The following is a 55922-nucleotide window of genomic DNA, read 5'->3' on the forward strand; positions in this document are numbered from 1 at the left end:
GCCCCTGGTCGATCAGCGCTCCACGATCGCCGTCACCCCCTGCCCTCCCGCCGCACAGATCGAAATCAACCCCCGCCCCTTGCCCCGCCTGGCCAGCAGCTTGGCCATATTGGCCAGAATCCGCCCACCAGTCGCGGCGAACGGATGCCCCGCCGCCAGTGAGCTGCCATGAACATTGAGCTTGCTGCGGTCGATGGCCCCCAACGGCGCCTCAAGCCCCAGGCGGGTGCGGCAGTAGTCGGCATCCTCCCAGGCCTTGAGCGTGCACAGCACCTGGGCGGCGAAGGCTTCATGGATTTCGTAGTAGTCGAAGTCCTGCAGGGTCAGGCCATTGCGTGCCAGCAGGCGTGGCACCGCATACACCGGCGCCATCAGCAGCCCCTCCTGACCATGGACGAAGTCCACCGCGGCGCTCTCGCCATCGACCAGGTAGGCCAGGACCTCCAGATCGTGCTCCTCGGCCCATTGCTCGCTACCCAGCAGCACCAGCGAGGCGCCATCGGTGAGCGGCGTGGAGTTGCCTGGGGTCAGGGTGCCCAGGCCGCTGCGGTCGAACACCGGCTTGAGCCCCGCCAACTGCTCGAGCGTGAGGTCCGGGCGCAAGTTGTTGTCGCGGGTAAGGCCGAGATACGGCGTAAGCAGGTCGTCGTGCCAGCCATCGGTGTAGGACGCCGCCAGCCGCTGATGGCTGCGCAGGGTCAGCTCATCCTGCTCGACACGGTCGATCTGCCAGGTTTGCGCCATCTGCTCGCAGTGCTCGCCCATGGACAACCCGGTGCGCGGCTCGCCGTTGCGCGGCAGCGTAGGGATCAGGTGCCTTGGGCGCAGTTTGAGGAACGGCTTGAGCCGCTCGCCCAGGTTCCGCCCGCGATGGGCCTGCAGCAGGATCTGGCGCAGGCCCTCGTTGACCGCGATCGGCGCGTCGGAGGTGGTGTCGACACCGCCGGCGATACCGCTGTCGATCTGCCCAAGGGCGATCTTGTTGGCCACCAGCAGCGCCGCCTCAAGCCCCGTGCCACAAGCCTGCTGGATGTCATAGGCCGGGGTCTGCGGCGCCAGCCGCGAGCCGAGCACGCATTCGCGGGTCAGGCTCATGTCATGGGAATGCTTGAGCACCGCGCCCGCGGCCACTTCGCCCAGGCACAGGCCATGCAGGCGGTAACGTTCGATCAGCCCTTCCAGGGTGGCGGTGAGCATCGCCTGGTTGCTGGCCTTGGCGTAGGCGCCATTGGAGCGGGCGAAAGGGATCCGGTTTCCACCCAGGATCGCGACCCGGCGAGTTGAACGCATGCCTGTTCCTCCTGAAACAAATTGATCCGTAAGACTAGGTTCTTTTACAGCATTCGAACGCCCCTGCGACAAACTTGGTCCACACTGCATGCTTGCCTTTCAGGGAGAACCCCCATGAGCGATCGCTACATCGGCTTTGCCAACTCCGCCCTCGGCCGCCGCCTGGTCGATGCCCTCGGCCTGCCGCGCCCGGCGCCGCTGGAGCGCTGGCAAGCCGGCCGCCTGCGCCCGGTGGAGGGTGCGCTGGTGCTCGGTGGCGGGCCGCTGGCCAGGCATGTCGAGACGATTGCCCCGCGCCTGACCGCCGATTGCTACAGCTTCAATGACGACAGCCTGGTCTGCGCACCCTGGGTCGCCGGCCTCGGGCCGAAGCTCAAGGCCGTGGTGTTCGATGCCAGTCACCTGTCCGACAGCGACCTGCTCAAGCAATTGCGCGAATTCTTCCAGCCTTTGCTGCGTAGCCTGGCGCCCTGCGCCCACGTGGTGATCCTCGGCCGCCCGCCAGAGGGCCTCGACGATCCACAGGCCAGCGTCACCCAGCGCGCACTCGAAGGTTTCAGCCGCTCGCTGGCCAAGGAGCTGCGCAACGGCGCAACGGCCAACCTGCTGTATGTCGGTGCAGGTGCCGAAGACCAGCTGGACGGCGCCCTGCGCTTCTTCCTGTCGCCCAAGAGCGCGTTCGTTTCCGGCCAGGTGTTGCGCCTGAGCGCCTGCGCCGCCCAGGTCGAGGACTGGACGCGTCCGCTGGCCGGGCGCCGGGCGCTGGTGACCGGTGCCGCCCGCGGCATCGGCGCGGCCATCGCCGAGACCCTGGCCCGTGATGGCGCCGAGGTCACCCTGCTGGACGTACCCCAGGCGCAAAAGGACCTCGACGCCCTGGCCGCACGCCTCGGTGGCCGCGCCCTGGCCCTGGACATCTGCGCCGCCGACGCTGCCGCGCAACTGGTCGAGGCGCTGCCCGACGGTCTGGACATCCTGGTGCACAACGCTGGCATCACCCGCGACAAGACCCTGGCCAACATGACCCCTGAGTACTGGGACGCGGTGCTGGCGGTCAACCTCAAGGCACCCCAGGTGCTGACCCAGGCACTGCTGGAGGCCGGTACGCTGCGCGACGACGCGCGCATCACCCTGCTCGCTTCGGTCAGCGGCATCGCCGGCAACCGTGGCCAATCGAACTACGCCGCCAGCAAGTCCGGGCTGATCGGCTTCGCCCAGGCCTGGGCGCGGCCACTGGCCGAACGCGGCGCCAGCATCAATGCCGTGGCACCGGGCTTCATCGAGACCCACATGACCGCCGCCATGCCCATGGGCCTGCGCGAGGCCGGGCGGCGCCTGAGCTCGCTGGGCCAGGGCGGCTTGCCGCAGGATGTCGCCGAAGCCATCGCCTGGCTCAGCCAACCGGGCTCGGGGGCGGTCAATGGCCAGGCGCTGCGGGTCTGTGGCCAGGCATTGATGGGGGCCTGAACATGAACCGACCCTGGCATGAACTGCACAGTCCCGATTCGAGTGCCAGCCTGTACCTGCGGGCCTTGGCCAAACGCAAGATCCATGGCAGCACATTGCCCGAGCAGGGCCTGCGCTGCTTCCTGCGGGTCGACCCGCAACAGCTGGCGGCGTACCGTCGGCTTTGCCACTTCGTCGACGACGGCCGCTTGCCAGGCACCTACCCCCATGTCCTGGCGTTCGCCCTGCAGATGCAGCTACTGACCGCCCATGAATTCCCCTTCCCGTTGCTGGGCCTGGTGCACCTGCACAACGCCATCCAGGTGCTGCGCCCGCTCGGTGGCATCGACGGCCTGCGTTTTGCGGTGTACGCCGACAACCTGCAACCCCATGAGAAAGGCGGCACCTTCGACCTGGTCACCGAGGCCGAAGACGGCCTGGGCCTGCTCTGGCGCGAAACCAGCCGCATGCTGGTGCGTGGCCTCAAGCTCGATTATCAGGGCGTTGAAACGCCCGAAACCGAGCCCGCCATCCTGCCCGAAGCCACCCGCTGGTATGCCGACAGCGACATCGGCAGGCGCTATGCCCGGGTCTGCGGCGACTACAACCCCATCCACCTGAGCAGCGTCACGGCCCGGCTGTTCGGTTTTCCCAAGGCCATCGCCCATGGGATGTGGAGCAAGGCCATGGCGCTGGCGGCGTTGCATGGGCACTTACCTGCGGCGGGTTATGAGTTCGCGGTGGATTTCCGCAAACCGGTGCGCCTGCCTTCCGAGGTGGTGCTCAGTGCCAGCGAAGCCGGTGAGGCAGGCGAATTGCGGCTGGATGGGCACGGGGGGTTGCTGCACATGGTTGGAGGGTGGAAGCCGCTTTGAATGCTGCCTCGGCCTTCGCTGGCAAAGCCGGTTGCCACTGGCGCTTGCTTTGCGGTGTCCCTCGCCGGAAGCTATGCGCCACGAGGAGACCCCGATGAACCTGCAAGAACTGACCGAGCGCCTGCACCGTATCCGTGACAACAACGACTGGCGCGGCTTCCACAGCCCGAAGAACCTGGCCATGGCCGCCAGCGTCGAGATGGCCGAGCTGGTGGAAATCTTCCAGTGGCTGAGCGAGGACCAATCGCGCCAGCTCCCCGCCGACCAGCTCGCCCACGCAGGCCAGGAGGTCGGCGACATCGTCCTGTACCTGTTGCTGCTGTGCAGCGAACTGGGCCTGGACATGAACGAGGTGGTGCGGGCCAAGCTGGCCGACAGCGAGAGGCGCTTCGCCAAATGAACGACCGTCACTTCGATGAACTGGCCACCCGTTTCGCCGAGAAGATCTACGGCGGCGCCAAGGGCGCCATCCGCCTGGCGGTGCTCCAGGCCGACCTGGCCGAGACGCTGCCTGACCGCCCGCTGCGCATTCTCGACATCGGCGCGGGCCTGGGCCACATGGCCCTGTGGCTGGCCCAGCGCGGCCATCACCTGACCCTCGCCGAACCCGCCGCGCCCATGCTCGAGGGGGCCCGCGAGCGCTTCAAGGAAGCCGGCCAGGCTGCCGAATTCATCCAGGCGCCCTGGCAGGACCTGCTGGGCCAGCTCACCGAACCCTATGACGTGGTGCTGTGCCACGCCGTGCTGGAATGGCTGGCGGAACCTGAGAGCATCCTGCCGGTACTGCACCAACTGACAACGCCGGGGGGCTGGCTGTCGCTGGCCTTCTACAACCGCGATGCGCTGGTCTACCGCAACCTGCTCAAGGGGCATTTCCGCAAGCTGCGCAGCAACCGCATGGCCGGCGAGAAACAGAGCCTGACCCCACAGAAACCACTTGATCCACGGGACCTCAAGGCGCAACTTGAACCTCTGTGGCAGGTCGAAAGCGAGAGTGGCGTGCGCGTGTTCCACGACTATATGCCCAAGGAGTTCCAGGAAAAGGCCGAGCTGCTCGACCTGCTGGAAATGGAACTGGCCCACCGTCGCCACCCAGGCTTTGCCGGGCTGGGCCGTTACCTGCACTGGATCTGCCGCCCCCACTGACACCACGGCCAGGAGATTCCATGCTGTATCGCTCGCTCTGCCTGGCCCTGCTGCCCTTCGCCCTGGCCGCCTGCCAGGGCAGCAACCCTTACGTGGCCAGCAGCAAGCCCCTGCCACCGACACCGCCCCAGGCGGCCAGCACCTTCGACGCCAGCGCCTACCCGGCGCCGCCACGCGACTACGGCCGCTACCGCAGCTGGAGCTGGCGCAACAACCAGTTGCCCAGCGGCATGGCCAGCGCCGACCCCGCGCAGCTCGCCGACGCGGTGAGCAGCGCCCTCGACCAGCATGGCTTGCGGCCGGCCCGCAACGGCCCGGCCGACCTGCTGGTCAGCGCCGACCTGCGCCTGGAGCGGCGCCTGCGCCAGGTGCGCGACTACGACTATTACGATCCCTACTACGGCCCGTACCCCTACGGCAGCATCGGCTACGGTGGCTACCGCAACGGCTATGGCGCCTATGGCAGCGTGCCGATCGTGCGCACCTACGAAGTCGAAGTGCTGGTGGTGCGCATCGACCTGTTCGATGCCCGCAATGGCCAGCCGGTATGGAGCGCCAGCGCCGAGAGTGGCAGTGGCAGTGGCAAGGACTCGCCGCGTGATCGCGAAAGCGCCCTGCGCGAATCGGTGGGCAAGGCGCTGAGCGGCTATCCTCCCAGTTAACTTCGCCCTGGAGAACCATCATGTTGCGCCGCCACCTTCTACTCGCCTTCGCGTTGTTGCTCGCGGCCTGCTCGAGCAACAACGTCCAGCAGGATTTCGACGCCAGTCGCGATTTCGCCGCCTACCGCAGCTGGGCCTGGCAGGAACCCGGTTTGCAGTATCGCCCGGACGATCCGCGCATCAAGAGCGACCTGACCGAGCAACGCATCCGCCAGGCGGTGGCCGAGCAGCTCGACCAGCGTGGCCTGCGCCCCGCCCAGGCCAACGCCAAGCCTGATGTGAGGGTGCGCGTCTACCTGATCGTGGAAGACCGCCAGCAACAGATCACCACCAACTACGGTGGTGCCTGGGGCGGTTACTGGGGAGGCTACTGGGGCGGCCCGATGTACAACGAGACCCGTAGCGTCGACTACAAGGTGGCGACCATCCAGGTCGACCTGTTCGACGGCCGCGACGGCAAGCTGGTGTGGCGCGGCAGTGCCGAGCAGATCATGAACAACTACCCACCCAGCCCCCAGGAGCGCAACGTGGCGATCCAGAAGACCGTGGCGCAGGTGTTGAGCCAGTATCCGCCGCATTGAGGGCATCTGGTCTTGCACGCCCCCTGTAGGAGCGGCTTCAGCCGCGATCACCCGCTGAGCGGGTGCCAGACACCGCGGTGCCCGGATCGCGGCTAAAGCCGCTCCTACAGAGGCAAGACAGTCGTTCCGCGAGCGCCCAGGCCAAGGCAACTTGCCATCACCTTGGCTACACTCCTCTGACCGCCGCCGCGCTGCCGGGCCGAAGGCCGGCAAAGGAGTGCCCGTGGTTCCTCGTTCCGCTGCCCGCCAACAGGGCGCGATTGGCCTGATGGCCGCGCTGACCATGGGCCTGGCCCTGCTGTTCATGCTGCTGTCGGTCGACAGCGGCCGCCTCTACCTCGAACAACGCAAGCTCCAGCGCATCGCCGACATGGCCGCGCTGGAGGCCGCCGAGCACTCGGCCAGTTGCAACGGCAGCGGCCCGCAGGCCTTCGCCCTGGCCCGCAACGCCGCTACCCGCAACGGCCTGGCCGTCACCGACCCGCTGATCGCCAGCTGCGGCTACCTGCGCACCGGCAATGACAACCTGCGCCGCTTCGTCGCCGACAACACCCGCAACGAAGCGATCAAGGTCGAGGTCAGCAATGTGGTGGTCACCAGCGTCGCCGCCGGGGTGTTCGCCATGGTCCAGGGCAACACCGTGCCGCGCACCACCACCCTGCATGCCAGCGCGGTGGCCGCAAGCCCCATGCCACCCCTGGCGATGCTGAGCATTCGCAGCAGCCTGGCCACCGTCAACGCCAACCAAGGCTCGCTGCTCAACGCGCTGACCAAGGCCCTTGGCGGTACGTTGCAGCTCGACCTGCTGGGCTGGCAGGGCATCGCCAACACCCAGCTCAACCTGCTGCATTACCTCGACCAGTTGGCCATCGACCTGAATGTCGAAGTGGGCGACTACCAGAAGCTGCTCAGCCTCGACACCAGCGCCACGACCTTGCTGCAAGCGGCGGTCAAGGTGCTGCAACAGGGCGGTGCCGCCGCCGACGTGGTCACCAACCTGGGCAAGCTTGCCCTCGACCTGCCGATCACCGGACTGCAACTGGGCGACTTGCTGGACCTGCAGAACGGCACGGCCCAGGCCGGCCTGGATGCGAGCATCCAGCTGTTGCAACTGGTGCAGGGGGTGATCCAGCTGTCGGCCAAGGAACGCGCGGTCAACGCCGACCTGCCGATCAACCTGCTGGGCGTGGCCAGTGGCCGGGTGCAGGTGCGGGTGATCGAACCGCAGCAGCTTTCCGCCATCGGCGACCCACGCACCGACGAGCTGCGGGTACACACCGCCCAGGTGCGGGCACTGGTGTCTCTCGACCTGCCCCTGCTCAATGGCATCGCCGGCCTGGCCAACGCCGTGCTGGACCTGGCCGCGCCGCTGACCAACGTGCTCAACAACCTGCTCAGCCTGAACCTGCTGGGCACCGTGCAATCGCTGACCTGCGCCTTGGGTGTGCCATGCAAGGTCAGCGACATCAAACTGCTGGAAGAAAAAGTCCATATCGATATCGGCGTGGAGGTGTCCGAGGCCACCAGCCGCCTGCGCCCGGCGCCGCCGGACAACTACACCTGCTCGCCCAAGAGCCTGACCACCCTCACCCAGCGCTCGGCGGCGAGGATCGCGGTGGGCAAGTTCGACACCCCGGCCGACTTCCTCAACCAGGGCACCACTGTGGTCAAGGCACTGCCGCTGATCGACATCGGCACCAATGTCTGCAGCCGCCTGCTGATCCTGCCACCCTCGTGCGGCACCCGGGTGCCCTTCGCCGGGGGCGGCATCGGCCTGCGGGTGGACAGCAAGCTGCTGGGCAACAACCCCACGGAGAAACCCTTGGTGTTCGCCGGCGCCTTCGCCCCCACCGACATCGGCCAACCGCCCACCTACCAGCCGATGGACAGCGACCAGGCCCAGGTCGTCGCCAGCCTGTCCGACACCCTCGCCGGCATCCGCCTGGAGGCCTATCGGCCGACCGCCAACAGCGGGCTGGGCCAGGTGCTGGTGCTGACCGCCGGGCTGCTGGACGGCGTGAAGAACATCCTCGAACCGCTGATCCGCAACCTGCTCAGCCCGGTGCTCGATCCACTGGTCAATGGCCTGCTCAAGACCCTGGGGGTCGACCTGGCCAATGCCCAGGTCGGCGCCAATCTGAGCTGCTCCAGCGGCCACGCTCAGTTGGTGTTGTAGAGCGGCAGCTCGATACGAAAGCACGCGCCTTCGGCACTGTTGGCCACGGTCAGGCGACCGCCCATCTGGCTGACGATGCCATGGCTGACCGACAATCCCAGGCCGGTGCCGACACCTGCAGGCTTGGTGGTGAAGAACGGTTCGAAGATGCGCTCGTGCAACTGCGGGTCAATGCCGCCGCCGTTGTCTTCGACCAGCAGGCACAGGTGCTCGCCCGCCTGCTGCTGGCGCACCCGGATCCATGCGCCCGCGCGCCCCTGTTCGAGCAAGGCGTCGCGGGCATTGACCAGCAGGTTGATCAGTACCTGCTCAAGCTGGTCCTGCTGGCCGAGCACCTGCGGCTGTTGTGCCGGCGGCTCGAGGCTCAAGTCCACGCCCTTGCCACGCAGGCCCTCGTCCAGCAGCGCACGGGCCCCCTCCACCGCGCTCCAGGCGGTGAATGGCACAGGTTCAAGCGCCGAGCGCCGGCCATACACCCGCATATGCTCGACCAGGCGCGAGGCGCGCTCGACCTGGGCCTCGATGCGGCGCAACTTGTCTTCCAGGTAGGCCGGCTCCGCCGTGCCCATCTGCAGGCGCTTGAGGGCGTTCACCACGGCCATGCGCATCACATTGAGCGGCTGGTTGATCTCGTGCACCAGGCCGGTGGCCAGCTCGCCGAGGGTGGCCATCTTGGCGCCCTGCAACAGCTGTTGCTGGCTACGCCGCAGTTCGGTGTTGTCGCGGCCCACGGCCTGGATCTCCAGCAACTGGCCTTGGGCGTCGAACAGGCCACGGTCGGCCCACACCCACCAGGCATGTTCGCGGCCCGGCAGTTGCAGGCAGATTTCCGCGCTGCTCAGGGGCTGCTCCGGGGTCAATGCCCGCAGGCGCTCGTGGAAGGCTTCACGCTGGGCATCGGACAACCACTGGCCCAGGTTGGCGCCCAACAGCTGTTCCGGCGCGCATTGCAGGTAGTCGGCCAGCGGCCGGTTGCCGAACACCAGGGTCAGGTCCGGGCGATAGCGGCAGATCATCGCCGGCGAGTCCTCCACCAGCACGCGGTAGCGTTCCTCGCTCTGGCGCATGCGCTCGGCGGCCTCGGTCGCCTCGCTGACATCCAGCCACAACCCCACCACTTCCACCGGCTGGCCAAGCTCGTCGCGCAGCAGCCGGGCCTCGTCGAGCATCCAGTGATAGCCACCGAGCTGATCGCGCAGCCGGTAGCGGCAGCGCACCTGGCCGTCGCGCAACAGGCTGCGGGTGCGGGCCAACCACAACGGGCGGTCATCCGGGTGCACGGCCAGGCCCGGTTGGCGCGCCAGCTCGCCGTCTACGTCCCAGCCCAGCAGCGGCGCCAGGCTGGCACTGAAGAAATCGCTGTGCAGCGCGCCTTCGGCGTAGCGCTGCACATAGATCACCGCGGGGGAACTGGCGATCAGGTTTTCCAGGCGTGCGCGGGCCATCCCGGCCTGCTGCTCCTGGGTCTTGAGCGCGCTGATGTCGAGCAGGAAGCCATGCAGCCGCTGCCCCTGCGGCTGGCCCACCCACTGCCACCAGCGCGGGGTTTCCAGGGTTCCGTCGTCCAGCAAGCGCAGGCTCAGGTTCAGCGCGTGCCCTTCGCGGGCCTGCGCCAGCGCAAGCTGCGCGGGTTCGCGGTCGGCCGGGTGCAGGCGGGCCAGCCATTGCCCAAGGCTGGCCTGGTGCGGCAGGGCGAGCGCCTGGGCCAATGCCGGATCCAGTTGCAGGTCCCCCTGCGCCGGCCATTCCCACCACCCCGCCCCCAATTGCCGCTGCAGTTCGTCGAGGTGCGTGGACTGCTGCTGCCACTGCTGGCGCCACAGACGGGCCAGCAGTGGCTCGACCAGGGTCCGGACCAACGCCAGTGCCATGTCGGCCTCCGGCACCTGCGTGGCACCGGCGCACAGCAACCAGGCTTCGGCATCCTGCCCCTGGCGGTAGGGCAGCAGCAGCAATGAAGCGCCGCCACACAACGCCTGGAATTGCGCATCGTCCCTCAGATCCAGCAGAGAGGCCGCTGGCAAGCGGTCCAATCGGGCCTGCAGGCGGCTGTCCTGCGGCCAAGGCCATGTGTTGTCACTGCTGGCGTAATGGCGCCAGCCAGCCGGTTCGCGCAACATCAGGCGCAGCGACGCTGCCTGCCAGTGCTCGGCCAGTACCTGCAATTGCGCGCTGGCGGTCTGCGCCAGGCGCTGTGAGCCGCATTCGCGCAGTGCGTGGCCGATCTCGCCCAGTAGTGGCCGCTGGCGATCCCAGCGCTGTTCACGCAACAAATCGCCGATATCGAACAGTTGCAGCAACCAGGCCTGCCCGTGACGCTGCAGCCAACCGCGGGTGTGCAATGCATGGCCCACCACGGTGTTGAAATCAAGGTCCAGGGGCTGCCCTTGCCAGTCGCCGGGCTCGCCCTCGATCACCAGCCAGCTGTGCCGTTGCAGGTAGTCATGCAGGCGCGCACCCGGCCGCCCCGGCAAGGCCAGCAAGGTGCGCAACGGCCCGGACAGGCGCAGGACCTGCGCCTGATCGTCAAGCAGCAGTTGCAGGCCCACTGCGGGCAAGGATTGTGGTTCAACGGCAGGTGGAGGCGCTGCGCGCCAGCGGTCGAACAGCCCACCACTCATAGCTGGAGGCTCGCCTGGGCCTGCAACCGGTCGGGCAGCTTGGGCACCTCGCCGACCACCGGCAGTACCAGGGTGGGCAGCACACGCGTCAGGCGCGTGCGCGGATAATCGATGACCACGGTCAGCACCTTGTCGGTGCCCACGCTGATTCGTGTGTCGGTGAGCAGGTTGAAGCCCAGGGCACTGGGCATCCACGACAACTGCTGGCCGATCACCTGGCGGGCCAGGCCCTGCACGTCCAGCTCGTAGGTCTGGCTGGTGGGATCCACCGCCACGCAGCGCCGCACTGCCTCGCTGCTGGCCTGGTTGAACGACTGCAGCATCAGCATTGGCAGGGTGTAGCTCACCAAACCGTAGAACACCGCGAAAAACACCATGAATACCGCGACAAACTCGATGGCTGCCGCGCCTTTTTGCCGTCCCGCCGGGCTTGCTTTCATGATCGCGTCTACCCTGACTGTGAGACCTGTCTGACAGCATAGAACCGTTCAACGAATAGGGATGGCATTCTGCCAATGCAAAGCATTGTTCTCCTGATGTGGCTTGCCTTGTGTACTGAACAAGATGTCCGTGAACGGCAGATTTCCAACACCCTCACCCTGGGTGTCGCGGGCTGCGCCCTGGCTTGGCTGTTCGCCACCGGCCACAGCTGGATCGGCGCCGACGCCAGCGAGGCCGGCTGGGCCCTGGCCATCGTCATGCTGCTCACCTTGCCCGGCTACATGCTTGGTCGCTTTGGTGCCGGCGACGTCAAGCTGATGGGCGCCCTGGCCCTGGCCACCAGCCCGCAGTACGTGCTCGGCACCTTCATCGGCGCCGGGCTCACCGTGCTGGCATGGATGTTCGGCAGGCGCCGGTTATGGACCTTGCTCAACCCGAAAGTGAAGAAACGTCTGCAAAAACTCGCCGAAGAAGTCGGTGACAAGCAGCCCTTTGCGCCTTATGTGCTGGCGGGCTTCCTGCTGACCGCCGTGTGGATCCAATAATCGGCCCAGCGGTCGGAACCGGTCTACAGTCCATATACATAATTGCAAAGTGCGACTACTTTTCTTCCTGCCAGAGCGTTTGGCCCGGGAGCAGGGCCGCATTCACAGGGAGTTGAACGTGAGCAAAACCATCAGTGAGGTGAAGATGCTGGTTGTCGATGACCAGCCAATGATCGTCGAAGAGTTATGCGAGTTTCTCGAAAGCGAGGGATATCGCTGCATCGCGGCCCATTCCACGGCCGAAGCCATTGAATGCTACAAGGCCGACGAAGCCATCGGCCTGATTCTGTGCGACTTGCACATGCCTGACCGCGATGGCATCGAGCTGGTGCGTGCACTGAAACAGATGACCGGGCCGCAGCGCATGTTCGAGGCGATCATGCTGACCGGGCGGGCCGACAAGCAGGACGTGATCCGCGCCTTGCGCGAAGGTTTTGCAGATTATTACCAAAAGCCCATGGACCTGGACGAGCTGCTCGAAGGCGTACGCCGCCAGGAGCAGGCGCTGTTGGAGCGGCGCCGCAACTTCCGTGAGCTGGGCAGCCTGAACCAGCGCCTGCAGGAGCTGGCCGAGTCCATCGACGATCTCTACCAGGACCTGGAAAAAGCCCGTGGGCAAGGCACCCACCGCCGTGCCGGCGACACCGACGAGGGCGAGGCGGAGCTGCCACCGGCGTTCGAGAAGCTGTCACCGCGCCAGCTGGAGGTGGCCAAGCTGGTGAGCAAGGGCAAGACCAACTACCAGATCGCCTGCGAACTGGGCATCACCGAGAACACCGTGAAGCTCTATGTCTCGCAGGTGCTGCGCCTGACCCACATGCACAACCGCACGCAATTGGCCCTGGCGCTGACGCCACGGTCGTCACCCGTGCACCAGCGGTTCACCACGCACTGAGTCTCACCCACCACAACACCGCAGCAACGGTTCGCCGGCAAGCCGGCTCCTACAGACGCGAACCTGTAGGAGCCAGCCTTGCTGGCGAACGGTTCCACGCGGTAGTCCGGTGTGAGCCGCGGTTCGCCAGCAAGGCAGGCTCCTACACGTCAGTTGTTGGAAGAATTGACCTTGGTCCAGCGGTAGAAGTCCGGGATCGCGTACTTGTAACTGTCCAGCCAGCGCTGCATCGCCTGGTCGCGCTCCTTGTCGGTCTGCACCTGGGGTATCCGTGACCCCTGACGGTTGCTGGCCTGCACCTGCAACAGCGCTTCGGTGGCGGTCTGCGGGCGGGGCTGCCGGGGCGGTTCCTGCGCCCAACAGATTGGCGAAAGAGCAAGGCAGGCCAGGACGATCCAGGGTTTGCACATGGTCACCTCCGATCAATTGAGCGACGAAGTGGACGGCGCCGTGCTGGCCAGCGGACCGCGCCCGGTGGACCTGATCTGCTGCGCCCGCGCCTGGGCCTCGGCGAATTGCGCGGGCCCCAGGCGCAGCCGATTCACCAGGTCCTCGGCCTGGCGCCAGTTGTCCTGCACCAGCGCCAAGGTCACCAGATTGAGCGCCGGCAGCGGATTGTCATCCTTCAGTTCGATGGCCGTGAGCAGCTCGAAGCGGGCCTCCTCGTGATGCCCCAGGTTCATCTGCACCACACCCAGGTCGTTGCGCACCTTCTCGTCGGTGGGCGCCAGGCGCGCCGCGCGCTGCAAGTGGCGCAGGGCCTGCACATCGTCGCCACGCGCCGAGGCCAGCTGGCCCAGGCCATGCTCGCCCTCGGCCGCCAGGCAACCACCCAGCAGGCTGCGGTACAGCGGCTCGGCGTCACTGCGGCCCAGTTGGCGCAGCACCTTGGCCTTGCGCAGGCGCACCGCTTCCAGCGTGTCGGGCAACTGCTCCAGGTGCGCCAGCCCGGCATGGGGTCGGCCCTCGTCGATCATCTGGTCGGCCATGTCCAGGCTCAGTTGCTGGTCGCCATCGGGCTTGCCGCACACGCCGCCGCCGAACAACCGGGCCAGGCTGTCGGGCTGCTGCCCGGCACACCCGGTCAACAGCAACAGGCCGGTGAACACCATGATCGCTCTCATCCGTCTCCCCCTCAGGACCCCAATGCCCGCGCCAAGGCGGAAAAACCCGGTCCGGCCAGGACGATGAGCAAGGCCGGGAACAGGAACACCATCATCACCGCCGACATCTTCGCCGACATCTTCGACACCCGCTCCTGCAAACCGGTCAGGCGCCGGTCGTCGAGCAGTTCCTTGAGCGCCAGCAGCGACTTCATCGAGCCGCTGCCCTGCACCAGCAATTGCTGGAGGATCACGCAGGTGTCGATCAGTTCGTCCACCGCCAGCAGGCGCGCGCTCTTCTCCAGCTCCGGGCCCAGGGCCAGGCCCGAGTCGACCCGCTGCAGCACCAGGCGCAGCTCGTCGCTGATGTTCGGTACCAGGCTGCGCCCTTCCTGGGCCAGCACACGCAGGGCCTGCTCCACCGCCAGTCCGGTTTCGAAGAGGATGCGCAGCAAGGGGATCAGCACGCTCACCTCCCGGGCAATCCGCCGCTGCCGCCGCGCCGCCGCAGCCGCCAACAGGCGCTTGGGCAGCAGGTAGCCGGCGCCCAGCGCGCACAGCACCAGCACCAGCCCATGCCCGCGCCGCTCCCCCGGCAGGCCATGCACCATCACCAGCACCACGACCATCGCCAGCAACGGCAACCCCAGTTGCACGGCGGCGAACAGCGCGCGCTGCCGGCTGCGCCGCCAGCCGAGGCGGTCGAGCAGCGCCTGGGTTTCACCATCGAGCCGCTGCAGGCGCCGCCCCAGGGGGCTGCTGCCCAGCCATTGCAGCCAGTCACCCAGCCGCTCGTCACGGGCCATGCGCCCTTGCAGACGCCGTGCGACCCGCTGCCGCGCCCGCCACTGCCAGGCCAGTTGCACCGCCAACAGCACGAAACCGGCGAACAGGCACAACGCGCTGAGCATCAAGGCCATGGTCAGAGGCTCCTCATCATGCGCCACAGCACCAGGCAACCGACGGCCTGCAGGGCAAAGGCGAACAGCAGCATCATCTGCCCGTGGCTGTCGCGCCACATGGCCATCAGGTAACCGGGGTTGGCAAACAGGAAGTAGCCAACCATGCCCAAGGGCAAAGCGCCGAGGATCCACGCGGTGATGCGCGTCTCGCCGGTCATCGCCCGCAGTTGGCGGTCGCCCTGCTCGTGCTCGCGGATCAGCTTGATCAGGTTCTCCATCAGCTCGCTGGCATTGCCGCCATGGCGCTGGTTGATGCGCAGGCCCAGGGCGAACATCCGCAACTCATCCTGGCCGTAAAGCTCGGCCAGTTCGCTGACCGCATCGTCCAGTGGCACACCCAGTTGCACGTTGCGGCGCACCCGCAGCATCGCCGAGCGCAGCGGCTCGCGGGTGGCCTCGATGCCGCCGAGCACCGCGTCGCTGAGCGTGCGCCCGGCCTTGAGGCTGCGCACGCTGTAGTCGAGCAGGCCCGGCAGTTGCTCGATGATCTGCCGCAGCTGGCGCCGGCAGCGCCAGCTCAGGTAGAAGTAGCCCAGCAGGGGCAGGCCGACCAGCGCCATCAGCGCCGCCACCCAGCCCGCGGCCAGCGCCGCCAGCAAGGTCAGCCCCACCCAGGCCAACAACCCGCTGCGTGGGGAGAATTCACCATGGGCCAGGCCCGCGCGTTGCAGCAGCGGGTCGAGCCAGTCGCGCCGGGCACTGCCCAGGCGCACCGCGCGGTAGGCTCGCCCCAGGCGCAGGAGGATGCGTTCCTCGCCCCGTTTGTGCAGGCCCAGGCGAAACATCAACAGCGCCATGCCCAGGCACAACGGCGACAGGGCCAGCAACAGCGGGCCCATCAGAGAATCCCCTCGTGGCGCAGCTTGGCCCCCGAGGGGTGCGGCGCGTCGCGCAGGAAACCATCACCACTGCGCCGGTCGAGGCGGAACAGCGTGCTGGTGACGTAGACGTCGTCACGCACCCCGACCACTTCGAGCACCTCGCTCACGCAACGCCGGCCATCGGCCAGGCGGGTCAGCTGGATCACCACGTCCAGCGCCGCGCAGATCATCTGCCGCAAAGTCTTCTCGGCCACCTGGCGGCCGGTCAGGCCGACCAAGGTCTCGAGCCGCAACAGGGCGTCCTGCGCGCTGTTGGCATGCACGGTGCTCATCGAACCATCGTGGCCGGTGTTCATCGCGGTGAGCACATCGACCACTTCGGCGCCGCGGATCTCGCCGAGGATGATCCGGTCGGGGCGCATGCGCAGGGCGTTGCGGATCAGCTCGCTGGCCTTGATCTCGCCGTGGCCCTCGGCGTTCGGCGGGCGGGTCTCCAGGCGTACCACATGGGGGTGGTGCATCTGCAGCTCGGCCACATCCTCGATGGTCACCAGGCGTTCCTGGGGCGCGATCATCTGGCTGAGGATGTTGAGCATGGTGGTCTTGCCGGTGCCGGTGCCACCGCTGACGAGGATGTTGCAGCGCCGGCCAACGGCGCGTTCGAGGAAGTCGAAGATCGCCTGGTCGATGGCCCGGGTGGCCAGCAGGTCGGCGCTCTTGAGCATGTCCTGGCGGAACTTGCGGATCGACAGGCACGGCCCGTCCAGCGCCACCGGGGGAATGATCGCGTTGACCCGACTACCGTCGGGCATGCGCGCGTCGACCATTGGCGAAGATTCGTCCAGGCGCCGCCCCAGCGGCGCGAGGATGCGCTGCATCACCCGCTCCACATGGTGGGCATCGATGAAGCGCAGGTCGGTCTGCTGCAGCAAGCCGCCGCGCTCGACGAACACCCGGTACGGCCCGTTGACCAGGATCTCGGTGACGCTCGGGTCGCGCAGCAACACTTCCAGCGGGCCGTAGCCGGTCAGCTCGTCGACGATCTCTTCGCCCAGGCGCTCCATCTCATAGCGCGACAGAGCCAGACGCAGGCGTGCGACATAGTCGCCGACCTGTTCGAGGACGAACTGCGAAAGCACCGGGCGCGCGCCCTCCAGCAGATTGCGGCCACTGTCCTCGATGGCGTCGATCACATGGCGGTGCAGCGCGCGCTTGAGCACCTGCGGGTCGCTGGCCGCGTGGCGTGGCCCGCCAAAGGGTTCTTCGCTGCTCATCGGCTACCCCATAGGCGACGCAGCCATGGATGGCTGGGCGCGGCCAGGTTCTCGGAGCGCTGCGCCAGGCGTTCGCCGAGCCCGCGCAGGGCCTGGGTCAGGCTTTCCCGCGGGGCCAGTTCGAACAGGCTCAGCCCCTGGTTCTTGGCGTTGAGGCGCACCTCCGGGCTGTAGGGCATGACCTTGAGCAGCGGCAGCCCGTAGCGCTTGGCCAGGGTCTCGGCGTCCGGCGCCACATGGCGCAGGAAGCGATCGACCAGCAGGCTGGCGTGCTCCAGCTTGATGCCCCGGTCCCGCCATTGCTCGAGCACCTCCAGGTTGCGCCGGCAGTCGAGGATGTTCTGGTCGGTGTAGAAGATCAGCTTGTCGCAGTGGCTGACGATGGTACGCAAGGCTTCGCTGTCGGCCTGCCCGGTGAGGTTGACCACGATGTGCTGGAAATGCTGGCGCAGGGCGCTGAGCAGCATGTACAGCTCGGCGGCGCTGGTCTGCTCGAGGGCGTCGTCGCTGTCGGCGTAGGCGAGGATGCGCAGCCCGCCCTTGTCACGGGTGAAGGCGCTGTCGATCAAGGTCGCGTCGAGCCGGCGCAGGTGGCGCAGCGAATCACCGAAGTGAAACGACGCCTCCAGTCCCAGCAGTGCCAGGCTGTCCGCGCGGGGCAAACCGAGGTCGAGCAAGAGCGTCTGCTGGCCGCTGTCCTGCACCACCCGCGCCAGGTGGGTGGTCAGCAGCGCGCCATCGGCGCTGCGCTGCGCCCCGTAGAGCACGGTCAAGCCCCCCAGGCTGGGGTTGCTGGCCACCGCGGGCAGGCGCTTGCCCAGGCGCCGTACCAGCCCGGCCACCTCACTGGCGCGCGAGCCGTAGGCGACGAAGTCGCGGGCACCGGCGCGCATGGCATGCAACACCAGCTGGTTGTCCATGCCATCGCCCAGGGCAACGATGGCCAGCATCGGCTTGGCCTCCAGCATGCCCTCGATCAGCGCGCACTGGCTGACCAACTGCTCACGGTCCAGGCCGATGAACACCAGGTTGCTGAAGGTCATGTCGACCAGCGCCAACAGCTCGTCGAGGCTGCCGTTGCTGGCACCGATCACCTGGCCCAAGGGCGCCAGCGCGCCTTGCAGCCAGTGCAGGTCATCCTCGTTGCGGGTCAGCGCGAGGTAGGTCTGGTTCAGGCTCTCGTTCATCGCGACAACCCGCCACGGCCATCGAAGCTGCCGTTTTCCATGAAGAACAGGTGGCCCCAGCTGGGGTCGTAGGTGCGCAGCCCTTCGCCCGGCAGCTCCGGCAGCTTGGCATTGACCGCCAGCGGCTGGACCAGGTGCGGGGTGACGATCATCAGCAGCTCGGTCTCTTCGCGGTTGAGCGCCGTCTGGCGAAAGAACGCGCCGATGATCGGCAGGTTGCCCAGCCCGGGCATCTTGTCCACGCCCGAACGCACGTTGCTGGTGATCAGGCCGCTGATGATGAAGCTCTCGCCATCGGCGAGGGTGATGCTGGTGTCGGTGCGGCGCACGCTCAGGCCCGGTACCCGGGTGCCGGCGATCACCACCGCATTGTTGTAGTCCAGCTCGCTGACCTCCGGCGCCACCTTCAGGTTGATGCGGTTGCCGCTGACCACCGTGGGGGTCAGCGCCAGGCGCACGCCGAACTCCTTGTACTCGATCGAGACGTTGTCGCTGCCACTGCTGGGCACCGGGATGGGGATCTCGCCGCCGGCCAGGAAGCTGGCGGTCAGGCCGCTGAGCACGGTCAGGCTGGGGCGCGCCAGGGTGTAGGCGAAGCCGCTGTTCTCCAGGGCGTTGATCATCGCCAGGAAGCGGCTGCTGCCGCCGCCCCAGACGATGTTGAAGACATCGTTGTCGAGGGGGATGCCGGGGCGCACGTCGGCGTAGGTCACCGGGTTGCTGCCGGTCTGGATGCCCGGCACATAACCGGGCCGCACCACGGTGTTGGGCACCGTGCCGGGCGAGCCGAACAGGCTGTTGTTGGAGCCTTTGAAGAACAACTTGGCCCCGGCCTCCTTGTACTTGAGCCGGCGTACCTCGACGAAGCGGATATCGGCCTGCACCTGGGTCGGCTGCGGTGCCTGCTCGGTAGCGGGCGATTCCACCTCGGCCATGTCGGCGCTGGCCCGGCCCTTGATGAACACCATGGCCCGATGCGGCTTCGGCGCGCAGTCGGTCCACAGCATCAGGCTGGTGTTGCCCTGCCCCACCCCGGTCAGCAGCACGGCGCGTTCGCCACTGGCCTGGACATCGGCCACCTTCGGCTCGCCCACCGCCACCCGGGTGATGGCCACGGGCAGGCGCAGTTCCTGCTGCAGGCCCTGGTCCATCTCGATCACCGTGGGCATCTGGTCGAACGCCGCACAACCCTTGCCCGTCGCCAGCGCCTGCGGCATCAGCAGCATCAGTGGCACAACCAGGCACAACCATTTGGAAACCTGCACGGAACTACGCATAGCTGCATCCTTGCCTGGTCAGGGGGTCTTGTTCAGGTCGTTGGCCGCCTGGGCGCCACGAATGACCTGCATGCCGGGTGCGCCCCCCGCGGCGGCGGCCGGGTTGGCCAGCGGCACCTGGGACAGCTGGCTGAAGCGGTAGAGGTCGCGGTTGGCCGCGGCCAGCTGGGGGCTGGCGTCTTCGCCGGACCAGTAGCGCGCAAGCAATTGCTCGTCGGCGCTGCGCACGGCCAGGCGCAACGTGCCGGCCTGGGCGGCGAGCATCAGGCGGCTGGCCAGGGCCTCGGGCACAGCCAGGCCGACGGTGCGGGTGGCGTTGCTGTTCAGGGCCTGCTGGTCGCGGCGGGCCCTCTGTTCTTCGGCGGTCTGTGCCGGGCGACCATCGTTGGCCAGGCCGGTCTGCTGGTCGACGCTGAGCACGCGCAGGGCCGGCAGCACCACCTGCGCCGAAGACTGCGGGTTGTTGTTCTCCTCGCGCAGGAACAACAGCACATCGACGAAATCCCCTGGCCGCAGCTGCCCAGCGGCGCCACTCACGTCATCCACCGCCACCGCGACGGCACGCTCGTTGGCACGGATCATCCGCGCCAACGGGCCTCCGGCCTGGAAACTCGACTCATCGAGCCAACTGCCGGCCGCCAACGGCCGCGCGCTGCTGCGCCCGAGCACCTGGTCAAGCTGCTGGAACGCGCCCGCAGGCACCACCTGCAGGCGCTCGACCAGCACGTCGTCCTCGGTCAGCGGCACATTGGCCGGCACCGCCTTGCGCAGCACCACGATAGGCGAGCGTGGCGGTTCGGGCGGTTGCGCGGGAACGGAGGCAGGAATCGGCGCTGGCAGGGCATCGGCGGCCGGCACCAAGGGTGCCGGCGGCTCGGGCGGGCGGCTCAGGCGCAGCCCCCAGTACCCCGCCAGCAACGCCGCGAGGAGGAACAGGCCAGCCAGGATCATGGTCAAGCGACTGCTCATTCCCGCCCTCCCTGCGCCCGTGATCGATGCTGGCAAAAAGTAATTATTTCGCTATTGCACGGTAGCCGAGCCCTGCCAATTCGCCATTAACTGGTCGGCGTTTTTCGAGCCATGAAATTGACGCACAGGCAAAACAGAAACTTAGCCTCGCCGATTGCGATCAATACTTTTGGATTAATGCTTTCTTACATTTGCAGTCGGCCATGGCTTGACGATTCTGTGATGGCAAAGGGGTGTCACTTTTCAAGCCCCGCGACCGGCGCCATACGAGCGCAAGGAGACATGCCATGCTGCTGCAACTGATCCTTCTTCACTGCAAGCACTTCCTCCAGCGCAAGGATGGCGCCTCCGGTATCGAGTACGCGGTGATCGCCGCCATGGTCGCGGTGGTGCTGGCGGGCTTCGTCACGCCCATCGGCACCGAAGTCAGCGCCATCATGACCAGCATCAAGACCGCCATCACCCAGTGATCGCAGGCCAGGACGTCTGACCGACAGCCCGGGAGCCGAGCATGCCGACCTCTGCATTGCGTGAGCAGATTCTCTTGGTGGACGACGACGAGCACGCCCTGCTGGAACTGGCCGAGTTGTTGGAAAACGAAGGCTTCGCCTGCCACACCGCCAGCTCCGTGAAGGCCGCCCTGCAACAACTCACCCGCCACCCGGACGTGGCACTGGTCATCACCGACCTGCGTATGCCCGAGGAGAGCGGCATTGGTCTGATCCAGCGCCTGCGCGACCACACCGCCCGCCAGCACCTGCCGGTGATCGTGATGTCCGGGCATGCCGACATGAACGACGTCAGCGACCTGCTGCGCCTGCAAGTGCTCGACCTGTTCCGTAAGCCCATCTACCATGCACGCTTGCTGGAAACCCTGGAGAACCTGTTCCCCAAGCCGCTGTTGCAAGCGGTGAACTAGCAAGGTGTTCAGGATTTACCCATGCCCCTGTAGGAGCGGCCTTGCGCCGCGAAAGGGCCGCAAAGCGGCCCCGGCGGTTCTGCCCAAGGCCGAAATCCTGGGGCTGCTACGCAACCCTTTCGCGGCACAAGGCCGCTCCTACAGGGATCGCGGACCAGTGCGGCCCCCTCATAGCTGGAAACTGAAACTCAGCGTAAACCTGGGCCGCCGATCGAGACTGTCCAGGGCGATATCCGCCAGCGGCTTGGCAAGCTCCACGGCGATGTTGAAATCGCGCCTATCCCCCAAGCGCAGCCCCAGCGCGGCGGACGCCAGTTTCGCCTCGCGCACGTCCACTTCGTTGAACCAGGTCCTGGCGGCATCAACCACGACGTAGGGCTGCACCACCTTCAACCATTCGCCACCGCGCCGGAAGCTGTAGTTGACCTCGTAGGCCACTCCCCAACCCTTGTCGCCGCTCGCCTGATCACGGGGGTAACCCCGACCGAAGCCCTGGCCACCGAACAGCACCCGCTCGCTATCAGGCAGGTTGTCGCCGCTCCAGTACAAGGCGGCTGACGCCACGCCCTGCCAGTGCTCGGTGAAATCGTCGCTCTGCAGGCCGGACAACCGCAGGCGCAAGAAGTCCAGGTCATAACCGGCATTGCTGCGCGCCCCAAGGTAGTCCATGCCCTGGTATACCCCCGCACCGAGAATCCGCAGGCGCCCGCCCTCGACCTTGCGCCAGTCGCCTTCGAAGGACAACGCTCGAACATCGGTGGCGGTGTGCGCCTGCTGCGCCGCGCCCTGATAGTCGACCCGGTCCTTGACCACGTAGAAGCGCCCCACCACCTCCAGCCACTCGTCGGGCGCAGCGATCAGCGGCTGGCCGAGACCGATCGCATAACGGTCGCTGTCACGCTGCTGATGCAGGTCGGTGCCATCGTCCAGCCGCACGCGCGTGCGTGGCTCGCTGCGGTAGCGCGAAGCCGAGAGTTGCAACTGCAACCCTTGGTCATCGATGAACTGGCTGTAGTCGAGGCGGGCGTAATGCGCGTCGTCACCGCCGGGCGGCACCAGCACACTGGCGCGCACCAGCTCGGCATGGCGGGTCTGGGCGTTGCTGGCGACACTGACCAAGGCCTGCGGGTCAGCGCGGCTGCCATCGTTCACGATGACGTTGCCGCCAAAGCGCCTGCGCGATATCTGGACGACCAGCCGGGCGGCGCCATCATCGGCGGCAGCGGCTTCGACCCTGGCCTGCAAGGTCGCACCCGGTATACGCCCCATCAGGCTGACATAGCGGTCGAGGGTCTGCCGGGTCAGCGGGCGTTCAGCCTTGAGGCGTTCCAGCAGCCTGACCAGGTAGGCGCGCGCCGGGCCGATCTCACCCTCGATCCGATAGTCGTGTACATGGCCCTCGACCAGGACCACTTGCACTCGGCCGTCGGCGAAGTCCTGTGGAGGCAGATAGGCGTAGGAAAGCAGGTAGCCGTCCTGCCGGTAGCGCCGGGTAAGGCGTTGGGTAAGTTCGCTCAGCTCCGCCAGGCTGAGCGTCTGGCCGATGATGGGCTGGTAGTGATCGCGCAATTCGCTCAACGCATAAACGGTACCGCCCTCGAAACGCACCTTGCGCACCTGCACCTGGGAGTCCATCGCCAAGGGTTGCTGGCGAAGGGTGTCGGGCGTCACCACCTGTACGAAGGGCTCCCCCGGACGGTAGGCATCGACCGGCAGGTTCGCCGTGGGCAGACGGTTTTCGGTTTCATTGCCATCGAGGTAACTGGGCAGGGGCTCGGCGCGAACGCTGGCCCCCCAGGACAACGCCAGCATCGTCAACAGCATCAGGCGCATGCGGACACTCCGTGATCCAGAAGGCCACCGCCCCGTGCAGGCATGCGGCGCACTTGAGAATCAGCGTAGGTGCAGCCCCCCGAAGGGTCAAAGCCCGCCCGTGGCGTTGAAGCCCACCCCCGCCGCAGTAAGCAATGACAGGGGCAGCAACAACGTGTCCAGCAACGCGCTAGCGGGCAGGTCCAGCCCCGGGTAGGCCGGCGCCACAGCCCCGAAACGGTCTTCGGGGCAACAGCCGCCGTTCATCACGTACAGGTCCAGCCGCGTGCCGGCGTACACCACCGGTGCCCCGGGTTTGTTGGCGTCCAGGGTACGCACGGTGGCGCAGCCCCCCACTTGCATCAGCACCAGCAAGCCCAGTAACGCCCGCCTCAATCGTCGACCCCGTGGTGGTGCTCGCCCCAGCGCGGCAGCATGTCCTGGGGAATGTTCAGCAGGTTGAGAATGCGCGCAACGACGAAGTCGACCAGGTCGTCGATGGTCTGCGGCTGGTGGTAGAAGCCCGGTGCCGCCGGCAGGATCACCGCGCCCATCTGCGACAGCTTGAGCATGTTCTCCAGGTGGATGGTCGAAAATGGCGCCTCGCGCGGTACCAGGATCAACTGCCGACGCTCCTTCAACGTCACGTCTGCGGCGCGCTCGATCAGGTTGTTGCAGGCACCGCTGGCGATGGCCGACAACGTGCCGGTGGAGCATGGCACCACCACCATCGCCGCCGGCGCGCCGGAGCCCGAGGCCACGGGTGACATCCAGTCCTCCTTGCCATACACGCGGATCTGCCCGTCGGCGGCCCCGGTATATTCGGTGAGGAAGGCTTGCATCGCCTGGGGCTTGGCCGGCAGCACCACGTCGGTCTCGGTGGCCATCACCAGTTGCGCGGCCTTGGAGACGAGGAAGTGCACCTCGCGGTCCTCACGCACCAGGCAATCGAGCAGGCGCAGGCCGTACTGCGCCCCCGACGCCCCGGTCATGGCCAGGGTGATGCGCTCCGGCCCGCTCACTTTAGGGCCTCGGCCAGCTTGCCGTGCAGGCCGCCGAAGCCGCCGTTGCTCATGATCACCACGTGGGTGCCCGGGCGGGCCTGGCCCTTGACCCGGTCGATGATCGCCTCGAGGCTGTCGGCCACCACGCTGGGGACCTTGCACTGGGCGGCGGTAGCGGCCAGGTCCCAGCCCAGGTTGGACGGCGCGTACCAGATGACCTGGTCGGCATCGTTGACGCTTTCCGGCAGGCCATCGCGGTGGGCGCCGAGCTTCATGGAATTGGAGCGTGGCTCGATCACCGCGATCACTGGCGCCTCGCCCACGCGCTTGCGCAGGCCGTCGAGGGTGGTGGCGATGGCAGTCGGGTGGTGGGCGAAGTCGTCATAGATGGTCACGCCTTGGACTTCGGCGACCTTCTCCATGCGCCGCTTGACGCTCTTGAACGCGCTCAGGCCTTCGATGCCCATGGCCGGGGCCACGCCCACGTGGCGGGCGGCGGCCAGGGTGGCCAGGGCGTTGGCAACGTTGTGCTGGCCAGTCAGGGCCCAGTCCACCACACCTTGCGCCTCGCCCTCGAACAGCACCTCGAAGCGCGAACCGTCGGGGCTGAGCAGCCGCGCCTGCCACTGGCCACCAACGCCGGTGGTCTGCACCGGGGTCCAGCAGCCCATGCCGATCACCCGCTCCAGCGCCTGCTCGGTGGTCGGGTGGATGACCAGGCCTTCGCTCGGGATGGTTCGCACGAGGTGGTGGAACTGCCGCTCGATGGACGCCAGGTCCGGGAAGATGTCCGCGTGATCGAACTCAAGGTTGTTGAGAATCGCGGTGCGTGGGTGGTAGTGCACGAACTTCGAGCGCTTGTCGAAGAAGGCGCTGTCGTATTCGTCAGCCTCGACCACGAAGAACGGCGTGCCACCCAGGCGCGCCGACACCGAGAAGTTCTGCGGCACGCCGCCGATCAGAAAGCCCGGGCTCATGCCGGCATGCTCCAGGACCCAGGCCAGCATGCTGCTGGTGGTGGTCTTGCCGTGGGTACCGGCCACTGCCAGCACCCAGCGCCCCTGCAGCACGTGGTCGGCCAGCCACTGCGGGCCGGACACATAGGGCAGGCCCTTGTTCAGCACGTGTTCCACCGCCGGGTTGCCCCGCGACATGGCGTTGCCGATCACCACCAGGTCCGGTGCCGGCTCCAGCTGGGCCGGGTCATAGCCTTGGGTGAGCTCGATGCCCTGGGCTTCGAGCTGGGTGCTCATCGGGGGGTAGACATTGGCGTCGGAGCCGGTGACGCGGTGGCCAAGTTCCTTGGCCAGCACGGCCAGCGAACCCATGAAAGTGCCGCAAATACCGAGAATGTGAATGTGCATGGTCGACCTCGCAAAACGTCGAGGCAGGGTAGCCCACGGCGAGGGAAATCGCACCCGCTGTTTCGCTCAGCCGGCCCGGGCGATGCCGTGCTTGCGCAGTTTTCGATAGAGGGTGTTGCGGCTGATGCCCAGGTGCTCGGCGACATGGGTCAGGTGCCAGCGGTTTGCCTCCAGTACCGCAAGCAATGCATCGCGCTCGGCGTGTAGGAGCGGCCTTGTGCCGCGAATGGGCTGCAAAGCAGCCCCGACTGGATCAGCAGCGCTGGTGGAATCCTGGGGCCGCGCTGCGGCCCTTTCGCGGCGCAAGGCCGCTCCTACAGAGGGCACGCCATTTTGGACGATTGCGGGGAGATCCAAAAAATCGATATGCGGGCCTTCGCACAACGCGACCAAGGTCCGCAGCACATTGCGCATCTGCCGCACGTTACCCGGCCAGGTGAAGTCCAGCAGCGCCTGGCGGGCGATGGGCTCGAGGCCGATCGCCTGGCCCTCGGCCTCCTGCGCCAGCAGGAAGTCGAGCAACTGCCCCTTGTCGCTGCGCTCACGCAGCGCCGGCAACGCCACCTCCAGGCCATTGAGGCGGTAATAGAGGTCCTCACGGAAACCGCCCTGCTCCACCCGCTCCAGCAGGTCACGGTGGGTGGCACTGATGATCCGCACATCCACCGCCTGTGGCTCGCCGCCGATCGGTACCACCTGGCGCTCTTCAAGCACCCGCAGCAGGCGGGTCTGCAAGGCCAGCGGCATGTCGCCGATCTCATCGAGCAACAGGGTGCCGCCGTCGGCCTGCAGCAGCTTGCCGCGCATGCCCTCCTTGCGCGCACCCGTGAAACTGCCACCTCGATAACCAAACAGCTCGCTCTCGATCAGGCTTTCCGGAATCGAGGCGCAGTTGATCGCCACGAACGGCTTGTGCCGACGGGCACTTGCCTGGTGCACAGCCTGGGCGAAGGCCTCCTTGCCGCACCCGGTCTCGCCGCGCAGCAGCAGGGGTACGTCGCGCTCGAAGACGCGCACGGCACGGCGAAAATCGTTCTGCAGGGCCGGGTCGAGCAGGCAGATGCCGGGCTCGCTGGCCTGGGCCGACGCCACCGGCACCGACCAGGCCGGCGTGCGCGCCTGGCCACGCAGGCTGGCGAACACCTGCCGGCCATCACGGGTATGCAGCGGCCAGACGGTGCTGCCTTGCGGCGTGGCGCGGCTGAACAGCTCGTCATGACGGCAGGCAAAGAAGGTTTCCACCGATTTGCCCAGCACGCCGCCACGGATGCTGCCCAACAGGTTCAGCGCGCTCTGGTTGGCCGCGCAGATCTGTCCGTCGCCATCGAACGCAAGCAGGCCTTCGCTGAACAGCCCGACCGACTCGGCCTGCAGGTGGAAGCGCAGCAACCATTGCTGTTCGAAGTGGCGCAGGAAATAGCAGCTCTCGATCATCTTCGCCGAGAGGTTGACCAGGGCCATGGTGTGGAACTGGCTCTGCCGTGACACGTCCGGCCGCGCCGACGAGACGTCGAGCACCGCCAGCAATTCACCGTGGGGGTCGAACACCGGGCTGGCCGAACAGGTCAGGCCCGTGTGCCGGCCGCGAAAGTGTTCGTCCTGGTGGATGGTCAGGGCCTGGCGCTCGACCAGGCAGGTGCCGATGCCGTTGGTGCCCTCGCGGGCCTCGCTCCAGTCGGCGCCCAGCCACAGCCCGGCGCGCTCGAAGATGCGCCGCTCGCTGGGCGTGGTGACGCAGTTGAGGATGACGCCACGGGCGTCGGTGAGCAGCACGGCATGGCCGGCGCCGGACAGTTGCTGGTGCAGGCTGTTCATCTCGTTGTCGGCGATCTGCAGCACCTGCTGCAGGCGCTCGCGGCTCTCCAGCAGGCGGCCGTGTTCAAGCACGACGGGCGCCTGGGCGCGTGCGGGGTCGAGGTGGTAATCCTCCAGGCAGCGCAGCCAGGAACGGGCGATGGACGGGTCGCTGCCCGGCCCGCTGGCCTGCCCGCGGGCAATGGTGAGCACCTGCTGGGCATGGCGGCTGAACGAGTTGCTCTGCATGTGTTGTTGTTCTCCGCAGATCGGTCGTCCCGCCAGCATCCTCCAGGCGCGAACGCATTGCAATGCCGCGCTGACCACCAGGTCATGAGCGCCCCGGAAACGGCACAAAGTGTCACCCGCCCCGTGCCAGGCCTGGCACAAGGCATCGCCATCCAGCCCCGAACACTGACCCAAGTCACTGATTTGCAAAGGCTCCACGGCACTGGCCCAACCTTTGCTCTACGCTTGGTAACTCCGCAAACAATCACAACGACCAGGAGACACACCATGCGTTACGCACATCCCGGTACCGAGGGCGCGAAGGTTTCCTTCAAGAGCCGCTACGGCAACTACATCGGTGGTGAGTTCGTTCCTCCGGTAAAGGGTGAGTACTTCACCAACACCTCACCGGTGAACGGCCAGCCGATCGCCGAGTTCCCCCGCTCCACCGCCGAAGACATCGACAAGGCCCTCGACGCCGCCCATGCCGCCGCCGACGCCTGGGGCCGCACCTCGGTGCAGGACCGCTCCAACGTCTTGCTGCGCATCGCCGACCGCATCGAGCAGCACCTCGAAGTGCTGGCCATCACCGAAACCTGGGACAACGGCAAGCCGATCCGCGAAACCCTCAACGCCGACATCCCCCTGGCGGTCGATCACTTCCGCTACTTCGCCGGCTGCATCCGCGCCCAGGAAGGTGGCGCCGCCGAGATCAACGAAAACACCGTGGCCTACCACATCCATGAACCGCTGGGCGTGGTCGGCCAGATCATCCCGTGGAACTTCCCGCTGCTGATGGCCGCCTGGAAGCTCGCCCCAGCCCTGGCCGCCGGCAACTGCGTGGTGCTCAAGCCCGCCGAGCAGACCCCGCTGGGCATCACCGTGCTGCTGGAACTGATCGGCGACCTGCTGCCCAAGGGCGTGCTCAACGTGGTGCAAGGCTTCGGCCGCGAGGCCGGCGAGGCCCTGGCCACCAGCAAGCGCATCGCCAAGATCGCGTTCACCGGCTCCACCCCGGTCGGCTCGCACATCATGAAATGCGCCGCCGAGAACATCATCCCATCCACCGTCGAACTGGGCGGCAAGTCGCCCAACGTGTACTTCGAGGACATCATGCAGGCCGAGCCTGCGTTCATCGACAAGGCCGCCGAAGGCATGGTGCTGGCGTTCTTCAACCAAGGCGAGGTGTGCACCTGCCCGTCGCGGGCGCTGGTACAGGAGTCGATCTACCCGCAGTTCATGGAAGTGGTGATGAAGAAGGTGCTGCAGATCAAGCGCGGCGACCCGCTGGACACCGACACCATGGTCGGTGCCCAGGCCTCGCAGCAGCAGTTCGAGAAGATCCAGTCGTACCTCAAGATTGCCCAGGAAGAAGGCGCCGAGCTGCTGACCGGCGGCAAGGTGGAAAAACTGGAAGGCTCGTTGGCCAGCGGCTATTACATCCAGCCGACCCTGCTCAAGGGCAACAACCGCATGCGCGTGTTCCAGGAAGAAATCTTCGGCCCGGTGGTCAGCGTCACCACCTTCAAGGACGAAGCCGAGGCCCTGGCCATCGCCAACGACACCGAGTTCGGCCTCGGCGCCGGTGTGTGGACCCGCGACATCAATCGCGCCTATCGCATGGGCCGCGGCATCAAGGCCGGCCGCGTATGGACCAACTGCTACCACCTGTACCCGGCCCATGCCGCGTTCGGTGGCTACAAGAAGTCCGGCGTTGGTCGTGAAACCCACAAGATGATGCTCGACCACTACCAGCAGACCAAGAACCTGCTGGTGAGCTACGACATCAACCCACTGGGCTTCTTCTAAACAGGCCCCAGGGGCTGCTGCGCAGCCCTTTCGCGGCACAAGGCCGCTCCTACAGAAGCAACGCGATACCGTGTAGGAGCGGCCTTGTGCCGCGAAAGGGCCGCAAAGCGGCCCCAAAGGCTCTGGCTCGCTTCCTGCAGTAAAAATCACCAAGGGCCGGCAGTCCCTCCGGCAACCTAAGAAAAACAACAGGTGAACCCTATGCCAAGCGATCACTCCGCCGGCGCGCCGGCGAGCTCTTCCGTCGACTTCGAAAAAGTCGGCTCGGACTATTTCCAGCAACGTGAACTGAAGAAAGGCGCCGCCGGCTGGGTCCTGCTGGTGGGCCTGGGCGTGGCCTACGTGATCTCCGGCGACTACGCCGGCTGGAACTTCGGCCTGGCCCAGGGCGGCTGGGGCGGCATGTTCCTCGCCACCCTGCTGATGGCCACCATGTACCTGTGCATGTGCTTCTCCCTGGCGGAGCTGTCGTCGATGATCCCCACCGCCGGCGGTGGCTACGGCTTCGCCCGCAGCGCCTTCGGCCCCTGGGGCGGCTTCCTCACCGGCACGGCGATCCTCATCGAGTACGCCATCGCCCCCGCGGCCATCGCCGTGTTCATCGGCGCCTACTGCCAGTCGCTGTTCGGCATCGGCGGCTGGATGATCTACCTGGCGTTCTACATCGTGTTCATCGGCATCCACATCTTCGGGGTGGGCGAGGCGCTGAAACTGATGTTCATCATCACCGCCATCGCCGCCATCGCCCTGGCGGTGTTCCTGATCGGCATGGTGCCCCATTTCGATGCAGCCAACCTGTTCGACATTGCCAAGACCGACGCCGTGGGTGCAAGCAGCTTCCTGCCGTTCGGCTATGTCGGCGTGTGGGCGGCGATCCCCTACGCGATCTGGTTCTTCCTCGCCGTCGAGGGCGTGCCACTGGCCGCCGAAGAAACCAAGAACCCCAAGCGCGACCTGCCCCGCGGCCTGATCGGCGCGATGCTGGTGCTGCTCGCCTTCGCCCTGCTGATCCTGGTGGTCGGCCCTGGCGGCGCCGGCGCCGACGCACTCAAGGCCTCGGGCAACCCGCTGGTCGAGGCGCTGGCCAAAGCCTACGGCGGCTCCACCTGGATGGGGGGCTTCGTCAACCTGGTCGGCCTGGCCGGCCTGATCGCCAGCTTCTTCTCGATCATCTACGCCTATTCGCGGCAGATCTTCGCCCTTTCCCGTGCCGGCTACCTGCCGCGCAAGCTGTCGGAAACCAACAAGAGCAAGGCGCCGGTGCTGGCCCTGGTGATCCCGGGGATCATCGGTTTCGCCCTGTCGCTGACCGGCCAGGGCGACCTGCTGATCCTGGTGGCGGTGTTCGGCGCCACGCTGTCCTATGTGCTGATGATGGCCGCGCACATCACCCTGCGCATCCGCCGGCCGAAAATGGAGCGCCCCTACCGCACCCCAGGTGGCATCTTCACCTCGGGCGTGGCCCTGGTGCTGGCCTGCATCGCCGTGGTCGCCGGCTTCCTGGTCGATCCGCGGGTGGTGATCGGCGCCGCCTTGATCTATGCCGTATTGATTGCCTACTTTGCTTTCTATAGCCGCCACCACCTGGTGGCCGGCACGCCCGAAGAGGAATTCGCCGCGATCCAGCAGGCCGAAGAGGCCCTGCACTGAGCGCCGACCCACGCCGCAGGCCAGCCCTGCGGCGCCCTGGAGATTCTGTATGGCACGTTTCGTTCACACGGTAGGTCAGCAGATCTACCGTTTCGACAGCCTCAAAGAGGTGATGGCCAAGGCCAGCCCGGCGCGCTCGGGCGACTACCTGGCGGGCGTCGCCGCCAGCAACGATGGCGAGCGGGTCGCGGCGCAGATGGCCCTGGCCGACATCCCGCTCACGCACTTCCTCAACGAAGCGCTGATCCCCTACGAGCAGGACGAAGTCACCCGGCTGATCATCGACACCCACGACAAGCAGGCCTTCGCCCCGGTCAGCCACCTGACCGTCGGCGGCCTGCGCGACTGGCTGCTGGGCGAGCAGGCCGACGAACACAGCCTGCGCGCCCTGGCGCCGGGCCTGACGCCGGAAATGGCGGCGGCGGTATCGAAGATCATGCGCGTGCAGGACTTGGTGCTGGTGGCGCAGAAGATCCGCGTGGTCACGAAGTTCCGCGGCACCATGGGCCTGCGCGGCCGCCTGTCGACCCGCCTGCAGCCCAACCACCCCACCGACGAACCGGCCGGCATTGCCGCCAGCATTCTCGATGGCCTGCTCTACGGCAACGGCGACGCCATGATCGGCATCAACCCGGCCACCGACAGCATCGCCTCGATCTGCGCGCTGCTGGAGATGCTCGACGCCATCATCCAGCGCTACGACATTCCCACCCAGGCCTGCGTGCTCACCCACGTCACCACCTCGATCGAGGCGATCAACCGCGGCGTGCCGCTGGACCTGGTGTTCCAGTCCATCGCCGGCACCGAGGCCGCCAACGCCAGCTTCGGCATCAACCTCAACGTGCTGCGGGAAGGCTACGAGGCCGGCCTGTCGCTCAAGCGCGGCACGGTCGGGCAGAACCTGATGTACTTCGAGACCGGCCAGGGCAGCGCCCTGTCGGCCAACGCCCACCACGGCGTCGACCAGCAAACCTGCGAAACCCGCGCCTACGCCGTGGCCCGCCACTTCAAGCCGTTCCTGGTCAACACCGTGGTCGGCTTCATTGGCCCGGAATACCTGTACAACGGCAAGCAGATCATCCGCGCCGGCCTCGAGGACCACTTCTGCGGCAAGCTGCTGGGCGTGCCGATGGGCTGCGACATCTGCTACACCAACCACGCCGAAGCCGACCAGGACGACATGGACACCCTGCTGACCCTGCTGGGCGTGGCCGGGATCAACTTCATCATGGGCATCCCCGGCTCCGACGACATCATGCTCAACTACCAGACCACTTCGTTCCACGACGCGCTCTACGCCCGCCAGACCCTGGGCCTGAAGCCCGGGCCGGAATTCGAGGCCTGGCTCGAGCGCACCGGCATCTTCACCCAGGCCGATGGCCGCGTGCGCTTCGGCGACAACCTGCCACCGGCCTTCCGCCACGCACTGACGCACCTGGCCTAGAGGTGACCATGGATCGACATACCCCCACCCCGGACAACCCCTGGCTGGCGCTGCGCAACCTCACCCCCGCGCGCATCGCCCTGGGGCGCACCGGCATCAGCCTGCCCACCGGCGCCCAGCTGGACTTCCAGTACGCCCACGCCCAGGCCCGCGACGCCGTGCACCTGCCCTTCGACCACGCCGGCCTGCGCCAGCAGCTCAGCGAGCGCGGCCGCGACAGCCTGCTGCTGCACAGCGCCGCCAGCGACCGCCACCAGTACCTGCAACGCCCCGACCTGGGCCGGCGCCTGCACGAGGACTCCGCCCAGCGCCTGCGCGAACATGCCCAGGCCAACCCGGGCGGGGTGGACCTGGCCATCGTCGTCGCCGACGGGCTCTCCGCCCTGGCCGTGCACCGCCACACGCTGCCCTTCCTGAACCGCTTCGAGGAACAGGCCGCCGCCGACGGCTGGAGCAGCGCCCCGGTGGTGCTGGTGGAGCAGGGCCGCGTGGCGGTGGCCGACGAAGTGGGCGAACTGCTGGGCGCGCGCATGACCGTGATGCTGATCGGCGAACGCCCGGGCCTGAGCTCCCCCGACAGCCTCGGGCTGTACTTCACCTACGCGCCCAAGGTCGGCCTCACCGACGCCTACCGCAACTGCATCTCCAACGTGCGCCTGGAAGGCCTGAGCTATGGCATGGCCGCCCATCGCCTGCTGTACTTGATGCGGGAAGCCTGTCGGCGCCAGCTTTCGGGGGTGAACCTCAAGGACGAAGCAGAGGTCCATAGCATCGACAGCGATAACGCAGGCACCAAAAGCGGAAATTTCCTACTCAGAGAAGGGTAAGAAACTTGTCATGGAAGGCGGATTGCGCTTCTACCCTGCATTAGGCAGCATGCGATCTGACGCAGCTGGCAATCCGCCGTACCCCCACATGGACTCAGAGGCCCGCACATGCGCATCATCAAGGCAACCCTCGAGCACCTCGACCTGCTCACTCCGCTGTTCGTGAAGTACCGTGAGTTCTATGGGCAATTGCCTTACCCGGACAGCTCGCGCAAGTTCCTGCAAAAACGCCTCATGCGCAGCGAATCGATCATCTACCTGGCCCTGCCGGATGACGCCGACGACCGTCTGCTGGGTTTTTGCCAGCTCTATCCGAGCTACTCGTCGCTATCACTCAAGCGCGTGTGGATCCTCAACGACATCTACGTGGCCGAAGACTCGCGGCGCATGCTGGTGGCCGACCACCTGATGCGCGAAGCCAAGAAGATGGCCAAGGAAACCAACGCCGTGCGCATGCGCGTGGCCACCAGCAGCGACAACGAGGTGGCGAGGAAGACCTACGAATCCATGGGCTTTCGCAAGGACACCGAGTTCGACAACTACATCCTGCCGATCAGCCAGGACTGAAACCCTGCCTCACCTCGGCCCTGTAGGAGCGGCTTCAGCCGCAATCGCCCGCCAAGACCGCGTTGCCTGCATCGCGGCTGAAGCCGCTCCTACACGGTAACCCCCCGCTACAAACTCTCCGGGCATAACCGCGACTTCGCCGTATAATCCCCTGTCTGTCATGTGTGAAAAGTTACCTTCCGCAGGTAAATCCTCCACGCCCAGAACGCTCTCCGTCATCGCGCGCCCGTAGAAGCGGGTCAAGAACACAGGTGCTGTACATGGACTTCAACCCGCTGGACCTCATCCTGCATCTCGATGCCTACCTCGACCTGCTGGTCACCAACTACGGTCCATGGATCTACGCCATCCTCTTCACCGTGATCTTCTGCGAAACCGGCCTGGTGGTGATGCCCTTCCTGCCGGGCGACTCGCTGCTGTTCATCGCCGGCGCCGTGGCCGCGGGCGGCGGCATGGACCCAGTGCTGCTGGCCGGCCTGCTGATGGCGGCAGCCATACTGGGCGACAGCACCAACTACGTGATCGGGCGCACCGCGGGCGAACGCCTGTTCCGCAACCCCAGGTCGAAGATCTTCCGCCAGGACTACCTGCAACGTACCCACGAATTCTATGCACGCCATGGCGGCAAGACCGTCACCCTGGCGCGCTTCCTGCCGATCCTGCGCACCTTCGCGCCGTTCGTCGCCGGCATCGCCCACATGCACTACCCGCGCTTCCTGGCCTTCAGCGTGGCCGGCTCGTTGCTGTGGGTCGGTGGCCTAGTCACGTTGGGCTACTTCTTCGGCAACGTGCCATTCATCAAGCAGCACCTGTCGCTGATGGTGGTCGGCATCATCGTCCTGTCGCTGGTGCCGATGATCCTCGGCCTGCTGCGCGGCCGCTTCAGCCGCGCGGCCAAGGCCCACTGACCGCGGCATGTGGTCGTTCAGCGCCTGGCGGCGGCGCCGCACCCTGGCCCGCTACCCGGTCGACGATCAGCTATGGCAGGTGATCCGCGATCGCCTGCCCCTGCTCGATGGCATCAGCGACGAGGAAGACCGCTGGCTGCGTGAGGCCTGCGTGCTGTTCCTGCACGACAAGCACCTGACCACCCTGCCCGGCGTCGAACTGGACGACGAGCAGCGCCTGTTCCTCGCCGCCCAGGCTCAATTGCCGCTGCTGCACCTGGGCGAGCTGAACTGGTACCAGGGCTTCCACGAGATCATCCTCTACCCCGACGACTTTCTCAGCCCCCAGCGCCATCGCGACGCCAGTGGCGTGGAACACGTGTGGGACGCCGAGCACAGCGGCGAAGCCTGGCAACAGGGGCCGGTGATCCTGGCCTGGCCCGGGGTACTGGCCAGCGGAGGCTGGGAAGCCTACAACCTGGTCATCCACGAACTGGCGCACAAGCTCGACATGCTCAACGGCGACGCCAATGGCCTGCCACCGCTGCACAACGGCATGCGCGTGGAAGACTGGGCCCTGGCCATGCAGCAGGCCTACGACGGCATGAACCGCCAGCTCGACCAGAACCCTGACACGCAGACCGCCATCGACCCCTACGCCGCGGAAAACCCGGCAGAGTTCTTCGCCGTCACCAGCGAGTACTTCTTCAGCGCCCCCGACCTGCTGCACCAGGCCTTTCCGGCGGTCTACCAGCAGTTGGCGCTGTTCTACCGCCAGGACCCACTGACGCGCCTGGCCCGGCTGCAGGCCGAACACCCGGATTACCGTGAGCACCACGCCTGATCGCCCCTCACATCTGGCCGGGCGTGGCACCCACTGTGGGAATGTGCCTATAATCGCCGCCACTTTTTTGATCAAACACGGGGGCATTGCCCAATGAGCTACAGCAAGATTCCAGCCGGCAAAGACCTGCCGAACGACATCTACGTCGCTATCGAGATCCCGGCCAACCACGCGCCGATCAAGTACGAAATCGACAAGGACAGCGACACCCTGTTCGTCGACCGTTTCATGGCCACCCCGATGTTCTACCCGGCCAACTACGGTTTCATCCCCAACACCCTGGCCGACGACGGTGATCCGCTGGACGTGCTGGTCGTCACCCCGTACCCAGTCGCCCCAGGCTCGGTGATCCGTGCCCGTCCGGTCGGCGTGCTGAACATGACCGACGACGGCGGCGGCGACGCCAAAGTCATCGCCGTGCCTCACGACAAGCTGAGCCAGCTGTACGTCGACGTGAAGGAATACACCGACCTGCCGGCCCTGCTGATCCAGCAGATCGAGCACTTCTTCGCGAACTACAAGGATCTCGAGAAGGGCAAGTGGGTCAAGATCGAAGGCTGGCAAGGCGCCGACGCCGCCCGTGCCGCGATCACCAAGTCGGTTGCTGCCTACAAAGGCTGAGGCTGACGGAAAAAGCCCTGCTTCGGCAGGGCTTTTTTGTGTCTGCAAGAAATACCCTACAAGGTCTTAGGCAATCTCCTGCAAATCGAGATTTACCCTACAGATCCCTTCGACATCAGGTTTATTTCCACATATTTATCAGGGCGATAGACTCGCCCCCATGAACACTTCCGGCGACCGCCTCAAAGCTCTCCTGCAGGAGTGCGACCTGACCCCTTCGGACTTTGCCGCCCAACGCAAGGTCACCCCCCAGCACGTCAATAACTGGCTCAAGCGCGGCGTGCCCCAGGCGCGAATCGAGGAAATCGCCGGGTTGTTCTGCGTGCACCCCGGCTGGCTGCGTAGCGGCGAAGGTCCAAAACACCCGGGCCCGTTCACGCCACCCTGCCCGCCCAGGCTCCGCGAGGAACCACCCGCGCCATTGCTGGCGTTGGGCACGGAGCGTGTGCCACTGCCCCTGTATCGCCCCCACGAAAGTGGCCTGGCGGCCGTGCCGGGCCTTCATCAGCCAATCCCCAGGGAAGCGCTCGACTGCGTCCGCGTGGCCATGCAACACGCGTTCTGCATCGGCATGCCGGCAAGCAACATGGCCCCCTACCTGCCACAAGGCACTTTGCTGGCCGTCGACCGCAGCTTCACCCGTGTCGTCGAGGGCGAATGCTATGCACTGCTGCACAATGGCAAGCTGCGCGTGCACCAGCTCACCCTTGGCCGCCACGGTACCCTGTGCCTACACAGCCATGACCGCCTCAACCACCCGACCGAGCGCTATACCGCGTACCAACGCCGGGCACAGCGCCTGGAGATCCTCGGCTGGGTATTCTGGTGGTCGTGCCTGCGCCCCGCCCGCCCAGGCTGAAACACTTCGCGCCATTTTTTGCTGGGCATGGGCCCCGAGCCCTAGTATGCTACGCCGCACATCATGCCCCCTGATGGTGCAAGCCGCATTCCAGAGGGCCTGGCGACGCCTCACACAGCCGTCCGCCATCTTTTTCAGGCCATGTTGCCATCCGTTTAAGGCGATCGCGGCCCATCAAAAATGAGCCAAGACCGTCCCCGAGAAGCCGGCCACAAGCCGGCTTTTTAATGCCTGCTCTTCACGCCACTCAGCTTGCTTCGGCGTGGCGCGCCTCCTGTGTCACGCCAGAAAGCAACGCACGCGCCGTCGGGCAGTGAAGCTGCATCTGGCGACCGGAAAAACCGCGCTGCAACAACCAGTACCATTGCCGCTCGGGCCCCAGTGCAAGCCCCGTGTCGACATAACCTGCCTGATGAAACGCCGACAGCGCCATTGCCAGGTTGGCATCCATCTTCAACCAGAGATGCGTCATCCGGGCCGATGGCAAGCGGGAGGCTTCGATGATCGAGGGATAGGTTGCACACTCGATGATCAAATCCATGCGATCGTCTTGCACGGTGATTTTCGGGGGCACGCCACAATCCCTCGTGGCGCGGGCCGCAACGGCCCCGAAGCGCTCGATCAGCGGAGCGATCCATGCTGGCTGGCCGCCAGGCATCGCGCAAAGCGGTATAGGGTGCGCCTGCAGCGGCAGAACACCCAGAATGGCTGTTTCGCGCGCGGGATGGCTGAACGGCGACTCGACGTAATCCAGCAACAGCCCCGTTGCCTGGAACCCCAGTGCGAGCCCCAATCGCTGTGTCCACACGTGGCTGGCGACCATCTTGATCGTCAGCACCGCCAGGTGCTGCTGACGGGCTCGCCCACACAGGTCCTGGCCCAGCCGGGTAGCGATGCCTTGCCCCCTCACCTGGGGATCGACGACGATCATTGCCAGCTCGGCGCAGCGTTCATCAGCCGAAGAACGCCACAATGAGGCATGGCCGACGATACGATCCCCCTGCAGCGCGACCACGGATTGCCAGCGCTGCGTCCGGTTGTGGTGGCAGATGACGGAGGGCAGATAGATCTCCGGGTAGAAATAGTCCTCGCCATAGACCCTGTAGAACAACGCGCTGACCTGCGCCGCATCACGCTCCTCGAACCCACGAATGATCGTCATTGGCCGACCTCATCAGGAGGGCGCTGATAGTCGCGTCGGTCGACAACACGCAGCAGCTTGCCAGTTCGCTGATTCGTCACCAGATCCGAGGGTTGGCACCAACCGACCGACAGCACCAGCGTCCCCTTCTCCATGAGCTCAAGCACAGCAGCGTCCCCTGCTTGCAGAGACTGCAGCAATGCCTCGGCGCTTCCGTCGTCGCCAGGGTGGGCAATACGAAGCACGATGAAGTCGGTGCCGTTCTTCCGGTCGATCACCAACTGCCACTGGCATTGCCCAAGGCGCGCCTCGATAGCCACCGCCAGTTCGTCCGGGAAGAGCGTTGCATAACCGACCCTTACCCGGTGACCGAGGCTGCTGCGCCCTGCGAGCGTGAACTTGCGGCTGGCGCTCCCTGGTGCTTCGGTCCATTGCGCCAGGTCACCGACGGGGTAGCGAATGACGGGCATCAACGAGCGCGTCAGGTTGGTCACCAGTAACAGGCCGGTACGGTTGGCCTCATGGATTGGCTCGCCCGAGGCTTCATCGACAATCTCGACGAGGGTGTCAGGCTCGAAGACACGATGCTCACCCGGTGCACAGTCGACCGTGCTGGCGCCGATCAGGCCCGCGTCCACGCTGGCACAGCCGATCGATACCACTTTGGCGTTGGGCAGCACCGCCTTGAACAACGCGCGCTGTTCGGCAAACACGCTTTCCCCGCCATACAGGACGGTCCTGACCCCTGGCAGCTGGATGCCGTCCTGTTCAAGACTGGCGATGGCGTGCAGGAGTTTTCCCGGCACGCCCGCCAGAACGTTGATCCCGTGCTGCCCGACCTGCGTCGCCAGCGCCTGCGGATCGACCGTCCCGGTGAAGGGGAACACGCAGATCGGCACCTGAGCCTTGGCCAGCGCCCCTTGAATGAACAGGAAGCTGGCGTACAGGTCACCCGCGAAGAACAGATTGGCCACGCGATCCCCAGGCTCGAGCCAGGCGCAAAGACTGCGCCCGAACGTCGTGACGAACCGATCCCATTCCGCCTGGGTGTAGACCGAGTGCTTGGCCGCGCCGGTCGTGCCACCGGTCTTGTAGACGATCGCGTCCGTGACCGGCCCCGTCAGAACAGGCCAGCCTTCGAGCACCGCCCCGCGTGCCCAATACTGGTGGGGGTCGACCATCGGCAGGTCGGCCAGTGCCCAGCCCGCTTTCGGGAGCTCCCGATACAGTCGGGCGTAGTAAGGGGAATGAGCTCGAGCATGATCGACAAGCCATGCCAGTGCGAGCGAGCATTTGCTGTGGTAATCCATATTGCTGCCTCCTCTACAGGCACCGTGGCTCAGTGACGTTTGTCGATGAGCAACGGAGTCTTCCCAGTCTGCGGATGGTTCTCGAAGTGATGTTGCGCCCGTTGGCACACCTCCAGCTCCAGCAGCCCAAGTGTCAAAGCCTTGTTCAACTCGGCGTCGACACACACCCTGGCCCTGACCACGTCGGGCTCTGCCTCCGCCAACAGGCGAATACGCTCCATGCCATTTTCCGGGTTGTGCTCCAGGTGCAGTTGCACCGGGGCCTCGGCCAGCGCGGCCAGCCGTTGTGGCTGGATGAACAGCGAACCAATGCGCACCCGCGCACCATGACGTCCCAACAGCTCGAAGCGTGGCTCCGGCACGCCGCATGGGCACTGGCCACTCACCCAGCGCCCCAAGTCACCGATGTCGTAGCGGGTGACGTCCTGCCCCTCACGGGCCTTCGAAGTGAACAGCAAGCGCCCCGCCTCACCTGGAGCGACCGGCTCATCGCGCCCAGGGTCGACGATCTCCAGCCATTGGGTATCGCCCATCAGGTGGAAGACCCCATCCGGGCTGGACGCGCAGGTGTAGCCCAGGGGGCCGGCATCGACGGAGCCATAGAGCGCGGAACGGATGGTCTCGACACCAAAGCCCTGGATGAACGAGCGCTGTGCCGGAGCAAGGTGTTCTCCGCCCAGCAGTACCTTGCGGATCCCGCCATAGGTACGCAACGTTGCGGCCTCGCGGAAGAACAACTGATGCACCGTGGTCGGCATGCCGATCACAGTGTCGATACGTTCAGAGACGATGAGCTGGGCTATATCGCGGTAATCGTCACCTTGGGGTCCGGCCATCGGAAAGTGTCGGGCTCCCAGCTTGTCCAGGACCGTGAAGAAACTGAGCAGGCCGCCATACAGGTTGCCGCCATACAGGAGGTTGATGACCCGATCCCTATCGGGCTCCAGGCCAGCGGCAAACAACCCGTCGGCCGCCGCCTGCATCTGCCGGTGATAATCACGGTAGGAATAGCCGGCAAGCTGTGGTGCTCCCGTGGTACCGCCCGTGCGGAAGAACAGCTGTGCCTGCGCACTCATCGAGCCATGCAGAAATGCACTGCGGCTCATGATCGGCTGCCCTTCCATGCCGGCAGGCGCCTGGCCACAGGCATCCAAGGTCGCCTGCCTGGGCAGGCAGCCATCCGCCAGGCTCACGGAAACCCGGCGCGCCAACATGCCCAGGGCATACACACCATCGTGAGGCTCACCGCTGTAACCGTCGTGCATTGCCTGCACCGACGCGACCCGATCGACGCCCGCGGCCAGCAGCAGCTGGCTGAGGTGGGCAATTTCGTGGGCGGCGCAGACCAGGCCGCAGGTCTGCAACCGAGTGCGCCAAGGGCGCAGGGCGTGCATCACCGCCCGGCGTGGCAATGGCCGAAGCAAGACCGTGCGAAACAGCGGCGAGGGCTCAAGCGCCATCACCTGCTCAAGGACAATCTGCCAGCCCTGCCCCCTCCAGACCTGGCCTCTGGTATCGGCGAACGCATGGTCCAGCTCGGCCAATGCGAGCTTGGTGGTGACCTGCGCGGCTTCCTGCACACTGGGCGACAGCGCAGGCCACTGCGCATGGCGACGCTGCATCGCCGCGGCCAGTTGCCCACCCAACGCTCGCAACGTGTCCGCATCGTCGCTGTCGACGAACACCACCTGCGGGCTGGAACATGCCTGCTGGTCGAGGCGGCAGACCTCATCGGCCAGCGCATCGAGCGCAGACTCATCGACAGCCTCCGGCACCAGCCAGGCAAAACTGACCTTGTGCCCCCAGGGAATCCATCGACAGCCATCTGGCAGCTGATCACGAATGGTCTTCAATGCCTCGCTTCCCCCCCAGGCCGAAACACCGTCGGCATAGGGCATCAACTTCGCGAGCTCGGCCTTGGCCACCGGCAATACCGCCACATGGTTGGCCAGTTCGCCGGATCGATCGCATTGCAGGAAGGCCTGCAGCAATCGGGTGTTCAAGCCCTGGTCGCGCGCGCTGGGGCGCAGCCAGTTGACATTGCCCACCAGCAAGCTTTCCAGCACGGCAAAAAATGGTAGCAGCGGCGCATTGCCTGGGGTGATATGCAGGATGAGCCCCAGCGGCCGCCAGCTCTCGAAGCGGGGGACCCGATAATCGCGACGACGTAGGGAGAATGGATTGACACCCAGTTCGTTTTCCAGCTTGGCGCGCAGAACGTCAGGCTGGCAGAACGCTCGGAGCTGCTCCCGTAGAGCAGTGTCGAGCTCGGCCAGGAACTCACCGTCCAGCAGTTGTTCGGCAAACCGACCGGCGCAAGCCAGCACGGTCTCCACACCGCAGGGATGGCTCAGCGTGTGCGCCAGTTCGCCCGTCAACCGTACCAGTGCCTGGTCCAGCGACAGCTGCGCCTGGTACTGCCCTTGAATGAGGTACATATCAGTTCTCCCTTATCAGTTCGGAGGCGGCCAATGCACAGCTGCGGCTCTTGCCGGTACCGGCCCGCCCAAGAATCTCGAACCAGTCGGTGGCAATGCCGCAGCCACACTCGTCACCGCGGTGCAGCACCGCCAGGTCGCTCATCACGATGCTGTGGGCGGGGCTGGAGGTGATGTACGGCGACACGAACTGGATCAGCCCCGGTTGCCCGTAACCCTGCAAGGCGAACGTCCCGGTGTGGCGGGTGTAGGCGCGGGAATAGGTGGGCACGTGGTGGCGGTGGTTCTCGCACTCGACATAGGGCACGCAATGCTCGACGGAGCCGTAACCGTCGCGGCAGCGCGAGGTCGGTATGCCCAACTGTTCGTTCATCCGTGCATACAACTGGGCCTTGGGGATCTGCTGGTCGGCATGGGTTTTCCAGCCACCGCCGAACATGGCCAACGATTCGGCGGCAAACTTCAGCGGCGCAATCTTCATTTCACGCATTCGTTCGAGGACGAACCACATGAACGCCGGGAAACCCTGGATGCGCAGAGGCGCATCATCCTGCGCGAACCGCTGCAATGCCTCGATGACACCAAAGGGGTCGAACTCTGTTTGCCGGCCGTTGTGACGAAGGGCATGGAAGGCCTGTTTGACCGGCGCGTACTTGCACAGGAAGTCGTCGGTATAGGCGGTGCCAAGCGCGCTGTGCCTGACGGGCTCGTAGCCCAGCATCAGGTAGTTGCAGGGCACTTGCGGCGTGTCCCAGCCATACCGCCGATAGATCCGGTCGACCATGCCTTGCGCGGCACCGAGGCTGCGAACGTCATAGCGCATTCGGCTTTTCTGGCCCGTGGTGCCTGACGAGGTCAGCTCTAGGGCATCCAACCCTGTCTCGCTGAGCAGCAGGTGCTTCTTCAGATAGTTGGCGAATATCGGCGGCAGGTGCCCCCAGGTCTCGAAACCCGGGGCGCTAGGATCGAACTGCTGTTGGCGCAACCATCCGGCATAGCCTGGTGAATGCTGTTGGTGGTAAGCCGTGATTTCACGCATCGCGGCATCAAACAGATGATCGGCGTGCTCGCCGACCAGGTAGGGATCATCAAGCGCACAGAGTGCTTCAACGTGTACAAGATTCATCGATCGAGCTCCGAGCCATGAACTGAGAAACAACCGTGGTCAGCCCGGCAGCGCTGGACTGCGACACGGTTGAAACATCGGGATGCGCCTGAAGCTCCGTTGACTGCCAGCGGTTCACTCAGGCGATCCGAGCGTTGCGGCGGAGAACTCTATGAGGATGCGTACTGAAAGTTAGTAGGAAAAGCCCTCACTAAATATGTGTGTTTTCGGCAGGCGATATGAGACAGGCGCAAAGATTGGTGTCAGCGCGACCTTCAAGACATGTGGGATATCAAAGGAGGGGTCGCAGGCCCGGATGCTTGCGCAGCATCGGGCCTGCTGGAGGCTTTTCAGTTAACGGAGGGAACGGGGTTGGCCTAGAACCGCGTTTGCACCCCCATTCGCACGGTCCGCCCCGGAGCCGGCATGAAGCTCTGCGCCAGCGGGTCCAGGTAATAGCGGTCCGTCAGGTTCTGCACCGACAGGTTCAGCTCGGTATGCTCCAGCACCTTGTACTTGAGGAACAGGTCGAACAACGCCACCGAGCGGTAGTCGATCTGCGGCGTGGTGGCGCCGGTCTGCCACGGCTTGTCCATCTGCGCGGTGGGCCCGGAGGTGTAGGTCATGCGCCCGCCCACGGTCAGCGCCTCGTCGAAGAAACGCAGGCCGGTGGTGAGGTTGGCCGAAAACTTCGGCGGGTTCTGGGTGTTGGTGTACGAACCCATGTAGCTGCCCGACGTGCAGTCCGGGGTGTCGTGGGTGGGCTGGTAGCGATTGGCGCTGGCGCGCAGCTTGGCGGCGAAGGCCGCGTCGCAGGTCTCGGTCTTCAGGTAGTAGGTGGCCGACAAATCGGCGAACACGCGCCCGGCATCATAGTGCGACTGCAACTCCAGGCCACGGGTGCGGAAGCGGTCGGTGTTGCTGAAGGTCATCTGCCCCCACTTGCCCGGGCTCGGGTCGTAGTAGCGGGTGATGTAGTTTTTGATGTCGTTGTCGAAGAACGCCAGCTTCGCCGACGCCTCGTCGCCCGCGGTCAGCAGGTTGCTGCGCAAGGCACTGACCCCGACTTCCCAGCTGCGCGAACGCTCGGGCTCGAGGTGCTTGCCTGGGGTGACCTGCTGGGTGCCCTGGCTGGTCTCGAACAACGAAGGCAGGCGCAGGCCCTGGGTGTACGAGGCATAGACGAAGGTGTCGGGCAGGAACTCGACGTTGATGCCGAAGGCCGGCGCGAAGCCACCACCGCTGCTCTTGCCCTGCGGGGTGTAGTCGTAGCCGGTGACCACGCGGCTGATGTCTTCCGGATACACCGTCACGTCGACCGCGCCGGACTCGTTGAACAGCACGCCATTGAACGGCTCGTTGCTGTTCTCGAAGACGATGCCGTTGTTCAGGCGCGGGTCGGTGGCGTCGGTGTACTGGCCGTTCTGGTCGGGGAACCACATCATGCTGCCCCAGTGCCCCGGGCTGCTCGCGGTGATCCAGCGCATCTCGCGTTCCTCGCGGCGGGCCTCGGCCAGCACGGTGTTGTCCTTGGTGCGGTAGTGGGCGTAGCGGCCGCCGCCCCACAGCGTCACCTGTTCGATGGGCTGGTACTCCAGCTTGCCGTTGAAGCTGAACTCCTGGCGTGATGCATCGCGCAGCATGCGGTTGGCGTTGATGTCGTGCTGGGTGGCGACCACGCTTTTCTGCGGTTGCAGGTCTTCGAGCTGGAAGGCGCCGCCCAGGTCGAGCTTGAAGTCGCCGTAGCCGGTGGTGAAGCGCGACACGTTGTTCAGGTCGCCACCGATGCGCCGGTCATCCTGGCGTGACCAGCTGCGGTCGGTGCGAAACAGCTGCGACTTGGGCGCCATCCAGGCCGCGCTCAGGGTGCTGGTCTTCGAGTCGGTCATCCACAGGTTGCTGGTCAGGTCCACCCACGGGTTGCCTTCGGGCAAATAGTGGTAGCGGGCGGTGTAGGTGTCGATATCGATTTCGGACTGGGGATATTGATAGATGCCGGCCGTGCCGAAGCGGAAGATGTCCGACGGCATGATCTCGCCCATGCGCCCTTCGAAACGACGGTAGCCCAGCTCCAGGGTATGGTCGTCCGCCAGCCGCCAGGTGCTCTTGAGCAGGTAGGAATCGGTCTGCGACGACGAGTTGAGCACTTCCTCGCCGGCGTTGTAGGTGCTGGCCACGCTGGACTGCTCGTCGCCATCACGGTCGTAGAGGCGGTAGCGGTCCTGCCCATGCTTGCCGGAAAAATAGTTGCCTTGGTTGCGGTGCGCGTAGGCCGCGACGAGGTCGACCCGCTCATTGCTGTAGGCGAAGGCTGCGCTGCCGGATTCGGCCTTGGAGCCGAAGAGACCATTGCGCTTGTCACGGGGCGCGGCGCTCAGGTCCTCGTCCCGGGAATGGCTGTTGCGATGGTCGGGGTCGACACCGTTGTTCCAGAGGTTGCCAGTCAGGCGCAAACCCACGTTCTTGCCGTCCACCAGGATGTCGTCGACACCCAGGGTCTTCATCTCCACCGAGCCACCGATCGCCCCCGAGCGGGTGCTGGGGCCCTTGTTCACGGTGACGCTGCTGAGCAGGTCCGGGTCGATGTAGCTGCGCTGCTGGGTACCGCCGTAACCGCGATAGACATCCAGCGCCTGCTCCGAGCCATCGACCCGCACGGCCACCCGGCTCTGCCCCTGGATGCCGCGGATATTGACGTCCAGCGCGCCGCCGTTACGGCTATCGCCCACCTGCACACCCGCCACGCCCTTGAGCATGTCGCCCACCGACACCGTGCCGAAACGGTCGAGGTCTTCCCGCGACAGGTGCACCGTGGAGCGCGGCGCACGGTAGGTGTCCCGCTGCGGATCGAGCAGTTCGGTGGAGTCGACCACGGTCGCGCTCAACTCGGTGGCGGTGGACGGCGCGCGAGTCTGCGGTGCCAGGATGTAGGTGCCCGATGCGCTCGGCAGCAGTTGCAGCCCGGTATTCGCCAGCAAGCGCCGCGCACCGTCCAGCACTGTGTAACGACCTTTGAGCGAGGGCGCCGCACGGCCCCGGGTCAGCTCGGGGTCATAGGACAGCAGCAGGCCGGACTGGTTGGCGAACACGCCCAGCGAAGTCCCCAAGGGGCCTTGGCCGATGTCGTAGTCGCGCAGTGTGGCGTCGTCCAGGCGCGTGGCCACGCTGGTCGTCGCGCCAGCAGCCTGGGCCAGGGAAGCGCCGCCTGCCATCAGGCAGCCGAGCATCGCGCAGCGCACGGCAAAACTGATCGGGGACGGGCGCTGCAAAGGGCGCGAAACAGGGGGAAGCCGACGTACTGCGGGCATGCTTTTCTCGCTCGTAGGGTTTGCGCCCGGCACTCGATGCGGGCTTCTACCCCTTCTGTCGCACGAGATCGGAAAAGGTATATGCACTCGATTCGTATTTTCATCGGGCGCTTGTGCTTCGAAAGAAACCAGTGATAATGGTTTTCATTTGCGCAATTACGACCCCGATTCAACCCACCATGACCGCCTTCGAAACCCCTCCCCTGCGTACCGCCCCCTGCGCCGTCACGACGCTGTACCTCGAGAACCACGCCTGGTTGCGCGGCTGGCTGGCGTATCGGCTGCGCTCGTGGGGGCATGGCGTGGCCGACGACCTGGCCCAGGACATCTTCCTGCGCGTGCTCAGCAACCGCGACGCCACGCAGCCGGACACCCTGCGCCAACCCCGCGCCTACCTGGCCCGCATCGCCAACTGCGTGCTGGTCAGCTGGCGCCGTCGCCATTCACTCGAACAAGCCTGGCTCGAAGCGCTGGCGCAGGTCCCGCAGCCTGAGCATCCCTCCCCGGAGCAGCAAAGCGTGATCCTCGAGACCCTGCACGAGATCGACGCCGTGCTCGATACCCTGCGCCCGCGCGTGCGCCAGGCATTCCTGATGGCCACCCTCGATGGCATGAAGCAGAAAGACATCGCCCAGGCCTTGAACATCGCCCTGCCGACGGTGAAGAAGTACATCCACGAAGGCTACCTGACCTGCTTGAGCCAGATGCCTGATGACTGACACATCGATCGCTCGCCCAGTGCTAGCCCAGGCCGCCTCGTGGTTGCTGCTGATGCAGGAAGGGCCGCTGACCGCAGAACAGGCGGCATGTCTGGCGCAGTGGCGGCAAGCCGATCCGGAACACGAACGGGCATGGAGCCGCGCCCAGCGCCTGCTCGACCGCCTCGGCACCCTGCCCCCGACATTGGCCAGGCACAGCCTGGAACGCCCGACGGGCCATGACCGACGCACCGTGTTGCGGGGGCTGCTGGTGCTGATCGGCGCGGTACCGCTGGGCTGGTGGGCCTGGCGGCGCGGCGCGCCCGACAGCCACTACCAGACCGCCGTGGGCGAGCGCCGGGACGTGCGCCTGGCGGATGGCGGCAGCGCCTCGCTCAACAGCGACACGGCCATGGCTGTGCGTTTCACCAGGGACCTGCGCCTGTTGCAGTTGCAACGCGGTGAGCTGTACATCGTCACCGCCAGCGACCCGCAGGTACCCACGAGACCCTTCAAGGTGCAGACCGAACAAGGCATCCTGCACGCACTGGGCACCCGCTTCAGCGTGCGCCAGCTGCCCGGGGAAACCCTGCTCGCGGTCTACGAAGGCGCCGTTCACGTCGCGCCCCATGAGACCATCGTCCGCGCCGGGCAGCAGCTGCGTTTCAGCCACGACCGCCTGGGGCCCATCGAGGCGACCAGCGAAGCCTTGATTGCATGGCGCAATGGGCTGTTGCTGGCGGACGACATGCCATTGGCGCAGTGGGCACGGGAGATGATGCGTTACACGACAAGGCCATTGGCTTGTGATCCAGGCGTAGGGACGTTGCGCGTCTCCGGCACCTTCCCCATCGATGACTTGCCCCTGGCCTTGGCGATGCTCACCCAGACCCACGGGCTGCAGGTGAACGACGACAAGACGCAGGTGGTCATCAGCCGCTGAACCGGGCAGCCTGCATGGGTTTCGAAAAGATCAGGAACACCGACATGAAGCTTCTTCCCCTTTTCCTGGCCCTGGCGATGAGCACCACGGCCTTCGCCCAGGTCCTGCCCGAGCAGCTGATGGACAGCACCCTGCTGCAACGCCAGGACCTCGCCTACCGCTTCAGCCAGCTTGACCTGGACTCGCAGGACGGCCGGCGCCACTACCGCCTATGGATCGGCGAACCCAAGCGCCCGGCGCCCGCGACCGGTCACCCGGTCCTGTGGATGCTCGACGGCAACGCCGCCGTCGGCGCCCTGCAGGCGCGTCAGCTGGAGCAACTCGCCGCCGGGCAGGCACCCGTGCTGGTCGCCATCGGCTACCAGACCGACCAGCGCATCGAGCGCAACGCCCGCACCTATGACTACACGCCCAACGTGCCCGGCCTGGCCGAACAGCGCGATCCTCTTACCGGTCAGCCCAGTGGTGGCGTCGATGCCTTCCTCGACCTGCTGGAGCAACGCATGCGCCCGATGGTCGCCGACGTCGCCGCCATCGACCCGCACCGGCAGACACTGTGGGGGCACTCCTATGGTGGCCTGGCGGTGCTGCACACACTCTTCACCCGCCCCGGCATGTTCAGCGACTACGCGGCGGCCAGCCCATCGCTGTGGTGGAACGACGGCGCCATCCTGCGCGAGGCAACGGGATTGCAGCAGCGCCTGGGCGAAAGCCGCCCGCGCCTGCTGCTGATGCGTGGCACGGAAGAGCCGGCGAATCCACGGGCACCTGTGGACAGTGACGCCGAACGTCCGATGCGTGAATTGCTCGGTGATCTGGATAAGGTGAAAGGCTTGCAAGTGACCTTCCAGCGCTTCGAGGGGCTGGGGCACGGCCCGATGCTGCCGGCGTCGTTGCAGTACGTGCTGAGCCAGAGCTCTGCGCGCCCCCTGTAGGAGCGGCTTCAGCCGCGAGCCAGGCAACGCGGTGCCTGGCACCCGCTCTGCGGGTGATCGCGGCTGAAGCCGCTCCTACAGTGCTCGCGCCTGATCAAAGCGATACGGGCTGCGAAAACCGCCAAACGGTCTCGCGCAGGAACGCATCCAACCTACCGGTATCCCCCCGCACCACCGGCACCTCCTGCGCCCCGTCGGCCCGTTCGAGCTCTGCCTCGATGAAGGCATGCAGTACGTCATCACGCGGCCCCTGCTCGGCCTCGCCCGAACGCCGCTTCACCTCAAGCAGCGCATCGATCGCCGCCTGCAAGCCCGGCTCGTCGACAGTGCGCGCCATCAACGCCGGGAACGCCGTCGGCGGCATGCCCAACCCTCGGTCGATCCAACGCACCGCCAGCAACGGCCGGATCACATAGAGGTACTTCTTGTAGCGCACCGTCTCGCCCAGCAGATAGCCACGCAGGTTCTTGCGCGCCATCGACAAGTAATGGTGACGCACCGCGCGCGGCGAGTAGCACGCCTCGCCCAGCGCCCGCAAACCTCGCACAGCCTCGGCGTCGGCGCGGTACACCAGCGGCGAGCCCAGCCACTCGAGCAGGCTGGGGTTGGCGCCGCGCATCAGCCGCAGGGCCTTGCGCAGCTCCCAGCCGCTGACGTCCAGCTCGTCGCTCAAGGGCCGTTCGATCACATCGCGCGGCTCATCCACGCGCAGGTACCAGTCGGCACGCGGTACGTAGATGAAACGCACATCGTAGTCGCTGTCCGGCGAGGCGAAGCCCCAGGCCCGGCTGCCGGACTCACAGGCATAGAGCACCGTCACCTGGTGCTCGCGCTCGATACGTTGCAACTCATCCAGCACCCGCTCACGCATGGCGGTGGACAATGGGTGCAGTGCTTCCTGATTCATGGCCCCGATCCTTGTGCAGGGGTTCAACCTTTCACGCACACCACCTGACGCAGGGTGTGCACAACCTCGACCAGCTCGCGCTGGGCGTGCATGACGGCATCGATGTCCTTGTAGGCCATCGGTATCTCGTCGATCACGTCCTTGTCCTTGCGGCACTCCACATGGGCGGTGGCGCGCTGCTGGTCCTCGACGGTGAAGCGGCTCTTGGCCTTGGTGCGGCTCATCACCCGGCCCGCGCCGTGGCTGCACGAGCAGAACGATTCCTCGTTGCCCAAGCCGCGAACGATGAAGCTCTTGGCGCCCATCGAACCCGGAATGATACCCAACTGGCCCTTCTGCGCCGACACCGCGCCCTTGCGGGTCACCAATACCTCGCGGCCGAAATGCTGCTCTTTCTGCACGTAGTTGTGGTGGCAGTTGACCGCTTCGAGGCTGGCCTCGAACGGCCTTCCCAGTACCTTGCGGGTGGCGGCGACCACCGCCAGCATCATCAGCTCGCGGTTATGCCGGGCGAAATCCTGCGCCCATTCCACCGCCTCGACGTAGTCGGCGAAATGGCGGCTGCCTTCCTCGAAGTACGCCAGGTCACGGTCCGGCAGGTTGATCATGTGCTGGCGCATGTCGGCCTGGGCCAGTTCGATGAACAGGTTGCCGATGGCGTTACCCACGCCGCGCGACCCGCTGTGCAACATGAACCAGACGCGGTCGGCCTCGTCCAGGCAGACTTCGATGAAGTGGTTGCCGCCTCCCAGCGTTCCCAGGTGCTGGCGGTTGTTGGTCTTCTCCAGCCGCGGGTACTTCTCGGTGATGGCCTTGAAGCGCCCGGCGAGTCCGCTCCACATCTGGTCGGCCTGGCTCGGTACATTGTCCCAGGCGCCCTGATCGCGGTGGCCGAAGGTCTTGCCATGGGGCACGGCCTTCTCGATGGCCGTGCGCAGGCCATGCAGGTTGTCCGGCAGGTCGCGGGCGTGCAGCGAGGTGCGCGCGGCGATCATGCCGCACCCGATGTCCACGCCCACCGCCGCCGGGATGATCGCGCCCACGGTGGGGATCACGCTGCCGATGGTCGAACCCTTGCCCAGGTGCACATCCGGCATCACCGCCAGGTGCTTGAAGATGAACGGCATCTTCGCCGTGTTCATCAGTTGCTTGCGGGCGTCGTCCTCGACCGGCACACCGTCGGTCCACAGTTTGATCGGCTTGCCGCCCGCCACTTCGAGTATGTTCATTGCCTTGTTCCTTGTTGCGCTACGTCATGTCGCAAAGGGTCAACCCGCCTTGAGGCTGACCATTCCATTCAATACCTGATCCAGGCCACCGAACACCGAAATCCGGTCGATGCGCTCGGCCACCCGCTCCAGGGTTTCCAGCTCCTTCAGGCGCAGGGCCGTCGGGTTGCCTTCCATCACCTTGGCGGTGTTGAGCAGCGAGCGGGTCGCCTGGGTTTCCTCGCGGCGCCGGATCACGTTGGCCTGGGCGGCCTTCTCCGCCTCCACCACCTGCGCCAGCAGGGTTTTCATCTCGCCCGGCAGGATGATGTCGCGCACCCCCAGGCTGCTCACCTCCAGGCCACTGCCCTGCAGGTGCGCCAGCAAGTGCTCGGTGACGCTACCGTCGATGGACTGCTTGTCTTCCAGCAGTTCGTCGAGGGTGCGGGTCCCCACCGCCGCACGCAAGCCGAACTGCAGCTCGCGGTACAGGTGCTCCACCGGCTTGCTCATCTGCCCGTGGGCACCGAGCACATCGGTGTAGCGCCAGTTGGCTACCAGGCTCAGGCGCAGGCTGACCTTGTCGCGGGTGAGGATCTCCTGGCCGTTCACCTCCAGCGCCTGCAGGCGGGTGTCGACCATCTCCACCGCTACCTGGCTGCCGCAGCGCCAGTAGCCATGCCGGCCCGGCTGGAGCAACCCGGCCACCACGCCGTCGATCTTCAACACACCGACATGGAACGCCGGCACCAGCGCCAGCAGGACCAGGTCGGTGCCGGCCACGCCGGGGCGGTTCAGGCGAACCACCAGCTCATCGTCCAGGCGCCGGCCCTGGTTCAGGTCGATGCGCTGCAAGCCATGCTCGACCTGGCCTTTCCAGTACAGTCGGCGGCTATCGGGTGCCAGCAGCTCCACCAGGCGGCCGTCCTCGAAACGCAGGCCAGTCTCGTGCTGCGCCAGGTCCATGGTTTCGAAATACTGCTCGACCAAGGCTGGCTCATGCCCACGCAGGTACTGCGCCAGCGGGTGGTCGAACAGTGGGGATTGGAGGCTGAAGGTGGTTACCGTCAGCCGGTCTTGCCAGTCGAAACGCTGGTACTGGCCAGGCTCGAGAATCGAGACGAAGTCGCCTTCGCTCATCAACAGGCCACGTTCGTTTTTCTTCACCACAAAGCGTTTCAACAGTTTCATCTTGCTCATCCTTTTCTCAATGTCCTTGTGTGCGGGTGGTCGCCGACTCACCGAGCGCCGTGGGCGAAGCCTGGCGGAGTCCGGGGCCGGGAGCGTCTGCTCCGGCGGCCGCCATCGTTGCGTCAGGCCCGGCCGGCGGGCCGGGTGGGCCAGCGGTGGCCCAGGCGTCCTTCGCAAAAGCGGACCATCCTGGCCCTGGTTGCGTTGCCTGTGCCCCACCTGCGGGTGTTGCGGTTGTAGCTACCTTAGGAGGGTAGTGCCGGGACTGGGCCCGGCGAGCGCCTCGCAAGCCTGTTCAAAGGCTTGCGCCGCAAAGACCGGTCGTTGCGGCGGCGGCATGCACGACACCGACACCTGAAGGTGGGTACGTGCACCGGCGGGGGTTGATCCCCTGACCCGAGGGCCTGCCTGGCGATGCGGTCGAGAGGGATATAGCGAGCGGCGTGCCAGGTTTTCATCCAACCCTGAAAATATTTATTAACTATCTGATTTATAAGGATTTATTTTTACAAGCCGAATTGGGAAGCACACCACAACGGTCATATTGATTTCATTTTTCGTATATCCTGCGATACACATTTATCTTTTTGGATAATCACGGATGACCAAGCCCCTCGTCGCCATCGGCTTTCTCGGCACCACCCTCGACCGCAACGGCAAGGGCGCGGCGCGCTGGAACAAGTGGCGGCCGACCATCGGCCTGTGCCAGCAACCCGACCTGCCCATCGACCGCCTGGAACTGATCCACGGCCCCAGCGCCCGCGACCAGAGCCTGGCCGACCGCATTCGCGGCGACATCCAGCAGGTCTCGCCCCGCACCGAGGTGCGCCTGCACCCGCTGGCGCTGCGCAACCCGTGGGACTTCGAGGAGGTCTACGGCGCCCTGCACGACTTCGCCAGCGGCTACCGCTTCGACACCGAGCGCGAGGACTACCTCGTGCACATCACCACTGGCACCCACGTTGCGCAGATCTGCTGGTTCCTGCTCACCGAGGCGCGCTACCTGCCGGCGCGCCTGGTACAGACCTCGCCCTCGCGCAAGCAGGACGAAAACAGCGACCCGGCCGGCATCGCCACCCTGATCGACCTCGACCTGTCGCGCTACGACCCGATCGCCTCGCGCTTTCGCCGCGAGCAGGTCGAGGGGCAGTCGCTGCTCAAGTCCGGCATTGCCACGCGCAACCCCGGCTTCAACCGCACCATCGAGCAAATCGAGCGGGTCGCCCTGCGCTCCAAGGCGCCGATGTTGCTAGTTGGCCCGACCGGCGCCGGCAAGTCGTTCCTGGCCCGTCGCGTCCATGAACTTAAGCGCGGCCGCCACCAGCTCGGCGGGCGTTTCATCGAAGTGAACTGCGCCACCCTGCGCGGCGACGGCGCCATGTCGACCCTGTTCGGCCATGCCAAGGGCGCTTTCACCGGCGCGCAGAACGCCCGCGACGGCCTGCTGCGCGCCGCCGACGGCGGCATGCTGTTCCTCGATGAAATCGGCGAGCTGGGTACCGACGAACAGGCCATGCTGCTCAAGGCCATCGAAGAAAAACGCTTCTTCCCGCTGGGCGCGGACCGCGAGGTGGAAAGCGACTTCCAACTGATCGCCGGCACCCACCGCGACCTGCGCGCCAAGGTCGCCGACGGCTCGTTCCGCGAAGACCTGTTCGCCCGCATCAACCTGTGGACCTTCGCCCTGCCGGGGCTCGCTGAGCGCCGCGAGGACATCGAGCCGAACCTCGATTTCGAGCTGCAGCGCCACGCCCGCGAGCAAGGGCGCCAGGTGCGCTTCAACCTTGAGGCCAAGCGCCGCTACCTGGCCTTCGCCCATGCCAGCGAAGCGCGCTGGGCCGGCAACTTCCGCGAGCTGTCGGCATCGATCACACGCATGGCGACCCTGGCCGACAGCGGGCGCATCGACGAAGCACTGGTCGAGGAAGAGATTGGTCGGCTGAGTTATGCCTGGGGCCTGGAGCTGGCGACTGAACCACTGCTGGCCGGCCGCGAACTGGACCTGTTCGACCAGGTGCAGCTACAGGCGGTGCTGGATGTGTGCCGCCGCGCCCCGAGCCTGTCCGAGGCCGGGCGCCAGCTGTTCGCGGTGTCGCGCCAGGAGAAGGCCAACCCCAACGACGCCGACCGCCTGCGCAAGTACCTGGCGCGCTTCGGGCTGGACTGGCAGCAACTAAAGTCGTAGGGCTTGCCAGCATGCTGGCATCGTGCTGTATGCTTGGCCGGTCTTCAGGGCGGGGTGAAAGTCCCCACCGGCGGTAAATCGAAAGATGAGCCCGCGAGCGCCCCGGCCATGCCGGGGGTCAGCAGATCTGGTGAGATTCCAGGGCCGACGGTCATAGTCCGGATGAAAGAAGGCGTTTGGCAGGGGCCGCCGAGGCGCCCTTGCGCGCGCATTTTGTTCGCCCCGAGACGTTCATCGATCATTCACGAGGAGCGTTTCATGCCCACCATGCTGCAAAAGCAATTCCCCAACGTCACCGCCGCCATCGCCGCCTTCCAGGCCGGGCGCCCCGTGCTGCTGCTCGACGATGACGACCGCGAGGACGAAGCCGACATCGTCGCCGCCGCCGAGAACCTGTCGCTGCAGACCATGGCCATGATGATCCGCGATTGCAGCGGTATCGTCTGCCTGTGCCTGGACGAAGCCACCGTCGACGCCCTGCAACTGGCGCCGATGGTGCAGAACAACCAGGCCCGCCATGGCACCGGTTTCACCGTCACTATCGAGGCGGCCGAAGGGGTCAGCACCGGCGTGTCGGCGCAGGACCGCATCACCACCATCGAAGCCGCGCTGCGCTCCACCGCGCAGGAGCGCCATATCGTCAGCCCGGGCCACGTGTTCCCGCTGCGCGCCCGTGACGGTGGCGTGCTGACCCGCCGTGGCCACACAGAAGGCTCGGTGGACCTGGCGCGCCTGGCCGGCCTGCGCCCGGCGGCGGTGCTGTGCGAGCTGATGAACCCCGATGGCAGCATGGCCCGGGGCGAGGAGGTGGCGGTGTATGCGCGCCAGTACAACTTGCCGGTGCTGACTATCGAGGAACTGGCGCGGTATCGCGAGGCGATGGTCGCGTTGGAAGCAGAGATCGCCTGAGCCCCTGTTCGCCAGCAAGGCTGGCTCCTACAACGCGTTCTCTGTAGGAGCCAGCCTTGCTGGCGAAAGGGCTGCGCAGCAGCCCCCGGTCACCGCTACCGATTCAACCCCAACTCCATGTCATCGATCAGCCCCTTGGCCAGTCCGCTGAGAATCCGCGCGGCGCTGGCGGCCATGAGGTCACCCTCCATCTCGGCCTCGGTAGTGAAGTGCGCCACGCAGCCGAGCAGCACCGACAGGTCGCTGAAGGCGTGATCGAAAGGAATGCCCGGCTGGATACGGAAGATCTCGAGGCAGGTGGTCGTGCCCTGGGTCGGGCCGGGCTTGTGGTCGTCGCTCATACCGGCGCCCCCTTGGCCCGGGCGTGGCGGACCAACGCGATGACCAGTTGAGCGAGGATTTCGGCGTTGTCCATCATCACGTCCAGGCGTTCGTCGCGTGGGCAGTGGGTGTAGGCGTGGATGGTGTCGCTGAGGGTATGCATCAGCTTGTTGGCGTGGGCCATGGCCTCATCGGGAGGGAGGTCGCTGATGATGGTGATGAAAGGGATTGGGTAAGGTGGATCAGGGACGATCTTTTTCATCTGTTGTTACCGTTCGGAAATGCTGTCAGATAACAACCACCTCCGCCCTTCTCACAGACTTGGGTGGCAGCCGTGCGCGAGGTGAGAAGACCGTGTCCCGAACACCACGGCCAGGCCGAAGCCTGCACGCGCACAGCTGCCATGACTGGCCAGCCTGTTCG

At 66.0% G+C, this 55922-nt stretch carries 51 protein-coding genes and 1 riboswitch; of the genes, 25 read left to right on the forward strand and 26 right to left on the reverse strand.

All coding sequences use genetic code 11. The features are described 5' to 3' along the window. Positions 1-12: 12 nt before the first annotated feature. Positions 13-1290, reverse strand: coding sequence for an acetyl-CoA C-acetyltransferase (locus P5705_RS15150; protein WP_277461646.1), 1278 nt, complete (start codon positions 1288-1290; stop codon positions 13-15). A gap of 114 nt (positions 1291-1404) precedes the next feature. On the opposite strand from P5705_RS15150, the gene P5705_RS15155 reads away from it, so the two are divergent. The 7 genes from P5705_RS15155 (at position 1405) to P5705_RS15185 (ending at position 8176) form a co-directional block, all read left to right on the forward strand. After that, positions 1405-2757 (forward strand): 3-oxoacyl-ACP reductase, encoded by a 1353-nt coding sequence (locus P5705_RS15155; RefSeq protein ID WP_277461647.1) that lies wholly within the window; start codon positions 1405-1407, stop codon positions 2755-2757. Between the two features lie 2 nt (positions 2758-2759). Next, the gene (locus P5705_RS15160; protein ID WP_277461648.1) at positions 2760-3611 is read left to right on the forward strand and encodes a MaoC family dehydratase; all 852 of its coding nucleotides are present in this window, start codon (positions 2760-2762) and stop codon (positions 3609-3611) included. A 94-nt stretch (positions 3612-3705) separates the two neighbouring features. Further along, positions 3706-4011 (forward strand): MazG-like family protein, encoded by a 306-nt coding sequence (locus P5705_RS15165; RefSeq protein WP_277461649.1) that lies wholly within the window; start codon positions 3706-3708, stop codon positions 4009-4011. Next, positions 4008-4757: a methyltransferase gene (locus tag P5705_RS15170; protein WP_277461650.1), complete on the forward strand. Its 750-nt coding sequence runs from the start codon at positions 4008-4010 to the stop codon at positions 4755-4757. Before P5705_RS15165 ends, P5705_RS15170 begins: the two co-directional genes overlap by 4 nt. 20 nt (positions 4758-4777) lie before the next feature. Beyond that, entirely contained in the window at positions 4778-5419 is a 642-nt protein-coding gene (locus P5705_RS15175; RefSeq protein WP_277461651.1) for a DUF4136 domain-containing protein, read from the forward strand. 20 nt (positions 5420-5439) lie between these two features. Continuing rightward, a complete protein-coding gene (locus tag P5705_RS15180; protein WP_277461652.1) occupies positions 5440-6000 on the forward strand; it encodes a DUF4136 domain-containing protein in 561 nt (186 codons plus the stop codon). A 223-nt stretch (positions 6001-6223) separates the two neighbouring features. Next, positions 6224-8176 (forward strand): pilus assembly protein TadG-related protein, encoded by a 1953-nt coding sequence (locus tag P5705_RS15185; protein ID WP_277461653.1) that lies wholly within the window; start codon positions 6224-6226, stop codon positions 8174-8176. Here the strand turns inward: P5705_RS15185 and P5705_RS15190 are convergent. Together P5705_RS15190 and P5705_RS15195 are read right to left on the reverse strand one after the other, a co-directional pair. Continuing rightward, the gene (locus tag P5705_RS15190; RefSeq protein WP_431196950.1) at positions 8161-10797 is read right to left on the reverse strand and encodes an ATP-binding protein; all 2637 of its coding nucleotides are present in this window, start codon (positions 10795-10797) and stop codon (positions 8161-8163) included. The genes P5705_RS15185 and P5705_RS15190 overlap by 16 nt on opposite strands. After that, the gene (locus P5705_RS15195; RefSeq protein WP_277461654.1) at positions 10794-11237 is read right to left on the reverse strand and encodes a TadE/TadG family type IV pilus assembly protein; all 444 of its coding nucleotides are present in this window, start codon (positions 11235-11237) and stop codon (positions 10794-10796) included. The genes P5705_RS15190 and P5705_RS15195 overlap by 4 nt, the downstream gene beginning before the upstream one ends. A gap of 75 nt (positions 11238-11312) precedes the next feature. Between P5705_RS15195 and P5705_RS15200 the strand changes: the two genes are divergently transcribed. Together P5705_RS15200 and P5705_RS15205 are read left to right on the forward strand one after the other, a co-directional pair. Continuing rightward, on the forward strand, positions 11313-11783 hold the full coding sequence (locus P5705_RS15200) for an A24 family peptidase (protein WP_277461655.1): 471 nt from the start codon (positions 11313-11315) through the stop codon (positions 11781-11783). 145 nt (positions 11784-11928) lie between these two features. After that, positions 11929-12678: a response regulator transcription factor gene (locus P5705_RS15205; protein WP_431196952.1), complete on the forward strand. Its 750-nt coding sequence runs from the start codon at positions 11929-11931 to the stop codon at positions 12676-12678. A 149-nt stretch (positions 12679-12827) separates the two neighbouring features. Here P5705_RS15205 and P5705_RS15210 read toward each other — a convergent pair whose 3' ends face one another. Genes P5705_RS15210 through cpaB form a run of 8 tightly spaced genes read right to left on the reverse strand, consistent with a single transcriptional unit; the run spans position 12828 to position 20271 of the window. After that, complete coding sequence (locus P5705_RS15210) at positions 12828-13088, reverse strand: DUF3613 domain-containing protein (protein WP_277461659.1); 261 nt, start codon at positions 13086-13088, stop codon at positions 12828-12830. A 12-nt stretch (positions 13089-13100) separates the two neighbouring features. Next, complete coding sequence (locus tag P5705_RS15215; protein WP_277461661.1) at positions 13101-13802, reverse strand: tetratricopeptide repeat protein; 702 nt, start codon at positions 13800-13802, stop codon at positions 13101-13103. A gap of 11 nt (positions 13803-13813) precedes the next feature. Continuing rightward, a complete protein-coding gene (locus P5705_RS15220; protein ID WP_277461662.1) occupies positions 13814-14701 on the reverse strand; it encodes a type II secretion system F family protein in 888 nt (295 codons plus the stop codon). 2 nt (positions 14702-14703) lie between these two features. Continuing rightward, on the reverse strand, positions 14704-15585 hold the full coding sequence (locus tag P5705_RS15225) for a type II secretion system F family protein (RefSeq protein WP_277461774.1): 882 nt from the start codon (positions 15583-15585) through the stop codon (positions 14704-14706). Beyond that, complete coding sequence (locus P5705_RS15230; protein ID WP_248918511.1) at positions 15582-16838, reverse strand: CpaF family protein; 1257 nt, start codon at positions 16836-16838, stop codon at positions 15582-15584. Before P5705_RS15230 ends, P5705_RS15225 begins: the two co-directional genes overlap by 4 nt. Then, positions 16835-18025, reverse strand: a complete 1191-nt coding sequence (locus tag P5705_RS15235) for a pilus assembly protein (RefSeq protein WP_277461663.1) — start codon at positions 18023-18025, stop codon at positions 16835-16837. The genes P5705_RS15230 and P5705_RS15235 overlap by 4 nt, the downstream gene beginning before the upstream one ends. Then, positions 18022-19302, reverse strand: a complete 1281-nt coding sequence (locus P5705_RS15240) for a type II and III secretion system protein family protein (protein WP_431196951.1) — start codon at positions 19300-19302, stop codon at positions 18022-18024. Before P5705_RS15240 ends, P5705_RS15235 begins: the two co-directional genes overlap by 4 nt. Positions 19303-19320: 18 nt before the next feature. Beyond that, the gene (gene cpaB, locus P5705_RS15245; RefSeq protein WP_277461665.1) at positions 19321-20271 is read right to left on the reverse strand and encodes a Flp pilus assembly protein CpaB; all 951 of its coding nucleotides are present in this window, start codon (positions 20269-20271) and stop codon (positions 19321-19323) included. Between the two features lie 287 nt (positions 20272-20558). Between cpaB and P5705_RS15250 the strand changes: the two genes are divergently transcribed. Together P5705_RS15250 and P5705_RS15255 are read left to right on the forward strand one after the other, a co-directional pair. Next, entirely contained in the window at positions 20559-20741 is a 183-nt protein-coding gene (locus P5705_RS15250) for a Flp family type IVb pilin (RefSeq protein ID WP_011532013.1), read from the forward strand. 41 nt (positions 20742-20782) lie between these two features. Further along, positions 20783-21190, forward strand: coding sequence for a response regulator (locus P5705_RS15255; RefSeq protein ID WP_277461666.1), 408 nt, complete (start codon positions 20783-20785; stop codon positions 21188-21190). Positions 21191-21358: 168 nt separating this feature from the next. Here the strand turns inward: P5705_RS15255 and P5705_RS15260 are convergent, their stop codons facing one another. The 5 genes from P5705_RS15260 to P5705_RS15280 all read right to left on the reverse strand — a co-directional run bounded on the left by P5705_RS15260 (position 21359) and on the right by P5705_RS15280 (position 27413). Next, positions 21359-23023 (reverse strand): ShlB/FhaC/HecB family hemolysin secretion/activation protein, encoded by a 1665-nt coding sequence (locus P5705_RS15260; protein ID WP_277461669.1) that lies wholly within the window; start codon positions 23021-23023, stop codon positions 21359-21361. Positions 23024-23110: 87 nt separating this feature from the next. Beyond that, complete coding sequence (locus P5705_RS15265) at positions 23111-23398, reverse strand: YceK/YidQ family lipoprotein (protein ID WP_277461671.1); 288 nt, start codon at positions 23396-23398, stop codon at positions 23111-23113. Next, positions 23395-24024 (reverse strand): flavin prenyltransferase UbiX, encoded by a 630-nt coding sequence (ubiX, locus tag P5705_RS15270; RefSeq protein ID WP_277461673.1) that lies wholly within the window; start codon positions 24022-24024, stop codon positions 23395-23397. The genes P5705_RS15265 and ubiX overlap by 4 nt, the downstream gene beginning before the upstream one ends. After that, positions 24021-25370, reverse strand: a complete 1350-nt coding sequence (gene mpl / locus P5705_RS15275; RefSeq protein WP_277461675.1) for a UDP-N-acetylmuramate:L-alanyl-gamma-D-glutamyl-meso-diaminopimelate ligase — start codon at positions 25368-25370, stop codon at positions 24021-24023. The genes ubiX and mpl overlap by 4 nt, the downstream gene beginning before the upstream one ends. A 66-nt stretch (positions 25371-25436) precedes the next feature. After that, the gene (locus P5705_RS15280; protein WP_277461676.1) at positions 25437-27413 is read right to left on the reverse strand and encodes a sigma-54-dependent Fis family transcriptional regulator; all 1977 of its coding nucleotides are present in this window, start codon (positions 27411-27413) and stop codon (positions 25437-25439) included. Between the two features lie 267 nt (positions 27414-27680). Between P5705_RS15280 and exaC the strand changes: the two genes are divergently transcribed. The 9 genes from exaC (at position 27681) to P5705_RS15325 (ending at position 36900) form a co-directional block, all read left to right on the forward strand. Continuing rightward, positions 27681-29201, forward strand: a complete 1521-nt coding sequence (gene exaC, locus P5705_RS15285) for an acetaldehyde dehydrogenase ExaC (protein WP_277461677.1) — start codon at positions 27681-27683, stop codon at positions 29199-29201. Positions 29202-29402: 201 nt separating this feature from the next. Then, complete coding sequence (gene eat, locus P5705_RS15290; RefSeq protein WP_011532005.1) at positions 29403-30851, forward strand: ethanolamine permease; 1449 nt, start codon at positions 29403-29405, stop codon at positions 30849-30851. 49 nt (positions 30852-30900) lie between these two features. Then, positions 30901-32295, forward strand: coding sequence for an ethanolamine ammonia-lyase subunit EutB (locus P5705_RS15295; RefSeq protein WP_277461679.1), 1395 nt, complete (start codon positions 30901-30903; stop codon positions 32293-32295). Positions 32296-32303: 8 nt separating this feature from the next. Further along, the gene (eutC, locus tag P5705_RS15300) at positions 32304-33122 is read left to right on the forward strand and encodes an ethanolamine ammonia-lyase subunit EutC (protein ID WP_277461680.1); all 819 of its coding nucleotides are present in this window, start codon (positions 32304-32306) and stop codon (positions 33120-33122) included. Positions 33123-33230: 108 nt separating this feature from the next. Continuing rightward, the gene (locus tag P5705_RS15305) at positions 33231-33689 is read left to right on the forward strand and encodes a GNAT family N-acetyltransferase (RefSeq protein ID WP_011532002.1); all 459 of its coding nucleotides are present in this window, start codon (positions 33231-33233) and stop codon (positions 33687-33689) included. A 260-nt stretch (positions 33690-33949) separates the two neighbouring features. Beyond that, entirely contained in the window at positions 33950-34597 is a 648-nt protein-coding gene (locus P5705_RS15310) for a DedA family protein (protein ID WP_011532001.1), read from the forward strand. Positions 34598-34604: 7 nt separating this feature from the next. Continuing rightward, positions 34605-35420 (forward strand): zinc-dependent peptidase, encoded by an 816-nt coding sequence (locus tag P5705_RS15315; protein WP_277461682.1) that lies wholly within the window; start codon positions 34605-34607, stop codon positions 35418-35420. A 93-nt stretch (positions 35421-35513) separates the two neighbouring features. Continuing rightward, entirely contained in the window at positions 35514-36041 is a 528-nt protein-coding gene (gene ppa / locus P5705_RS15320; protein WP_277461683.1) for an inorganic diphosphatase, read from the forward strand. A gap of 160 nt (positions 36042-36201) precedes the next feature. Further along, a complete protein-coding gene (locus tag P5705_RS15325) occupies positions 36202-36900 on the forward strand; it encodes a LexA family transcriptional regulator (protein ID WP_277461684.1) in 699 nt (232 codons plus the stop codon). 247 nt (positions 36901-37147) lie between these two features. On the opposite strand, the gene P5705_RS15330 is transcribed toward P5705_RS15325, so the two are convergent. The 5 genes from P5705_RS15330 to P5705_RS15350 all read right to left on the reverse strand — a co-directional run bounded on the left by P5705_RS15330 (position 37148) and on the right by P5705_RS15350 (position 46202). Next, positions 37148-38062 carry a GNAT family N-acetyltransferase gene (locus P5705_RS15330; protein ID WP_277461685.1) on the reverse strand — a complete coding sequence of 305 codons (915 nt, stop codon included), beginning with the start codon at positions 38060-38062 and terminating at the stop codon, positions 37148-37150. Beyond that, on the reverse strand, positions 38059-39351 hold the full coding sequence (locus tag P5705_RS15335; protein WP_277461686.1) for a phenylacetate--CoA ligase family protein: 1293 nt from the start codon (positions 39349-39351) through the stop codon (positions 38059-38061). The genes P5705_RS15330 and P5705_RS15335 overlap by 4 nt, the downstream gene beginning before the upstream one ends. Positions 39352-39380: 29 nt before the next feature. Then, positions 39381-41789 carry an aldehyde dehydrogenase family protein gene (locus P5705_RS15340; protein ID WP_277461687.1) on the reverse strand — a complete coding sequence of 803 codons (2409 nt, stop codon included), beginning with the start codon at positions 41787-41789 and terminating at the stop codon, positions 39381-39383. Position 41790: 1 nt separating this feature from the next. Then, positions 41791-42915, reverse strand: a complete 1125-nt coding sequence (locus tag P5705_RS15345) for an acyl-protein synthase (protein WP_277461688.1) — start codon at positions 42913-42915, stop codon at positions 41791-41793. A 356-nt stretch (positions 42916-43271) separates the two neighbouring features. Further along, the gene (locus P5705_RS15350; RefSeq protein ID WP_346780508.1) at positions 43272-46202 is read right to left on the reverse strand and encodes a TonB-dependent receptor; all 2931 of its coding nucleotides are present in this window, start codon (positions 46200-46202) and stop codon (positions 43272-43274) included. A gap of 179 nt (positions 46203-46381) precedes the next feature. On the opposite strand from P5705_RS15350, the gene P5705_RS15355 reads away from it, so the two are divergent. Genes P5705_RS15355 through P5705_RS15365 form a run of 3 tightly spaced genes read left to right on the forward strand, consistent with a single transcriptional unit; the run spans position 46382 to position 48778 of the window. Beyond that, positions 46382-46921: a sigma-70 family RNA polymerase sigma factor gene (locus P5705_RS15355; RefSeq protein WP_277461692.1), complete on the forward strand. Its 540-nt coding sequence runs from the start codon at positions 46382-46384 to the stop codon at positions 46919-46921. Further along, complete coding sequence (locus P5705_RS15360) at positions 46914-47843, forward strand: FecR domain-containing protein (protein ID WP_277461694.1); 930 nt, start codon at positions 46914-46916, stop codon at positions 47841-47843. Before P5705_RS15355 ends, P5705_RS15360 begins: the two co-directional genes overlap by 8 nt. 44 nt (positions 47844-47887) lie before the next feature. Further along, complete coding sequence (locus P5705_RS15365) at positions 47888-48778, forward strand: alpha/beta hydrolase (protein WP_277461695.1); 891 nt, start codon at positions 47888-47890, stop codon at positions 48776-48778. Positions 48779-48872: 94 nt separating this feature from the next. Here the strand turns inward: P5705_RS15365 and P5705_RS15370 are convergent, their stop codons facing one another. The 3 genes from P5705_RS15370 to P5705_RS15380 are packed head-to-tail and all read right to left on the reverse strand — an operon-like array spanning position 48873 to position 52084. Continuing rightward, on the reverse strand, positions 48873-49685 hold the full coding sequence (locus P5705_RS15370; protein WP_277461696.1) for a nucleotidyltransferase domain-containing protein: 813 nt from the start codon (positions 49683-49685) through the stop codon (positions 48873-48875). Between the two features lie 23 nt (positions 49686-49708). Further along, the gene (locus P5705_RS15375; protein ID WP_277461697.1) at positions 49709-50914 is read right to left on the reverse strand and encodes an RtcB family protein; all 1206 of its coding nucleotides are present in this window, start codon (positions 50912-50914) and stop codon (positions 49709-49711) included. 39 nt (positions 50915-50953) lie between these two features. Beyond that, positions 50954-52084 (reverse strand): slipin family protein, encoded by a 1131-nt coding sequence (locus P5705_RS15380; protein ID WP_277461698.1) that lies wholly within the window; start codon positions 52082-52084, stop codon positions 50954-50956. 601 nt (positions 52085-52685) lie between these two features. Here P5705_RS15380 and rtcR point away from each other — a divergent pair. Both rtcR and ribB read left to right on the forward strand, forming a co-directional pair. Continuing rightward, positions 52686-54269 (forward strand): RNA repair transcriptional activator RtcR, encoded by a 1584-nt coding sequence (rtcR, locus tag P5705_RS15385; protein ID WP_277461700.1) that lies wholly within the window; start codon positions 52686-52688, stop codon positions 54267-54269. Positions 54270-54305: 36 nt separating this feature from the next. After that, a riboswitch (FMN riboswitch) is annotated at positions 54306-54447 on the forward strand. An 80-nt stretch (positions 54448-54527) separates the two neighbouring features. Then, on the forward strand, positions 54528-55178 hold the full coding sequence (ribB, locus tag P5705_RS15390) for a 3,4-dihydroxy-2-butanone-4-phosphate synthase (protein ID WP_277461701.1): 651 nt from the start codon (positions 54528-54530) through the stop codon (positions 55176-55178). 95 nt (positions 55179-55273) lie between these two features. On the opposite strand, the gene P5705_RS15395 is transcribed toward ribB, so the two are convergent. Together P5705_RS15395 and P5705_RS15400 are read right to left on the reverse strand one after the other, a co-directional pair. Beyond that, positions 55274-55519: a DUF3077 domain-containing protein gene (locus P5705_RS15395; protein WP_213659381.1), complete on the reverse strand. Its 246-nt coding sequence runs from the start codon at positions 55517-55519 to the stop codon at positions 55274-55276. Beyond that, positions 55516-55761, reverse strand: a complete 246-nt coding sequence (locus tag P5705_RS15400) for a hypothetical protein (RefSeq protein WP_277461702.1) — start codon at positions 55759-55761, stop codon at positions 55516-55518. Before P5705_RS15400 ends, P5705_RS15395 begins: the two co-directional genes overlap by 4 nt. Positions 55762-55922 lie beyond the last annotated feature (161 nt).

Origin of the sequence: Pseudomonas entomophila (assembly GCF_029478665.1) — a bacterium.
Classification (GTDB): domain Bacteria; phylum Pseudomonadota; class Gammaproteobacteria; order Pseudomonadales; family Pseudomonadaceae; genus Aquipseudomonas; species Aquipseudomonas entomophila_F.

What these genes read in the sequence shown, in the direction of transcription:
- P5705_RS15150 (WP_277461646.1), bottom strand. Translation starts at nt 1,290, where the DNA reads ATGCGTTCAACTCGCCGGGTCGCGATCCTGGGTGGAAACCGGATCCCT.
- P5705_RS15155 (WP_277461647.1), top strand. Translation starts at nt 1,405, where the DNA reads ATGAGCGATCGCTACATCGGCTTTGCCAACTCCGCCCTCGGCCGCCGC.
- P5705_RS15160 (WP_277461648.1), top strand. Translation starts at nt 2,760, where the DNA reads ATGAACCGACCCTGGCATGAACTGCACAGTCCCGATTCGAGTGCCAGC.
- P5705_RS15165 (WP_277461649.1), top strand. Translation starts at nt 3,706, where the DNA reads ATGAACCTGCAAGAACTGACCGAGCGCCTGCACCGTATCCGTGACAAC.
- P5705_RS15170 (WP_277461650.1), top strand. Translation starts at nt 4,008, where the DNA reads ATGAACGACCGTCACTTCGATGAACTGGCCACCCGTTTCGCCGAGAAG.
- P5705_RS15175 (WP_277461651.1), top strand. Translation starts at nt 4,778, where the DNA reads ATGCTGTATCGCTCGCTCTGCCTGGCCCTGCTGCCCTTCGCCCTGGCC.
- P5705_RS15180 (WP_277461652.1), top strand. Translation starts at nt 5,440, where the DNA reads ATGTTGCGCCGCCACCTTCTACTCGCCTTCGCGTTGTTGCTCGCGGCC.
- P5705_RS15190 (WP_431196950.1), bottom strand. Translation starts at nt 10,797, where the DNA reads ATGAGTGGTGGGCTGTTCGACCGCTGGCGCGCAGCGCCTCCACCTGCC.
- P5705_RS15195 (WP_277461654.1), bottom strand. Translation starts at nt 11,237, where the DNA reads ATGAAAGCAAGCCCGGCGGGACGGCAAAAAGGCGCGGCAGCCATCGAG.
- P5705_RS15200 (WP_277461655.1), top strand. Translation starts at nt 11,313, where the DNA reads ATGCAAAGCATTGTTCTCCTGATGTGGCTTGCCTTGTGTACTGAACAA.
- P5705_RS15205 (WP_431196952.1), top strand. Translation starts at nt 11,929, where the DNA reads ATGCTGGTTGTCGATGACCAGCCAATGATCGTCGAAGAGTTATGCGAG.
- P5705_RS15210 (WP_277461659.1), bottom strand. Translation starts at nt 13,088, where the DNA reads ATGTGCAAACCCTGGATCGTCCTGGCCTGCCTTGCTCTTTCGCCAATC.
- P5705_RS15215 (WP_277461661.1), bottom strand. Translation starts at nt 13,802, where the DNA reads ATGAGAGCGATCATGGTGTTCACCGGCCTGTTGCTGTTGACCGGGTGT.
- P5705_RS15220 (WP_277461662.1), bottom strand. Translation starts at nt 14,701, where the DNA reads ATGGCCTTGATGCTCAGCGCGTTGTGCCTGTTCGCCGGTTTCGTGCTG.
- P5705_RS15230 (WP_248918511.1), bottom strand. Translation starts at nt 16,838, where the DNA reads ATGAGCAGCGAAGAACCCTTTGGCGGGCCACGCCACGCGGCCAGCGAC.
- P5705_RS15235 (WP_277461663.1), bottom strand. Translation starts at nt 18,025, where the DNA reads ATGAACGAGAGCCTGAACCAGACCTACCTCGCGCTGACCCGCAACGAG.
- P5705_RS15240 (WP_431196951.1), bottom strand. Translation starts at nt 19,302, where the DNA reads ATGCGTAGTTCCGTGCAGGTTTCCAAATGGTTGTGCCTGGTTGTGCCA.
- cpaB (WP_277461665.1), bottom strand. Translation starts at nt 20,271, where the DNA reads ATGAGCAGTCGCTTGACCATGATCCTGGCTGGCCTGTTCCTCCTCGCG.
- P5705_RS15250 (WP_011532013.1), top strand. Translation starts at nt 20,559, where the DNA reads ATGCTGCTGCAACTGATCCTTCTTCACTGCAAGCACTTCCTCCAGCGC.
- P5705_RS15255 (WP_277461666.1), top strand. Translation starts at nt 20,783, where the DNA reads ATGCCGACCTCTGCATTGCGTGAGCAGATTCTCTTGGTGGACGACGAC.
- P5705_RS15260 (WP_277461669.1), bottom strand. Translation starts at nt 23,023, where the DNA reads ATGCGCCTGATGCTGTTGACGATGCTGGCGTTGTCCTGGGGGGCCAGC.
- mpl (WP_277461675.1), bottom strand. Translation starts at nt 25,370, where the DNA reads ATGCACATTCACATTCTCGGTATTTGCGGCACTTTCATGGGTTCGCTG.
- P5705_RS15280 (WP_277461676.1), bottom strand. Translation starts at nt 27,413, where the DNA reads ATGCAGAGCAACTCGTTCAGCCGCCATGCCCAGCAGGTGCTCACCATT.
- exaC (WP_277461677.1), top strand. Translation starts at nt 27,681, where the DNA reads ATGCGTTACGCACATCCCGGTACCGAGGGCGCGAAGGTTTCCTTCAAG.
- eat (WP_011532005.1), top strand. Translation starts at nt 29,403, where the DNA reads ATGCCAAGCGATCACTCCGCCGGCGCGCCGGCGAGCTCTTCCGTCGAC.
- P5705_RS15295 (WP_277461679.1), top strand. Translation starts at nt 30,901, where the DNA reads ATGGCACGTTTCGTTCACACGGTAGGTCAGCAGATCTACCGTTTCGAC.
- eutC (WP_277461680.1), top strand. Translation starts at nt 32,304, where the DNA reads ATGGATCGACATACCCCCACCCCGGACAACCCCTGGCTGGCGCTGCGC.
- P5705_RS15305 (WP_011532002.1), top strand. Translation starts at nt 33,231, where the DNA reads ATGCGCATCATCAAGGCAACCCTCGAGCACCTCGACCTGCTCACTCCG.
- P5705_RS15310 (WP_011532001.1), top strand. Translation starts at nt 33,950, where the DNA reads ATGGACTTCAACCCGCTGGACCTCATCCTGCATCTCGATGCCTACCTC.
- P5705_RS15315 (WP_277461682.1), top strand. Translation starts at nt 34,605, where the DNA reads ATGTGGTCGTTCAGCGCCTGGCGGCGGCGCCGCACCCTGGCCCGCTAC.
- ppa (WP_277461683.1), top strand. Translation starts at nt 35,514, where the DNA reads ATGAGCTACAGCAAGATTCCAGCCGGCAAAGACCTGCCGAACGACATC.
- P5705_RS15325 (WP_277461684.1), top strand. Translation starts at nt 36,202, where the DNA reads ATGAACACTTCCGGCGACCGCCTCAAAGCTCTCCTGCAGGAGTGCGAC.
- P5705_RS15330 (WP_277461685.1), bottom strand. Translation starts at nt 38,062, where the DNA reads ATGACGATCATTCGTGGGTTCGAGGAGCGTGATGCGGCGCAGGTCAGC.
- P5705_RS15335 (WP_277461686.1), bottom strand. Translation starts at nt 39,351, where the DNA reads ATGGATTACCACAGCAAATGCTCGCTCGCACTGGCATGGCTTGTCGAT.
- P5705_RS15340 (WP_277461687.1), bottom strand. Translation starts at nt 41,789, where the DNA reads ATGTACCTCATTCAAGGGCAGTACCAGGCGCAGCTGTCGCTGGACCAG.
- P5705_RS15345 (WP_277461688.1), bottom strand. Translation starts at nt 42,915, where the DNA reads ATGAATCTTGTACACGTTGAAGCACTCTGTGCGCTTGATGATCCCTAC.
- P5705_RS15350 (WP_346780508.1), bottom strand. Translation starts at nt 46,202, where the DNA reads ATGCCCGCAGTACGTCGGCTTCCCCCTGTTTCGCGCCCTTTGCAGCGC.
- P5705_RS15355 (WP_277461692.1), top strand. Translation starts at nt 46,382, where the DNA reads ATGACCGCCTTCGAAACCCCTCCCCTGCGTACCGCCCCCTGCGCCGTC.
- P5705_RS15360 (WP_277461694.1), top strand. Translation starts at nt 46,914, where the DNA reads ATGACTGACACATCGATCGCTCGCCCAGTGCTAGCCCAGGCCGCCTCG.
- P5705_RS15365 (WP_277461695.1), top strand. Translation starts at nt 47,888, where the DNA reads ATGAAGCTTCTTCCCCTTTTCCTGGCCCTGGCGATGAGCACCACGGCC.
- P5705_RS15370 (WP_277461696.1), bottom strand. Translation starts at nt 49,685, where the DNA reads ATGAATCAGGAAGCACTGCACCCATTGTCCACCGCCATGCGTGAGCGG.
- P5705_RS15375 (WP_277461697.1), bottom strand. Translation starts at nt 50,914, where the DNA reads ATGAACATACTCGAAGTGGCGGGCGGCAAGCCGATCAAACTGTGGACC.
- P5705_RS15380 (WP_277461698.1), bottom strand. Translation starts at nt 52,084, where the DNA reads ATGAAACTGTTGAAACGCTTTGTGGTGAAGAAAAACGAACGTGGCCTG.
- rtcR (WP_277461700.1), top strand. Translation starts at nt 52,686, where the DNA reads ATGACCAAGCCCCTCGTCGCCATCGGCTTTCTCGGCACCACCCTCGAC.
- ribB (WP_277461701.1), top strand. Translation starts at nt 54,528, where the DNA reads ATGCCCACCATGCTGCAAAAGCAATTCCCCAACGTCACCGCCGCCATC.
- P5705_RS15395 (WP_213659381.1), bottom strand. Translation starts at nt 55,519, where the DNA reads ATGAGCGACGACCACAAGCCCGGCCCGACCCAGGGCACGACCACCTGC.
- P5705_RS15400 (WP_277461702.1), bottom strand. Translation starts at nt 55,761, where the DNA reads ATGAAAAAGATCGTCCCTGATCCACCTTACCCAATCCCTTTCATCACC.